Consider the following 57,671-nt stretch of genomic DNA (forward strand, 5'->3'; position numbering starts at 1 on the left):
GAACGCGCCCACCGCTTCCGCCAGCGCATGCGCCTCCGCCTGCATCTGCGCTGTTCCCAGGTTGATCGGTAGCCGACCGATCTCCTGCTGCCACCTCGGGCGCAGGCTGCAGATCCCGGCCATGAGAGCCAAAGCCGACAGCGCCGCCGCCAGCGATGCAATGCGTCGCCAGGTGATCCGTTGTTGGCAGTCACGGTCTGGCTTGAACGAGGTATCTGTCATCACGACTCCGCCAACGCGGGCCACAGGCCGTGTCCAACGCTCATATGGCGGACAGGCTCCACTCGAATACGCTCCCATCCGCTCTTCCTGCGGTGCAGAAGGTAGAGGACGCGCATCGCCGTCCCTCCACTGCACAGATCCGAGGCGACCGATGCCATTGCCCAGTTCCCCTCCTGGCTGAACACAGGACGCTGCAGATAGACAACGCCCAGATCGGGATTGCCCGGGCCACCCGTGCATCCCTCGATGCCACGCGCACGCCGTTGCTGAAGCTCGTCCCACGTCATCCGTTGCGCTCGCACATGCGCAAGCTCAAACGCAAGGTCGGGTACGCGTACAGCCCGGCGGTTCGCAACCTGCAGCATCGACTCCAGATGCTGCTGCAGTTGAAAGGACGCCGCACTGTCATCATCACGCCATTCCACGACGCTGTGACGAACCTGGCAGACAGGGGCGGGGTCTCCTTCGCCACAGGTAGGCGCAGTCCATTCCATCACGACAAATGGCATGTCGGGCTCCCAGCCGCGCGGCTCGAAGTGTGCTGGCGCGACATCTTCCAGCGGCACTGCCGCGGTCGCGGATCCACTGTTACCGGTCAGCATCGGGGAGAAGATTCCCTTGATTGGAATCGGTGGTTCCGGCGGCTTCCCTGGTGGTGTCGGTCGCAGGTCGATGAGCTCTGCCATCACTTCGGCCTGCATCCGTGCCGTTCCCAGATTGATCGGAGGCGGGCCGACTGCCTGCCGCCATTGCGAGCGCATGCTGACGATCAGCGCTACGACTGCAACCATCGATAGAACGACCGTTGTGGCCAGGACGCGTTTCCGTGCAATGCGCTGTCGCATGAAGTTCCTGGAAGAAATGAAGCAGGTTGGGATATCGGCCGGGGACGTGACGCTACAGCGCTTGAATGACCTGCAGCAGATGGGTCGCATCTGGCGCGAGTTCCTGCGCGAGCCCGCCCAGCACCACGAAGAACAGCAGCAGGCCGAGCAGCGGCCAGATCGTGTGCGTCACGCATACCCGCCACCACCCCTGCTCGTGCATGCCCTGCATGCGCCGGTACAGGCCACTGGCGATGGCCGCGTCCACCAGCAATTCGGCCATCAGCACCGGTGCCGACCACACCACCCACACGCTCGCCAGCAGGACGGACGCCACCAGCGCGACGATGCCGAGGATCGCCAGCAACGGCAGGCCTGCTTCGTCTTCGGCCAGGCCGGTCAACGGCAGCTCACCGGCATCGCCGCCGCCGGCCTGCGCCGACTCATTCCACGAAGCTGACGCGCCGCCACCTCCAGAACGGCCACCGACGCCGCCCCACGGTGATTCCACGGCACTTCCGCGAGGCGAAGGGCTGCCACTGCCCACATCCGGCGACAGGCCATCCAGCACGTTGTCCCAGCGCCAGCGGATCCAGATCCACATCAGCAGCAGGAACACGCCATAGGCCAGCAATACGGCCATCGGGTAGCGAAGCAGCATCGCGTCGATGCCGGCCAGACGCAGCAGATGCGAGGCAAGAAAACCGGCCGCACCGGTCAGGGCCACGATCAGCGCCATCTGCAGGCATGGCCAGCCGCGTTCCCGCAGGTGTTGCCGTGCGCGCACAAGCTCACCGGCACGGTTCACCGGCAACTTCAGCGGGCTCCGCGCAAAGAAACGGGTGCGTTTCATCGGCGCCACCGGGTGCCGCGGATCGTGGAAGCTCAAGAACCTGATACAGCATGCGGACATCCTTGCCGGGCACGCGCGGGGGGTGTTGCGCGGATTCTACCGCGGCCGGGGCCTCTGTCCAGGCGACGGGCCGAGGCCATTGATCATCAACTGCGGTCGACGATCCGCACGATGCGACCGTCCTCAAAAGCGAACTCGCTGTGTCCCTGCAGTGCCAGTTCCGTACCCGCGCCGGGACCATCGGGAATGTCCTGCGCGAACACGCCACGCCAGCCGATGCTGGCCAGCACCACGCCATCCTTGAAGATCAGCTCCAGCAACCGCTGCTCGCGCTCGCGGAACAACGGCGCCGATTGCCGTGCCAGTTCGCCGAAGGCATCGATGCCTTCGGTGACCATCGTCAGCTGCCCACCGCTGTGGTTCTCGAAACGCACGTTATGCGCCAGCACCGCCAGCATGGCGTCGATGTCGAAGCGGTTGTAGGCCTGCAGGTAGTGCTCGATCAGATGGCGGCAGTGCGATTCGTCCACGGCGGTGTCCAGTCAGGGCCTGCGCCAAGTCTCCCGCGACCGTTCAGCCGTATCAAGGAGGCGCGGCGGCCTTCAGCAACTGCGCGGCCACCTGGTCGAACGGGGCGATGTCCTGCAGTGCGCGGCACATCGCCACCGCACCTTCCACACTGGCAATCACCAGATTGGCCAGCCCACCCGCGGCGACCGGATCGTGGCCGTCGGCGATGAACGCTGCGGCCAGATGGGCCTGCCAACGTGCGAACACTTCAGCAGCTGCTGCACGGGGCTGGCTCGGCACTGCCTCCACCGGCTCCTCCACGGCAGCGGCCAGTACCGGGCAGCCCGCCCGGAACCCGGAGCGCAGCAGGCGCTCGCGCCACATTGCCAGGAACTGCTGCAGGCCCTGCACCGCCCCTCCCTTCAACAGCTCGACGAGAAGCGCCTCCACCTTGTCGCCGGCCATGTAGGTGGCGCGCGCCAGCAGTTCCTGCTTGCCGCCAGGAAAATGGTGGTAGGTGGAGCCCAGCGGCGCCTCGGCCAGCTTGGTCACCTCACGAATGCTGGTGGCATTGAGGCCTACCCGCGCCAGCATCTGTGCTGCGGCATCAATCACCCGTTGCGGGGCATCAGAGGGTCGTGGGCTCACGGCGATCGCCTTGCTAAGACAGTCGTCATAGATTAGCGTACCGGCCGTTCTATAACAGTCGTCATAGCCATGAATCTCTGGTTCCGCCTGCTCCATCTGCTGCTTTGCAGCCTGTTCCGGCCGAAGCTGGAGGCCCCGTTCGGGGTCTCGCGCCTGCAGTTCCGTGTGCTGCCCAACGACCTGGACAGCAACCTGCACATGACCAACGGCCGCTACTGGAACATCTTCGATCTGGGCCGGCTGGACCTGATCCTGCGCATGGGCCTGGGCCGGGTGGCGCTGCGCGAGAAGTGGGCGCCGATCGTCGGTGCCGGCACCATCCAGTTCCGCCGCGAACTCAAGCCGTTCCAGCGCTTCACCCTGGAAACGCGCCTGGTGGGCTGGGTCGGCTCGCGCGGCATCATGGAGCAGCGCGTGCTGATCGGGCCCGAGCAGAAGATCGCCACCCGTGCGCTGCTGGTCACCGGCATCTACGACCGTCGCGCGCGCCAGTTCCTGGGCATGCCGAAGATGATGGAAGCGATCGGCGTGGTCGCCCCACCGTCGCCGTCGCTCAGTGCAGCCGCCGAGGCGTTGCTGGCGGCCGATGCCGCGTTGAAGCTGGACGATGCCTGAGGCACGTCACCCTACCTTCGGCATGTTCTTGGTCACGCAATGGATGCCACCTCCGCCGCCGGCGATCGCATCGATATCCACCTGTTCGATCACGCGGCCGGGATACAAGTCCTCCAGCAGTTCACGGCAGTAGCCATCGGCTGCGTCGTCACCGAACTGCGGCGCGACCACCGCGCCGTTGATCGGCAGGTAGTTGATATAGCCCGTCGCCAGATCGTCGTTGTCGCGGGTATGCACGTTGTCGCGCCCGTCCAGCGGCGGCGGCAGCGTATGCACCTGCAGGCGACGGCCATCGGCATCGGTGGCCTCGCGCAGGATCTGTAGATGTTCGCGGGTCAGGTCGTAGTCGTAGGACTCCGGATCATTGTCCAGGTTGGCAATCACTACACCCGGGCGCACGAAGCGCGCATAGAAATCCACATGCGCGTCGGTGATGTCCTCGCCGGCGATGCCGGGCAGCCAGATCACCTTGCGCAGGCCCAGGTGATGCTTCAGCTCGGCCTCGATCTCCGCGCGCGACCAGTCCGGATTACGGATGCGGTTCACCCAGCAGCTTTCGGTGAGGATGGCGGTGCCATGGCCGTCGACTTCGATGCCACCGCCCTCGCCCACCAGATCGCTTTCCAGCAGCGTCGCGCCGGTCACCTGTGCCAGCCAGGGCGCCACCGCGCCATCGTTGCGTGCGCTCTGCTTGCCTCCCCAACCGTTGAAGTTGAAGTCGACCAGCCCCAGCCCGCCCCTGTCGTTGGTGACGAAGCAACCGCCGTAATCGCGCACCCATATGTCATCCAGCGGCACCTCGAGGAACTCGATGTTGTCGCGGCCGCAGCGGTCCTGCGCCTGCTTCAGCTGCTCCGGGCGGCACAGCACGCTGACCGACTGGTGGCGGGCGATGGTACGGGCCAGCCGCGCCACGGCGGTGTTCACCGCATCGGCCTGCGCGCCCCACACCCGCGGTTGCGCGGCAAAGGCCAGAAAGACACGTTCCTGCGGCCCGTGCTCGTCCGGCATGCGCCAGGGGCCCGCAGCTGGCTCCGCTGCGGATACGCGAGCCGGCAGCCCCGCCAGACCGAGGGCGGCCAGGCCGCCAAGACCGGCGGCGCCCGCCAGCTGGGTGAGGAAGTGACGACGGCTGCTCATGACGGGCTCCAGGGCCGGTGTGGAATGGAAGCTATGCTGCGCTTGCCCATCCATAAGAACAAACGATAGATTCAGCCATCAATTGAACAGTTTTACTTACCTGAAATGCTCAAGCATTGGCCACCGCTGAACGCGTTGCGTGGTTTCGAGGCCGCCGCCCGCCTGGGTAGTTTCCACAGGGCCGCCGAGGAACTGCATCTGACCCAGTCGGCCATCAGCCAGCAGATCCGGGGCCTGGAAGCCTCGCTGCAGCAGCCGTTGTTCTTCCGGCAGGGCCGCAGCGTCACCCTCACCGACGCCGGCATCGACCTGCTGGAAACCACCCAGTCCCTGCTGCGGCAGCTGGCCAGTGGCATCCGCCGGCTCGATCAGTACCGCAAGCCGAATCAACTGATCGTCAACACCAGCCCGGCCTTTGCGCGCCATTGGCTGGTGCCACGCCTGGCCGGGTTCCATCGCCTGCATCCCGGTGCCGACCTGTGGCTGCTGACCAGCGAGGAAGCGCCGGACATGACCACGCAGACGCTGGACGTAGCGGTACGCGATGACCTCGACTCACAGGCGCAGTGCCAGCACCGCGTGCTGCTGCAGGACCGCCTCTATCCGGCCTGCCATCCGGCCCTGCTCGCCACACCGGTGCACGAACGACTGACCCTGCATGGCGAGCGCGAAATGGATTGGAGCCAATGGCAGGTGCAGGGCGGCACCGATGTCGGCCAGCGCCGTGAGGGCATGAATTTCTCCGAGCCCGGGCAGCTGCTGGATGCCGCATGCCAGGGCCTGGGGATTGCCCTGGTCAGCGAGCTGCTGGCGGCACGCGCCTGCGAGCAGGGCCTGCTGCAGCCGCTGGATGAGGCACGCGTGCGTGGTCCGCGCTGGAGCTGGCTGGTGCATGAGGACAGCACCGCCGATCCGCTGGTGATCAGTTTCTGCGAGTGGCTGCTGGCGAGTCTGCCCGCGGGAGCTACTTCTGCTGCAGCGCGCGCTTGACCGCCGCTTCGGCCAACGGCGCCATCACTGCATAGCCCTTCGCCGTGGGATGCACGCCATCCTCGGCCAGCTGCGGATCGAGGCCACCAGCCGCATTGGCCATCGGCGTGTAGTAGTCCAGATAGACCAACTGCTTCGCCTCGGCATAGCGCTTCAACGCCGTATTCAATGCGCGCACCTTCGGCGCAGGCGTGATGCCCGGCATCCACGGGTACTCGCTCACCGGCAGCACGGAGGCCAGCACCACGGCGATGCCATGTGCACGGGCCAGCTCCATCATCGCGTGCAGGTTGTCTTCGATCATCGCCTGCGTGGACGGGCCGGTGTTGCCGGCGATGTCGTTGGTGCCGGCCAGGATCACCACCACCTGTGGCTTCAGTGCCAGCACGTCCTGCGGGAAACGCACCAGCATCTGCGCCGTGGTCTGGCCACTGATGCCGCGGTTGAGCCAGCCCTTGCCGGGGAAGAAACCGGCACTGCCTTCCCTGCCCCAGCCCTCGGTGATGGAGTCACCGAAGAACACTACGCGTGGCTGGCCCGGCACTGCCGCAGGCAGTCGCGCGTTCGCGTCACGATAGCGTTGCAGCTGCGGCCAATCGGCCAGGCGCTGCTGCATGAAACGAATTTCGTCGGGGCGCAGCTGGTCGATCGGCGTCTGCAGCAGCGGATTGACTGCGACGGCTTCTGCAGCGCCCAGCGGAGAAGCCAACGCGAGGCCCAGCGTCACGACGGTGGCAGCGGCAAGCTCAACAGATCCACGCATGCGAGTACTCCTGAAATCATCTTCCGCAGTCTAACGCCCCGCCCTGTGCTCAGCGTGCAGCCGCAAGCGCCGCCACACCCGTGACTTTCGCCGGCATCCACATGCCCGGCGTCCAGCCGCTGGCAGCCAGGATCGCCTTCGGGTTGTCCTGCTGGATCAGCGCACGCACCGCATCACGCTTGTCCTTGGCCTGCAGGTAATAGGCCTTGGCGATGCGGTAGCCCACCCAGTACCCGAGGTCGTAAGGCTCCTGCGAGCCCGGCTTGTAGTTGTACAGCCATGGCGACAGATCGGTGCTGTCCAGATCCAGCGCGAACGCGCTTTCGATATGCACTTCCCGGCCACGGGTCCAGGCCGCGTGGCGCCCGTTGCCGACGTTGCCGGAAATCAGTTCGGCGATGAACTCGGCGATGCCCTCCCCCAGCGAAACACGCAGCACCGTCGCATGCGGGTCGCCCGGCTCGAAGTCGGTCAGGCCCGTCTGCTGGATGTGCACGTACTCGTGCGCAATCACGTGCACGAAGCGGTCCTGCACATTGGGATTCATGAAATCGGCTGCGCACAGCGCTTCCAGGCCGATGATCACCCCGCTTTTCGAGGTCAGCCCGACCGGACGGCCACGGCCCACCGCGATGGTCACCGGCGGAAACGCAGCCTGCGGGTAGATCGCCTGCAGGTTGGAAAACACCTGCGTCAGGCGTTGTTTCACCGCTGGCAGTTCGGCCAGGCAGCTTCGTCCCTGCGCATACAGTTCCGGCTGGTTGGCGATGGACTCGGCAATGCGCTCGGGGGTGACCCGGCGCGCCTTCGCCAGTTCGGCCAGGCCCGCCGAACCCTCGGCCATGTATCCACGCAACTGCGCAACGCTGGGTTTGCCACCTGCGTTGTCGTACAGCGCGTAGAAGCGACTGACATCGTCAGTGACAATCTGAGGCCCGGCCGGTACCGCCGCCGTGGCCATGCCAACTGCCCCGGCACAGGCCAGGGCCAACAGGCCGCGCAGGATCATGGACATCGCTCCGTCCTTGGTGGAGTGCAGGCGAAGCGCGCAATCTATCACCCCGGCCCGGCCGCCGCAGCAAGCAGATGCGGGCACTCCGGCGCTGTGCCAGACTCGATTCGGCACCTGCCACGGAAGATGGAGCACCCCGCGATGATGATCGTTCCCGCGTACTGGGCTGAAGCCCGCCTGCAGGCCCGCCTCCGTGGCCGGCCGGTGGTGGTGCGCCGCTTCGGCTGGTCCGACGAAGGCCCTGCAGAGGCGCAGGTGCACGCCGACCGCCGCGCCAACGAAGCCCTCAATGCCATCCTCGCCGGGCAGGCGCTACCGCGCCGCGAAGTGCGCAGCAACTACGGCGTGGAGGGCGTGCCGATCCGCGAGCAGATCGTGCAGCGCGACGGCGACGTCATCATCACCCGCAACAGCTATGGCGCACTGTGCCTCAACAGCCCGGACGTGCTGTTCGCCGACATCGACCATGCGCAGCCGCCAGCCGGCTGCGTGATGCCGGCCATTGTTGCGGCGGTCGTGCTGCTTGCCGGCGCCGTCACCGGCACGCTGCTGTGGCACTGGCTGGTGGGGCTGGTGCTGGGAGTGGCGGCGGTAGTTCTGGTCAATGCCGCATTGCTGTTGCGCCGCAGGCAGCGTCTGGCCGCCGCCGGGGGTGCCGAAGGGCTTGCGCTGCGGCGCGTGGAAGTCTTCAGCGAACAACACCCCGACTGGCATCTGCGCGCTTACCGCACGCCTGCGGGACTGCGCGTGCTGGCGATGCATGCCACCTTCTCGCCCGAGGACGAGCAGCTGCAGGCGTTCTTCAAGGCACTGGGCACCGACACCTTGTACGCGCGCATGTGCCGACTGCAGCACTGCTTCCGTGCGCGGCTGACACCGAAGCCGTGGCGCGTCGGCCTGCGTTATCGCATCCGCCCGCCGGTGGCCGCGTGGTCCGCCGAACAGGCCAACAACCCGGATCGTCTGGCCTGGATTGCGGAGTACGAAAAGAAGAGCGCCGGCTTCGCGGCCTGCGCTTATCTACGCAGTTTCGGCGATACCACCCGGGTGCATGCCAAGGCAGAACATGTGCGCGACCTGCATGACCGGCTGTCGCGCGCGCAGGACCGCCTACCGCTGGCGTGAGGGCGGGTACTCAGTCAGCGCTCTGCACGAACGGCTGCCCTGCCAGGGTAGTGCCCAGCCGCACCGCGATCTGTTGACCGTCCTTTTCGAAGATCGTCGCACATTGCTTTCCATCCTTCTGGCATCCGACTTCCGGAAAGCCGTCCAGCGACTCCGGCGCGCCCTGCGCAGGTTTTGCCCGCCAGCCTGCGGCATCCAGCAGGCGCTTGGCCTTGGCGTAAGGCATGCCGGCGATGATCCCCAGCTGCGCCAATTCGGTGGGCAATGGCTGCGCACCTGCAGTTGAGACCAGGACCAAGGACAACGTTGCAGCAAGAAGGATGGCTTTCATTGCACCGACCTGGAACGAGCTATCAGGTTCAGCCTAGACCATTTGCGCGGCGTGCGAATGTGCCGGTAACACGTCGTTACCGAGTCTCCACAGTTGATTGCAGAGCACCTGCAACTGTTTACAGGCCAACGGATAGCCGAGCGTGGGCTCGGCTCTACAGCAGGATGCAGGAAGGCCGCCCGAAGGCGGCCTTCTGCAAAGCGGTCGAGCAGGCTCGACGCTACTTGGCGTTCTTCACGTAGGTGTCGAACCAGTTCAGCATTTCCGCCACCAGCTGCTCGTTCGATTCCAATGCGGTGTACCAGTGCGGTTCGTTCGGCAGCATCACCAGGCGGGTGGTGCCGCCGTTGCCGCGGATCGCCTGGTAGAGCTTGCGCGACTGGAACGGCTCGGTGCCCGGGTTGGCGTCGTCTTCGCCATGGACCAGCAGCAGCGGCAGCTTGATCTTGTCGGCATAGAAGAACGGCGAGGCCTTCAGGTACACGTCCTGCGCCTGCCAGACAGAGCGGCGTTCGTTCTGGAAGCCGAACGGGGTGAAGGTCTTGTTGTACGAACCACTGGTCGCCACACCGGCCTTGAACAGCTTGGTGTGCGCAATCAGGTTGGCGGTCATCAGGCCGCCATGGCTGTGACCGGTCACGCCGATGCGGTTGCGATCGACCACGCCCATGTCCACGGCCTTGTCCACCGCCGCCTTGGCGTCGGCTTCCAGCTGCTCCAGGTAGGTGTCGTAGGCGTTCTTCGGGTCACCCACGATCGGGAACGAGGCGTTGTCGATGATCGCGTAGCCGGCCAGCAGCATCAGGCGGTACGGCTGCAGGCGGGTGAAGGTCTGCTGCGAACCGGACACCTGGCCGGCCTGCGCGGCGTTGGCGAAGTCGGCCGGGTACGCATACAGGATCGCCGGCACGCGCTGGCCCTCCTTGTAGCCCGGCGGCGTGTACAGGGTGAACGACAGGTCCACGCCGTCGGCGCGCTTGTAGGTCACCAGCTGCTTCTTGATCTGGCGCACTTCCGGGGTCGGGTCGACCAGCTTGGTCAGCGCGGTCGTGGTGGACGCGAACTGCGCCTCGCCGGCCTTCGCGTCGGCCACCGCCTCACCCTGCTGGCGGATGAAGGCATTCGGCGGATCGATCACCGACTGGTGCCAGGTCAGGTAGCGCCCCGGCGTGTTGCTGAAACCGAGGAACTGTTCGTAGGCATCGGCACTGCTGCGGAACAGGCGCTCGCTCTTCAGCGTGCCCAGGTCCAGGCGGTCCAGGAACGGACGGTCGCCCTGCGGCGACGCGCCACGGCCGCTGAGGAACACATGGTTGCCCTCACGGCGCACGACCTGCGCGCCATTCGACAGGCGGGTGAAGACCAGGTTGCCGGGGTTGCCGTACAGCTCATCGCTGGACATGTCCCACAGCAGGCGGCCTTCCTTCTTCGGCTGGTCCACATCGACGATGCGGGTCTGCATCCAGTGGCGGTTCTCGTCGTTCTCGAACTGGAACGCCACGGACGGATCGGCGGACCACGCAAAACCTTCAAAGCGCTGCGTAGTGCGGGTGATTTCGGTCGGCTTGCCGTTGAACGGCGCCTTCAGCATCAGCACGCGATCGCGATGCGGCACGTTGACCTTCCAGTCGCCCTTGTCCAGCGCTTCGGCATAGACCAGGGTGGCCGGATCGGTGGCACGCCAGTCGAAACCGCGCGGACCTTCCGGTACGCCGTGCACCGGCACGCGGTCGGCCAACGGCAGGCTGGCGATCGGCGTGGACTTGCCGCTGGCGATGTCCAGCACGGCCACGTCGTTGGCGAAGCGCTGGTAGGTCACCGCATGCGAATACGGTGCCTTGATCGATTCGGTCAGCACGTGCACGCCATCGGGCGCGGCGCTGACTTCATTGAACAGCGCCGGTTGCCCGACCGGGCGCACGCGGTTGGCGACGGTATCGACCACGGCCAGCTGCGAAGTACCGTAATAGGCGAACAGCTTCTCGTCATGGACGCTGGTCAGCGTGTCGCGGGCTTCGTAGGTGCTGCTTTCGCCGCTGCTGCCCAGCGACTCCTGCGCGTCCGGACCGGTCGGCACGCCGCCATTGGACGGCGCCGGGCCCTGATTGGCCGGGACCAGCTTCACCAGCAGATTCTGGCTGCCGCCCAGCCACTGCACGGTGTAGCCGAAGATCGGGTTCAGCTGCACGTTCGGCACCTGCTTCACCTGGCCGGTGGCCGCATCGCCCACCCACAGCTGCACGCTGGTATCGACCGCATTCTGGAAGGCGAAGTGGCTGCCATCGGCCGACCACAGCGCGCCGGTGGCGCAGCCCTGCGGCAGGTTGACCTTGGTCTCCTTGCCGCTGCCGATATCGACCAGGGTGAAGTCGGCCACGCAGGCCGGAATGCCGTAGCCACCGGGGGTGTCATGGCGGCTGCGGTTCTTCGGTTCCAGGCGCACGCCGGCCAGCTTCAGATACGGCTGGGCGACACGGCTGATCGAAGGGTAGGTCTGCGCAGTGGTCAGCAGCAGGCGCTGCCCCCCCGGGGCCACGTTCGGCGCTGGCGGCGGCGGCGCCTTCAGCACCTTGAGCAGGTGTTCCGGTGGCTTGGCGTAGTCGGCAAGCGCCGGGCCAGCGGCCAGCAGGCCGGCGGTGGCGACGGCAACGGCCGCCGCCAGAGAGGTTCGACGGATCAGCATCCTTATCCCCTGGAGTGTGAATGGGTACCCGGAATCGGGCATGGACCCGAATCTAGCACCGCAGGGGTTGTCGTGAATGGGCCGGAAGGGCTAGTGGCCGGATGGGGCAAAGTGCAGCTCCGGGAGGTGCCGGGGAACTGCCGGCACCTGCCAGGCATGGCTTGGCACTACTGCTGCGCGTGCAGGTCCCAGGTGGCCAGGTAGTCGGGGTCGACCACGATCATGCCACTGGTGTGCATGCGGTACTCCCCGGGCTCGGCTGGCTGGTACTGGTCCAGCATCGGCGGCAGGTAGCGCTCGTGGCCATCATTCTCGTCGGCCAGCACCACGCCCTCGTCGGCGCTGATGCGCAGCACCGTGCCGGCATACTGCTCCAGCCCCTTTACCTGGCCGTCGCCGCCATAGCGGGTCACCCCTACCAGTACGACCTTGCCGATCATTTCCTCGACCTTGGCGTCGTCCAAGGGCGGCAGCATGGGAGTGAATTCGTCGCTCATCGGTGCACCTCCGTAGCCTGCAGGACATCGTGGATGAGGTTTCCGCTTCGCAGTGCGCGTCGCTGGCAGCCGAGCAAATGCCCGGCCTGAAGCCTCTGCATCGAGAGTGCCAGTACGCCCATGAACCCAAGGGTTCCTGGAGCACGATGCTGCCATCACAGGCGGAAGGGACAGGTGAAGGCCGAACTCGGTCCTCGCCGATCAGGGGGTTGCACCTGCGCCACGCTAGAATGCGCCCATGCGCACCGTACATGCCCTCCGCTACATCACTCCCTTGCGGGAAGGTGGCTCCCTGCCGGCCGTGGTCGAGACCGACGACGACGGCATGGCCGTGCTGAAGTTCCGTGGCGCCGGCCAAGGCCCGAAGGCGCTGATCGCCGAGCTGATCGCCGGCGAAATGGCGCGCACGCTGGGCCTGCCGATTCCGGAAATCCTGTTCGTGGAGCTGGACCGCGAGTTCGCCCGCACCGAACCGGACCCGGAAATCCAGGAGCTGATCCGTGCCAGCGAGGGCCTGAACCTGGGCCTGGACTACCTGCCCGGTGCGATCAACTACGACCCTGCGGCGATGCCGGTGGATGCCGATCTGGCCTCGCGCATCGTCTGGTTCGATGCGCTCACCAGCAATGTCGATCGCACCACGCGCAATCCGAACCTGATGGTGTGGCATCGAAAGCTGTACCTGATCGATCACGGTGCGGCCATGTACTTCCATCACGACTGGGCCAACGCCGGCGATGCCTGCGAAAAGCCGTTCGTGCTGATCCGCGACCACGTGCTGCTGTCGTTCGCCAGCCGCATCGCCGAGGTGGATGCCGAACTGGCCGCGCGCCTGACCGATGCCGAGATCGAGCGCATCGTCGGCCTGGTGCCGGACAGCTGGCTGGTCAACGAGCCGGCATTCGACAGTCCGCAGGCCTATCGCCAAGGCTACGTCGACTATCTCAAGCATCGCCTGAAAGTGCGTGCGGTGTTCGTGCAGGAGGCCATCCGTGCCCACGCTGCACACGTATGACTACGCGGTCATCCGCGTGGTACCGCGGGTGGAACGCGAGGAATTCATCAACGTCGGGGTGATCGTCTCCTGTCCTGGCGCGCGTCATCTGGAGGCGGCCATCGAGATCGATCCTGCGCGCCTGCGCGCCTTCGCGCCGGCGCTGGACCAGGAGGCGCTGCAGCCGTGGCTGGATGCGATCGTGGCCATCTGCCGCGGCGACGCCAGCGCCGGCCCCATCGCGCAGCTGCCCGCGCGAGCGCGCTTCCATTTCCTTACCGCCAAGCGCAGTTCGGTTGTGCAGATGTCGAGCACGCATGTGGGCCGCACTGCGGACCCGGCGGGTGTGGTGGAACACTTGATGACGAAGATGGTGCGGGTACCGGCACCAACCGCGTAGCGGCAACTGGTAGAGTCGACTGTTAGTCGACTAACGCGCGCAGCGCGGGCTCTTCGGCGGCATCGAGAAAGGCAGTCGACTGACAGTCGACTCTACCCGGTCGATTTTACCCAGTCGGTCCCATCACCATGCGCGTTCGCCTGCGGATTCAAGCTCGCTCAACGGCCAGCGGCACCATCCATACGGATGGTCACCGATCTGCGCGGCAAGACCGGCTCGAACGGGATTTGCCAGAATGTAGCAAGCGTGCCTGTGAAGCGACGCATCACTGCGGATTGCATGATCGTAATAGCCAGCCTGCCAGATTGCACCCCGGCTCCCTCGCCGCCGGTTGATTAGAAAGCTGCTGCGCGCCTTGAAGCGCTGCACGCAGTAGCCCAACGAGTGACTGCGAAGTTGAGCCAGCCAGTGAATGTGATCCGGCATGATGATCCAGGCAAGTGATGCAGTCAGGCCTTCCCGATCCATCGATCCGAGGAGCTGCATGGCAAGGTGGGCATTGGCAGGGCAATCGAATACGCGATAGCGATTCCGGCACACCATGGTGATGGTGTAGACATTGCCGGCGATGGATCGCCGCCCGGAAAGCAGTTGGGGACTTGGCATGAGTTCGAGAATGCCCGCCCGCATGGATTTCCGGCATCGGTTCCCTGCCAATGCCAGAATCAGGGATCCTCTCGATACAGCGTCAGGGTATGTGGAGTCGCCTGGGTGGAGTCGCCCGGGTAGAGTCGACTGTTAGTCGACTATCGCGCGAAGCGCGGGCTTTCCAACGCGGAAGAGAAGAGCGGTCGACTAACAGTCGACTCTACCCAGTCGACTCTACCCAGCCGGCTTTACCCGTCGGCCCTATCTCGGCAACGCAAACGCCATCACGTAATCGCCGTTCGGGGTTTCCATGAAATGGTGGCCGCCGGCCATGATCACTACGTACTGGCGCCCGCCCTGCTCGTACACCATCGGATTGGCCTGGCCGCCCGCGGGCAGCTTGGCATGCCACAGTTCCTTGCCGGTCTTCAGGTCAATGGCACGCAGCAGGTCATCGGTGGCAGCGGCGATGAAGATCAGGCCGCTGGCGGTGATCACCGAACCACCATTGTTCGGCGTGCCGATCTCGATCGGCAGGCCGGAACGGATGCCGAACGGTCCGTTGCCGCGCGCACTGCCGAATGGACGGTCCCACAGCAGCTTGCCGGTACGCAGGTCGATGGCACGGATACCGCCATAGGGCGGCTGCTTGCACAGCAGGCCGGTGAACGGCAGCCGCCAACCAGCGTTGACCTGGATGCCATACGGCGTGCCCACCTGCGGGTCGCCCGCGCCTTCTGCACCGCCCTTGTCGAACCGGATCTTCTCGCGTGGCAGCCAGCCCAGCCGGTCGGCCTCGGCGCGTGGCACCAGCCTGTTGTAGTTGGGCATGTCGTTGTAGTTGGCCACGATCACGCCGCGGCGCGTATCGATGGACACGCTGCCCCAGTCCGAGCCGCCGTTGTAGCCAGGGTACTCGATGGAATGGCGCTCGCTGCTCGGCGGCGTGTAGAAGCCTTCGTAGTACGCCTTGCGGAACTGGATGCGGCAGACCAGCTGGTCGATCGGGGTGATGCCCCACATGTCGCGCTCGGTCAGGTCATGTTCGCGGCGCAGCGTGTGGTACAGCGAAAACAGCTGGGTGGGTGAACGCTGCTCGGGTTCGACGCCGCCGACCGGCACCTTGCGCTCTTCGGCGGCGGTAAGCAGCTGGCCGTTGCGGCGATCGAGGATATAGAGGTCGCCCTGCTTGGTCGGCAACAGGATCGCCGGCACCTTGCCCGCCGCCGTCGGGTAGTCGATCAGGCTGGCCTGCGAACCCAGGTCGTAGTCCCACACATCCTTGCGCACCGCCTGGAAATGCCAGACCGGCTTGCCGGTGGCCACGTCGATCGCCACCAGCGAGGTTGCATAGCGGTTCTGGCTCTCCGTGCGCGAGCCACTCCAATAGTCTCCCGCAGAATTGCCCAGCGGCAGGTAGACCAGCCCCAGTGCTTCATCACCGGTGGCGGTGGTCCACATGTTGGGTGTGCCGCGCGTATAGGTCTGCTCGCGCGGCGGCAAGCCGCTGCGCTCGGGCTGGTCCATGTCCCATGCCCAGCGCAGCTTGCCGGTGATGGCATCGTAGGCCTGGATCACGCCCGAGGGCGCATCGCGGCGCTGTCCGTCGAGCACCTGATGACCGGTCACGATCACGCCGCGCACGATGGCCGGCGGCGAGTTGATCGACACGTAACCCGGTGGCACCTCGCCCATGCCCAGAGTGATGTCGACCTGGCCGTTGTTACCGAAATTCGCGCAGGGACGGCCGCTGTCCGCGTCCACCGCGATGATGCGACCGTCCAGCGTGCCTTCGATGATGCGCGCCCAGCATGCCGGACGACTGCCCGGTGCAACACTGCGGGTGATGCTGGGCGGCGGTTCCGGCAGCGCCAGATCAGCGGCGACATCGGCCAATGCCGCATCAGCAACGGTCGGCGTGCTGGGCTGCTCGTAATAGCTCACACCGCGACAGGCAGCGGTATAGGGAATCGAAGCATCCTTCACCCTTGGATCGAACCGCCACAGCTCCTTGCCGCTGGCGGCGTCGAGTGCGATCAGGCGGTTGCGCGCGGTGCACAGGTACAGGCGATCGCCAATCTTCAGCGGCGTGGTTTCCGCGCCCCAGCGCTTCTTCGGCATATCGCCGGTACGGAACTGCCAGGCCGGTTGCAACGTGGCGACATTGGCCGGGGTGATCTGCTGCAGCGGCGAATAGCGGGTGGCCGCATTGCTGCGGCCCCACGCCGGCCAGTCGCCCTCGGCGGGCTGGTCAGCCGGCTGCAGGCCCGTGGTATCGCGCGTAGGTTCCAGTCCGGCGCTGACCGCGCCTTCCGGGAACGGCAGGTGCCCGTCCACTTCACCATGCGGCGCAAAGGCCAGGCCGAAGGCAGCTACGAACACCAGCATCAGCACGCCCGCCACGCTGCGCGACAGGCGCTTGGACACCGGTTCGCGCAGGGTCGGTGCGAGCAGCGCCACCACGATGCCCAGGGCCGTAACGAGGCCCAGACGCGGCACCCAACGCCAGTAGTCGCTGCCCGACTCCCACCAGGTCCACAGCAGTGTGCCGATGAACACCAGCGCGTACAGCAGCGCGCCGCTGCGACGGTTGCCGAACAGCAGGAGGCCGCTGGCCAGCAGGCCGAGCCCGGCGATGGCGTAGTACGCCGAGCCGCCAAGGCTGAGCAGCCATGCGCCGAGCCCGCCGATGACCAGGCCGAGCACGACCAGCAACAGCGACAGCACGGTCACCAGCGGATGGCGCGGGGTTCGGACAGGAGCAGGATCGGACGGCGGCGTGACGGACATCGTCGATCTCCGGGGGCAGCATGCGCCCTTATCCCACCGCCGGCGTGAAGCGCGCGCGTATGTGTGGCGTCCGGTTACGACGACGCCGGCACAGGGCCGGCGTCGTCGGGTACTTCAGGCTCGCGGCAGGATCACTCCTGCGCGGCGTCCTCGCTGCTGGCCGCAGCCGGGGCGCCGTCGGTCGTGGCCGGGGCGGCAGCCGCCACCTCGTCCTCGTCCTCTTCGATGGAGGCATCCATGCGCTCCACCGCCTGCAGCTTCTCGTCCTTGGACAGGCGGATCAGGGTGACGCCCTGGGTGTTGCGGCCGACGCGGCTGATTTCCGAGCCACGCGTACGCACCAGGGTGCCGCCATCGGAGATCAGCAGGACTTCGTCGCTGGAGCCCATCAGCACCGCGGCGACCAGCTTGCCGTTGCGCTCGGTGGTCTGGATGCCGATCACGCCCTGCGTACCACGGCCCTTGCGCGGGTAGTCCGGCAGCGGGGTGCGCTTGCCATAGCCGTTCTCGGTGGCGGTGAGGATGTACTGCACGCTGGCGTCGTCAGCGCCGTCGATCACCGCATCGCCATTGGCGGCGGCTTCTTCGACACCGTTGTCGTCCTCGTTCTCGTCCTCGATGCCACCGGCACTTTCGGCCACGATCAGGCTGACCACTTCCTCGCCGGCCGGCATCTTGATGCCACGCACGCCGGTCGCGGTACGGCCCATCGAGCGGACCTTGTCCTCGCCGAAGCGCACGGTCTTGCCGTTGGAGGCGAACAGCAGGATGTCGCGCTCGCCGTCGGTCAGGCCGACGCCAACCAGCGCGTCGCCCTCGTCGAGGTTGATCGCGATCTTGCCGCGGGCCAGACGGAAGGCGAACTCGCCCAGCGGGGTCTTCTTGACCGTACCGTTCTTCGTGGCGAAAAACACGAACTGGCCATCGGCGTACTCGCGCACCGGCAGCACGGCCTGCACGCGTTCGCCCGGTTCCAGCGGAATCCAGTTGATGATCGGACGGCCACGAGCGTTGGAACCGGCTTCGGGCAGCTGGTAGACCGGCAGCCAGAACACCTTGCCCGAACTGGTGAAGGTCAGCAGCGTGTCATGCGTGTTGACCAGCCACAGCTGTTCGATGAAATCCTCTTCCTTGGTCGCCGCCGCACTACGGCCACGGCCGCCACGGCGCTGCGCGCGGTACACGCTCACCGGCTGGCGCTTCACGTAACCGGCGTGCGACACGGTGACCACCACGTCTTCCGGCGCGATCAGGTCGAGGATGTCCAGGTCTTCTTCGCTGTGGCGGATCTCGGTACGACGCTCGTCGCCGAACTCGGCCTTGACGCTGACCAGCTCTTCGCGGATCACCTGCAGCAGGCGGTCGGGGTCTTCCAGGATGTGGATCAGCCCGGCGATCACTTCCAGCAGCTGCTTGTACTCGTCGGTCAGGCGGTCCTGCTCCAGCCCGGTCAGGCGGTGCAGGCGCATTTCCAGGATCTGGGTGGCCTGGATCTCGGTCAGCTGGTAGCCGCCCTCGATCAGGCCCACGCCCTTGGGCAGGTCTTCCGGACGCGAGGCTTCGGCACCGGCGGCGCCCAGCATCGCACCGACCAGGCCCGGCTCCCACACGCGCGCCAGCATGCGCTCGCGTGCTTCGTTCGGGTTCGGCGAGGTCTTGATCAGTTCGATCATCTCGTCGATGTTGGCCAGCGCGACGGTCAGGCCTTCCAGCACGTGGGCACGGGCACGCGCCTTGCGCAGCTCGAACACGGTGCGGCGGGTGACCACTTCGCGACGGTGGCGGACGAACGCCTCCAGCATCTGCTTGAGGTTCATCAACTGCGGGCGGCCATCGACCAGCGCCACCATGTTGATGCCGAACACCGATTCCATCTGCGTCTGCTGGTACAGGTTGTTCAGCACAACCTCGGCAGATTCACCGCGCTTGATCTCGATGTAGATGCGCATGCCGTCCTTGTCGGACTCATCGCGCAGCTCGCTGATGCCTTCGATCTTCTTTTCCTTGACCAGCTCGGCGATCTTCTCGATCAGACGCGCCTTGTTCACCTGGTAAGGAATCTCGGTGACGATGATCGATTCGCGGCCGTTGTCGGCCACTTCGATATCGGCCTTGGCACGGATGCGCACGCGGCCACGGCCGGTGCGGTAGCCGGCGACGATGCCGGCGGTGCCATTGATGATGCCGGCGGTCGGGAAATCCGGACCCGGGATGTATTCCATCAGGCCGTCGACGTCAATTTCCGGGTTGTCGATCAGCGCGATGCAGGCGTTGATCGATTCGCTCAGATTGTGCGGCGGGATGTTGGTCGCCATGCCCACCGCGATACCGGCCGAACCATTGACCAGCAGGTTCGGGAACCGGGTCGGCATGACCGTCGGCTCCAGTTCCTTTTCGTCGTAGTTGGGCTGGAAATCGACGGTTTCCTTGTCGATGTCGGCCATCAGCTCATGCGCGAGGCGCGACATGCGCGCTTCGGTGTATCGCATCGCTGCGGCGGAGTCGCCGTCGATGGAGCCGAAGTTACCCTGGCCATCGACCAGCATGTAGCGCAGCGAGAACGGCTGTGCCAGGCGCACCAGCGTGTCGTACACCGACTGATCGCCATGCGGGTGGTACTTACCGATGACGTCACCGACGATACGCGCCGACTTGAAGTAGGGCTTGTTGCTGTGCGCGTTCAGTTCATTCATCGCGAACAGCACGCGGCGATGCACCGGCTTGAGGCCGTCGCGCGCATCCGGGAGCGCGCGGCCCACGATCACGCTCATGGCGTAATCGAGGTAGCTCTTGCGCATCTCGTCTTCCAGGTTGACCTGGATGATTTCCTTGGCGGTTTCTGCCATTCGGGTTCCGTTGTCTGGTAGCGGTCCAGTCCGGCGCAGCCCTCTGCGGGAGGGGGTCGTGCCGGAACCTCGATTCAACCTGTGGATACTACCACAACAGGCCGTTTTCCGCCTCCCTTTACGGGGATTTTACCGGCACAAATCAGGAACTTAGGGCCCCATACCGCCCCTGTAGAGCCGAGCCCATGCTCGGCTGCGGCGGATTCGCTGGCTGAGCCGAGCGTGGGCTCGGCTCTACAGACATCCGCGACCCTGCCCGCCTCAGCCGCCGAAGGCGGCGCGCATGTTGTCGGCGGTCGGGTTCAGGATCACGCCGCGCTCGGTCACGATGGCATCGATCAGCTCGCCCGGAGTGACGTCGAACACCGGGTTCCAGGCGGCGATGCCCTCGGCCACGGTGCGGGTACCGCCCACGCCGTACAGCTCGCCCGGATCGCGCTGCTCGATCTCGATCTGGCTGCCGTCCACAGTTTCCATGTCCACCGTCGAGGACGGCGCCACGACCATGAACTTCACGCCGTGGTGGCGCGCGGCAATGGCCAGCTGGTAGGTACCGATCTTGTTGGCGGTATCGCCATTGGCGCAGATGCGGTCCGCACCCACGATCACCCACTGCACAGCACCGGTCTTCATCAGGTGCGAGGCGGCCGAATCGGCAATCAGGGTGGCGTCGATGCCATCCTGCTGCAGCTCCCACACCGTCAGGCGCGCGCCCTGCAGCCACGGCCGGGTCTCGCCGGCGAACACGCGGGCAATGCGGTGCTGGGCCATGCCGGCACGGATCACGCCCAACGCGGTACCGAAGCCGGCGGTGGCCAGCGAGCCGGTGTTGCAATGGGTCAGCACGCCGCTACCGGCCTCGATCAGGCCGGCGCCCAGCGCACCCATGTGGCGGTTGGCGGCCAGGTCTTCCTCGGCGATGGCCTGCGCCTCCGCTGCCAGCAGAGCCTTCCAGTCGGCACCGGCGGCATTCAGGCAGCGGCGCATGCGCGCCAGCGCCCAGGCCAGGTTGACAGCGGTCGGGCGCGACGCGTTCAAGCGCTGCAGCGCCGGCTCCAGCTGCTGCAGCGCATGCGCGCCATCAGCGGCCTGCACGTCACGTGCGGCCAGCACCACGCCCCAGGCCGCGGCAATGCCGATGGCCGGCGCGCCACGCACGGTCAGCGCGTGGATGGCGGCGGCAACCTCGTCACTGTCATGGCAGACCACGTGCTCGACCACGAACGGCAGCTTGCGCTGGTCCAGCAGTTGCAGGGCATCGCCGGTCCAGAGGATCGGGCGGATGTGGTCATAACGGGCGTAGTCGATGTCGGAGGCAGTGTTCATGGGCCCATTGTAGGGCCACGCCCCGCGCGGTTGGAGCCTGCCCCGGCTCAATTCACCGAGAATTCGGCGCGGCAGCCGCCGTCCACCCAGATCCCGTTGCGGTTCCAGCCCCAGGTGTTACCTTCCTCGCACGGGGTGCTGGACAACTGTTCGGTGACGACGGCGCCGACCGAAATGCTCGCGCCACAGAAGCGGCGCTTCTTCGACTTCGACTCGCAGGTCAGGCGGCGCGGCACGTCGACAAAACGGCCGTCCTCGTCCGCCACTTCGAAATCGCCCTGGCAACCACGGCTGGTCCAGACTTCATTGCGCTTGTAGCCCCAGCCCTGCCCTTCGCGGCACGGCAGCACCGAGAGCTGGCGCAGCAGGCGCACCGGCGCCCCGTCCAGGCGCACCGGGCAACTCTGCGGGCGGCCATTGGATTCGCAGCGCACCACACGGCGGACCAGGCGCTTGCCTTCCGTTGCCGCAGGCGCTGCACCTTGCGCTCGACGCGCACGGAACTCGGCCCGGCAGCCCAGGGTGACCCACACGCCACTGCGGTCGGTGCCCCACTCGCTGCCACGGATGCAGCTGTTGCTGGACAGCTGGCGCACAAGGTCGATGCCATTGCTGACGTCGATATCGCAATGCACCCAGCCCATGTCGCGCGATTCGCAGGTCACCACTTCGCCGTCATAGCCCGCCTGCTGGGCCGACGCCGATGACGGCAGCCAGGCACCCCAGAGCGCGATGGAGTACACCGGTGCAGCGACAACCGCAAACCACTTGACCAAAGCCTTCCCCAGCAGGAATGGATGAACTGCGTGCCAGTGTCCGGCATCTGCCGTGATAAGAGCATCATCCCGCTTACCGAAGCAAGCGCAGAAACGCGGAATTCCGTTCAGTCTTCGATGTTCAGGAACGTGCGCACCGCGCTCACGCGTGGGCGAAGTCGTAGGCCAGCACATCGGCGATACGCGGCGTGCGGTTCATCGCCATCAGCAACCGATCAACACCCACCGCCACGCCGGCGCAGGCAGGCATCGAGGGCAATGCGGCCAGCAATGCTTCGTCCAGTGCCGGCTGCACCTGGCCGCGCTCATGGCGGCGCTGCAGGTCGCGCTGGAAACGCGCACGCTGCTCGTGGGCGTCGTTCAGTTCGTGATAGCCGTTGGCCAGTTCCACTGCCCCCAGGTACAGCTCGAAACGCTCCGCCAGCGGCGGCGTGCCTGCACGGATGCGTGCCAGTGCGGCCTGGCTGGCGGGCCAGTCATGGACCACGGTCATCACTGTGTCATCGAAGTGCGGCTGGATGCGATGGGTCATCAACAGGTCCAGCCAGTCATCGCGGGTCAGCCCGACCGGGTCGATGTGCACCTCGCCCAGCGCGGCACGCAGCGCGGCCTCATCAGCATCGAACGGATCCACGCCCACATGCTGCTGGAACAGCTCGCGGTAGCTGAGCACACGCAGCGTCGCACTGCGCCCGACCAGAGCCAGCGCCTGGCCAACCAGCTCGGCGGTTTCCTGCACCAGGCGATGGTGGTCCCAACCGACCCGGTACCACTCCAGCATGGTGAACTCCGGATTGTGGCGGCCGCCCGCCTCGCCATTGCGGAACACCCGGCCCAGTTCGTAACAGTCACCCACGCCCGCCGCCAGCAGGCGCTTGAGCGGATACTCCGGCGAGGTGCGCAGCCAGCGGCGGCGTCCGCCGGCATCGACATGGCCGGTGAAATCGGTATGGAAGCTGTCGATATTCGGCTCGGTGTTGCCGGCCACCGACAGGATCGGCGTCTCCACCTCCAGCACGTCGCGCTCGGCGAAGAAGCGGCGCACCAGCGCATTGAGCGCGGCGCGCTGCTGCAGCATGCGCAGCAGGGCCTCGCTCACAGGATGCCCTCCGGGCGCGGGTGGTCCAGCGGCAGAGTCAGCAGATCGCGGGTGTCATCGATGTAGCCGCTGGCCAGGTACAGGCGCCGGGCCAGTTCGTTGTGGTGGTTCACTTCCAGGCGCAGGCGACTGACGCCACGACCCCGTGCGCGCTGTTCGCAGATGGCCAGCGCCTGCTTGCCGCGGCCACGACCGCGCGCGCGATGGCTCAGGTACAGCTCGTCCAGCAGCATGAAGTGGCCGCCCTGCTCCAGGCTGAAGCCCATCGCGATCACTGCGTAGCCGACCACCTCGCCCGCCTCGTCCAGCCACAGCAGTACTTCGCCATTGCGCGGGTCAGCCAGCAGCGCATCCACACCGCGACGCACGCGCGCGTCATCGAAGTCGATCCTGTCTTCGGCGTAGAACTCGCGCATCAACGCGATCAGCAGCTCTTCGTCAGCTCGGGTAGCCAGGCGGAAATCCAGCGGGGCGGTCTGCATCGGTGTTCCTTTGTGTTTCATGCCGGGCGCAGGGGCACCCGGCGGGGTCATCATTCGTGTTCGGCAAGATAGGCCAGCAGGCGGTCTTCGTCCCACACCGGCACGCCCAGCGACTGTGCCTTGTCCAGCTTGGAGCCTGCCTCTGTACCGGCCACCACAAAGCTGGTCTTCTTCGAGACGCTGCCGGAGACCTTGGCGCCCAGCGCCTCCAGGCGCTCCTTGGCGGCATCGCGGGTGAGCTGCGCCAGGGTGCCGGTGAGCACCACGGTCTGCCCGTCCAGCGGGCCCGCAACGATCTCGGCCAGCGCCGGCGCCTTGGCCAGGATCTGCTGCATCGCCTTCTCGGCGGCCAACAGCATCGCGCCATGGCCTTCGGCGTCCAGCCACTCCGCTAGACCGCGCGCAGTGTCGTCCGGTAGGCCGGCGTTGACGAACTGGCCATGCTCGGCGTCGAGCACCGCCTGCGCGCCAGGCAGCGCAGCCACCAGCTTTTCCGCGCGCAGGCGGGTAATGCCGGGGATCTCCGACTCGACCAACAGCTGCGCCAGATCCAGGCCCTCGCGCAGCTTGGCACTGGGCGCGTGCACATCGCTGATGCGCACCTGGCCAACCTGCAACAGGTCATCGATGGCCTGCTGGTTGCCCTGCTGCTCGAAGAAATGGCCGAGCGAGCGCGCCACTTCGCCACCGATGTCCGGCACACGCTTGAACAACGGCCACGGCAGATGGCGGATCAGCTCCAGGTCACCGAACCACTGCGCCAGCGCCTTGGCCGTGCTTTCGCCCACATGCTCGATGCCGAGCGCAAACAGCAGGCGCTCCAGCGTGGCAGCACGACTGGCGTCGATCGCCGCGATCAGGTTGTCGGCCCACTTGGTGGCGATCTTCTTCGGGTTCCATTCGAAGCTGGCCGGCTGCACCAGCGCCCGCGCACGCCAGCCCGGATCGTTGCCGTCCAGCTTCAGCACTGCATTGAGCACCGCACCACTGCCCTCGGCGGGCAGGTGCAGCTTCAGCGCAGCGGCCAGTGCTGACGGATCCTCGGCGTCCAGTACCAGTTTCAGGTGCAGCAGCTGGTCACGGCTGAGGCGGTACAGGTCGGCCACGCTCTTGACGATGCCGGCGTCGACCAGGGTTTCGATGTACTTGTCACCCAGGCCATCGATGTCCATCGCGCGGCGCGAGGCGAAATGGGCGATGGCTTCCTTGCGCTGCGCCGGGCAGGACAGTTCGCCCGAACAACGCCACGCCGCTGCCCCCTCCTCACGCACGATCTCCGAGCCACAGACCGGGCAGCGCGTCGGCATCTGCCACGGCGCGGTGCCCTGCGGGCGGCGGTCGAGGATGACGCTGACCACTTCGGGAATGACATCGCCAGCACGGCGCACGATCACGCTGTCGCCGACGCGCACATCCAGGCGTGCGATCTGGTCGGCGTTGTGCAGCGTGGCGTTGGACACGATCACGCCGGCCACCGCCACCGGCGCCAGGCGCGCGACCGGCGTGGCCGCACCAGTGCGGCCGATCTGGATCTCGATGGCCTCCACGGTAGTGCTCTGTTCCTGCGCCGGGAACTTGTGCGCGATGGCCCAGCGCGGCGCGCGCGAAACGAAGCCCATCGCCTGCTGACCCGCACGGTCATCGAGCTTGTAGACCACGCCATCGATATCGAACGGCAGGCCATCGCGGCGCTCACCGATGTCGCGGTAGTAGCCGAGCAGGCCGTCGGTGCCGTCCACCACCTTGCACAGCTCACTGACCGGGAAGCCCCAGGTACCGAGCTGGGCCAGGGTGCCCGAATGGGTGTCCGGCAGTTCGCCGCCCTGCACTTCGCCGGTGCCGTAGGCGAAGAAACTCAGCCTGCGCTGCGCACTGATCTTCGGATCGAGCTGGCGCAGCGAGCCGGCCGCGGCGTTGCGCGGATTGGCCAGCACCTTGCCACCGTGCTGGCGTGCACGTTCGTTGTAGGCCTCGAAATCGGCGCGCGCCATGTAGACCTCGCCGCGTACCTCCAGCACATCCGGCCAGTCCTTGCCGTGCAGGCGCTTGGGAATGTCACCGATCTCGCGCAGGTTGGCGGTCACGTCCTCGCCGGTACTGCCATCGCCACGGGTCGCGCCGAGCACGAAATGACCCTCTTCGTAGCGCAGGCTGATCGCCAGGCCGTCCATCTTCGGCTCGGCCGAGAACCGCAGGCTGCGACGACCCAGGCGCTCATCGATGCGGCGCACGAAATCGGCCACTTCTTCATCGCTGAAGGCATTGGACAGCGACAACATCGGTACCGCGTGGCGCACCTCCGGGAAACGGCCGGAGGGCCGCGCACCGACCTGCTGGGTCGGGCTGTCGGCACGGGCCAGTTCCGGGTGCTCGCGCTCCAGCGCTTCCAGCTCGCGCACCATCCGGTCGTAGTCGACGTCAGGGATCTCCGGCGCGTCCAGCTCGTGGTAGGCGCGGTTGGCCTGGGCGATCTGCCGGCGGAGGTCTTCGGCGCGTTCGGCTGGGCTGGGGCTCATCGGGATCCGGTGGTTCTGGGATGGCCGGGAATTCTACCGCGCCCGGCCGTCAGGCCCGGTAACGGCCCCGCTTTTGTAGCGTCGAGCCATGCTCGACTGCTCCCCCCTCCGCTCTGGCAGGTGCCAACCTTGGTTGGCACGTCTGTAGTCGAGCACGGCTCGACGCTGCAAATGCAGCTTGCCGCCCACCCTCACCGGCGCTAGCGTGCGACGGTCTGCCCTTCGGAATCCTGCCCGTGCCCCTGCCCGCTTCCCGTCGACGCTTCCTGCAACTGGCCGGTGCTGGCCTCGCCGTCGCCGGCAGCGGGCTGCCGCAGCTCGGCCATGCCCAACCCGCGACAGCCGCCGCCGCCGCCCTCGCCCCCGCCGAAGGTGCGGTGCTGCTGAATTTCAACGAATGCCCCTACGGCCCCTCGCCCGCAGCCCAGCAGGCGGCACGCGACAGCATCGCCGGTTGCGGCCGCTACCGTTTCGCACTGGCCGGACAGGTGCGCGACGCCTTCATCGAACAGGCACGCATCCCGGCTGATCACGCGCGGTTGTATCCGGGTTCCAGCGAACCGCTGAACCGTGCCGCCGTGCTATGGACCGGCCCGCTGGCGGGACTGGTAGTCGCCGACCCGACCTTCGAGACGCTGGGCGAGGTCGCCGCCGCACACGGTGCGCACGTGCAGAAAGTGCCGCTGCGCGACGACGGCGCACATGACCTGCGTGCAATGGTTGCCGCCGCGCATGCACGCCCGACCGGACTGCTGTATGTGTGCAACCCGAACAACCCGACCGGCTCGATCAGCCCACCGGATGAGCTTGCCTGGCTGCTGGCCCACAAGCCCGCCTCCACCCGCGTGCTGCTGGACGAGGCCTACCTGCAGTACAGCGAGCAGCCGAGCCTGATCGCGCAGGTGGCGCAGCGCGACGATCTGATCGTGTTGCGCACGTTCTCCAAGCTTTATGGCATGGCCGGCCTGCGACTGGGCGTGGCGGCCGCGCATCCCGACCGCCTGCGCGAACTGGCCAGCCTGGGCGACAATCCGCTGCCGGTGCCGGCTCTGGCCGCTGCACTGGCCAGCCTGCGCGATCCGCAGTTGATTCCTCAGCGCCGCCTGCAGAATGCCAAGGTGCGGCAGGCCACCATCGCGTGGCTGGGCAAGCGTGGTTTCAGCTGCGTGCGGTCGGAAGCGAACTGCTTCGTGGTCGACGTCCAGCGCGATGGCAGCGCGTTCGCCAAGGCAATGGCCGACAACGGCGTGGTGATCGGGCGAAGCTGGCCGATCTGGCCACAGCGCGTGCGCGTGACCGTCGGCACCGAAGAGGAGATGGCCGCGTTCCGCAATGCGTTCGCGAAGGTGGCCGGCGTACCGGCCTGACCCTGTTGGTGGGGGCGAACCCTGGTTCGCCCCATCCACGCATGGCGCGGATCTACTGTTGTGGGTGCCGACCGTTGGTCGGGGTGGGTGCCGACCGTTGGTCGGCACGCCATGGCGCTTACCAGCGCGGGGTCTTGGTCAACGGCGGAGCCTGGTGCTGACGGTCATAGGCGCGCAGCTCGTCACGGATGTGCGCGATGCGCTGGCGCCCCAGGGCGTTGCGGCTGTCATCCAGCACAACGCCATCCAGCAGCTCGGCCATGCGCTGCACGGTCGGCAGCATTTTCTCCCAGGCATCCAGCGCGGTCAGCGGCGCCGGCAGGGTCAGGAAGAAGGCGATGGCCGGGGTCTCCATGGCACGGATGTTGGCCATGTCGAAGCTGCCCGGCTTCATGATGCTGGCCATCGAGAAGATCGGGCCGCGCTCGGGGTGGCCTTCCACCAGGCGGTGGAACACGTTCATGTGGCCGAACACCAGGCCGGTCTTTTCGGCCGCCACCACGATGTCTTCGCCACGCAGCTGTTCGCCGGCCCGAGCGGCCACGAACAGCGAGACGATCTTGTCGAAGTCCTGGGTGGCGCGCTTGCCGAGGTCGCTGGCGCCCGGATCGGTTTCGCCCAGGCCGAGTTCGGCCTGCTCACCTTCCGTGCCCATGCCCGGTTCGACGCGGCCATCGGCCACGGTGACGCCGTCTTCGCCCAGCACCGGCTCGCGGCGCTCGCCGCTGTTCGGTTCCGCGCTTTCCACGCGGCGGCCCTGGGGCTTCTTCTTCGGACGGCCAAACAGGAAGATCGCGGCGATCAACAGCAGGCCGGCGGCCAGGATGCCGATGCGCAACAGTGCCGTGTCGGACATTCGATAGGTTCTCCGGCTAGTTCATTCAGGTAACTAGGATGGCACGTCAGGCCGCGCCCGCCAATCGCGCGGCTTCTTCCAGGTCCACGCTGACCAGGCGGCTGACGCCCGGCTCGCGCATGGTCACGCCCGACAGCTGGTGCGCGGCCTCCATCGTCGCCTTGTTGTGGCTGACGAACAGGAACTGCACCTTTTCGCTCATTTCCTTGACCATGTTGGCCAGGCGGCCGACGTTGGCTTCGTCCAGCGGCGCATCCACCTCGTCCAGCAGGCAGAACGGTGCTGGATTCAGCTGGAAGATGGCGAACACCAGCGCCACCGCAGTCATCGCCTTTTCGCCGCCGGACAGCAGCGAGATGCTGGACACGCGCTTGCCCGGCGGACGCGCCATGATGGTCACACCGGTGTCGAGCAGGTCTTCACCGGTCAGCTCCAGGTAGGCGTGGCCACCGCCGAACAGGCGCGGGTACAGCGCCTGCACGCCGGCGTTGACGCGGTCGAAGGTGTCCTTGAAGCGGCCACGGGTCTCGCGGTCGATCTTGCGGATCGCATCTTCCAGGGTTTCCAGCGCCGTGGTCAGGTCGGTGTGCTGCGAATCCAGGTAGTCCGAGCGCTGCGACGCCTCACCGTACTCGTGGATGGCGGCCAGATTGACCGGCTCCAGCCGGCGCATGCGGCCATCGATCTGGTGCACGGCCTGCTCCCAGTCGCCCAGGCGGGCATCCTCGGGCAGCGCATTGAGCACGTCCTGCAGTACGAAACCGGCCTTCTCCACCGCCCCCTGCAGGGTCTCCGCGCTGAGCACCAGCGCCTGCTGGTCCAGCTTGCGCTGCGAAATGCGTTCGCGCTGGGCCAGCGCCTGTTCGTCGCGCTGGTGGCGGGTCTGTTCGTAGTTGCGCAGTTCGGCATCGATGCCGTCCAGCAACGTGCGCGCCTCGGTCAGCACGCGATCGGCGCGCACGCGCTCTTCCAGTGCATTCTGATGTTCGGCCTGCAGCGCTTCGACCGGCGAATCACCTTCATCCAGCTGCGAATGCAGTTCGCCCAGGCGCGAATCCAACTGCCCGCGCTGGGTACCCATGCGCTCCAACGCCTGGCTCAGTGAGGCCAGCTGTGCCCGCTGCGATTCCAGGGTCAGGGCCAGCGAGTGCGACCGCTCGCGCACCGCACGTGCAGCGTCGCGGGCCAGGTCGCGGGCCTCGGTCAGCTGGCGGCGCTCGCCCTCCAGCCGCTGCCGGGTCGATTCCAGGTCGCCCATGCTGCTGACCGCGTTCTCCAACCGCGAGCGCGCCTCACGCGCCTGCTCGTTGTTGGCTTCCAGCGTGTCCTGCAGCTGCTTCAGCTCACCTTCGATGCGGTCGATGCGCGTGCGCGCGGCCTCCACCTTGCCCTGCTGGCCCTGCAGCTGGCCGGCCAGTTCAGAGACCGCGCGATGGGCCTGGTACAGCGCACGCTGCGCGTCTTCGCGCTGCTGTTCGGCGGCCTGCAACTGCTCACGGAAGCCTGCCAGCTGTTCCTCCAGCTCGGCCTCGCGGTCCTGCAGCTGCTCGATCTGCTCACGCAGTTCGTTGATCTCACGTTCGCGCAGCAGCGCGCCCTGCTGGGCCGCACCGGAACGCGATACGCGCAGCCAGCCCTGACCCAGGCGCTCGCCACTTTGGGTGATGATCGAATCGCCTTCCGGAAGGCTGGCCTGCAGCGCCTTGGCTTCGGCCAGATCCCTGGCACCGTGCAGGTGCGCCAGCAGGCGCCGGATCGCTGCCGGGCCACGCACGCGTGCAGCCAGCGAGGTCGGCGCGACCTTCAGGTCCGCGCCATCGTTGGCGACCAGTGCAATGTGGCCCTCGCCCAGTTCGCCCAGCGCGTCGACCAGGCTGGCCGGGTCATCGACCAGCACGCCTTCGATCAACTGGCCCAGCGCGCTTTCCACCGCGTTTTCCCAACCGGCATCGACATCCAGGCGTTCGCCGACACGTGCCGCCGAGTCCAGCCCACGCGCCTTCAGCCAGGCCACGGCAGCGCCCTGCTCCTGGCCCAGCGCGGCCTGCTGCAGGGTTTCCAGCGAGGCCAGGCGGCCACGCAGGCCGTTGACCTGCTTGCGCAGTTCGGCCAGTTCGTTCTGGCCATTCCGCTGCTGCTCCTGCACGGCCGCCACGCCCTGCTTGCGCAGCTCGACGTCTTCGCTCAATTCATCCAGCGCGGTCTTCTGCGTGTCGTGCTGCAGGTGCAGCTGCTCGAAGGCTTCTTCCAGCGCATCCACGTCCAGGCCGGCGCGTTCGGCGGCCAGGGCCTCGCGACGCCGGTCGGCGTCGAGGATCTGCTTGTCCAGGTAGTCCACGCGCGTGCGCTCGACATCGCCGGCGCGCGAGGCTTCCGAACTCTGCGAGGTGTGCTGTTCCCAGCGCTGCTGCCAGCTGGCCAGCCGCTCTTCAGCCTCACGCAGGCTTTCCTGCTTGATCTCGTTTTCTTCCTGCAGTGCTTCCAGCTGCGGAGTGGCGGCCTCCACCGCCTCGCGCAGCACCCTCAGTTTGGCCTCGTCGCCGCTGATGTGCTGGCCCAGTTCAGCCAGCGCCTGCTGGGTTTCATCGCGCGCCTTGTGCAGGCGCTGCGACAGCTCGCGCTGGTGCTGGATCTGCTGTTCCAGGCGCGCCAGCGTGCTGCCGACCTGGTAGACCGCCGCCTGCGCGGTGTTGAGCGCATCGGCGGCCTCTTCGCGCCGCGCGCGCGAGGTCTCGATGCGGGCCTCGGCATCACGCTGGTCGGCGATCAGCTGCTGCAGCCTCGTCTCTTCCTGCGACAGGCCTTCGCGCAGCTTCGACAGGCGCCCGTCGAGGCCGCGGAATTCCAGCGCCTTCCACTCGGCATCCTTGACCCGGCGCTCTTCCTGCAGGGCCTGGTACTGCTCGGCCTGCTTGGCCTGGCGCTTGAGGTGCTCCAGCTGCTTGCTGATCTCGTCGCGCAGGTCGCCCAGCCGGTCCAGGTTCTCGCGGGTGTGGCGGATGCGGGTCTCGGTTTCCTTGCGGCGCTCCTTGTATTTGGAGATGCCGGCCGCCTCTTCCAGGTAGACGCGCAGGTCTTCCGGGCGTGCCTCGATGATCTGGCTGATCATGCCCTGCTCGATGATCGAGTAGCTGCGCGGGCCCAGGCCGGTGCCGAGGAACAGATCGGTGATGTCGCGGCGGCGGCACTTGGTGCCGTTGAGGTAGTAATTGCTGGTGCCGTCGCGGCTGACCGTGCGCTTGACCGAGATTTCGTTGAACGAGGCGTACTCGCCCGAGATCGTGTGGTCGGAGTTGTCGAAGATCAGCTCGACCGTGGCCTGCGAGACCGGCTTGCGCGCGTTGGACCCGGAGAAGATCACGTCGGTCAGCGAGTCGCCACGCAGGCGGCTGGCCGAGCTCTCGCCCATGACCCAGCGCACGGCGTCGATGATGTTCGACTTGCCGCAACCATTGGGCCCCACCACGCCGGTCATGTTGGTCGGCAGGTGCAGGGTGGTCGGATCGACGAACGACTTGAAGCCGGACAGCTTGATCGTGGAAAGACGCATGGCGTGATTGGGTTCCAACAGGCGCCCAGAGGGCGTCCGTATTGTGGATGTCAGGTCAGCCAGCACCTCAAGCCATTGATTTCAAAAGAATTCAATGAAGCCAAGGGTGACACAATGGAATGAGTATAACGGCGCGAATGTTCCACGGGCGGGATGACCGGCTCGGAGCGCGCTTGAAATGGGTCCAGATGTCGCTTTGCGCCTGGGGCGACGGATTTCCAAGCCACCGATCAAATCGCAAGTCATTGATATTTATTGATTGTTGGACCGATTCACAGCCCTGCCCATCAGAAGCCGTGCAGGATGAGGGATGCATCGATCGCTTTTATTTACCCCCACCGACGGCGCGATGACCGCTCCCGTGCTCGGCGGGACCGCTTGGCTGGATGCCCATACCCCTTGGCCAACCAGCAGCCATGGACACGCACTGCTTCACCTGGCCAGTTTTCCAGCCGCATTCATTCGAAGCCACGTCGCCGGACTGTACATCGCGCCTGGGCTGAGCATTTCGGTCTTCACCCCTTACGTCACCTCGGGCGAGAATAGATTCGAAGAAGCCATGAGCCATGGTGGCCGCGTAATTGCTCACTGGCCCGGGCATGAACCGACAGTCTCCCCCTGCGTGCCAATTGGACCACGCCGCATCTGCGCCGGGACGGCGGTGGATGAGCGCGAAGCACTTCACGGAACTTCGCAAATTGGAGGACGGCCTTGCTGGCTGCAGGATGACGAATCCGAGGGCCAGGTGTTCATCCTTCAGTTCGATGAATTCGATCTTGATAGGGCAGCACCGACGCATCGAGGAATCCTGGTCGGCGGAATGGGCTATCTGTTGCTTGATCGCAACATTTCCTCATCTTCGATGGATTGCGGTCGATTCGTCATCCAGACGACCTGAGCAGTCAGTCGAGCATGGCTCGACTCCACATATCCGACGATCGCCCAAAACAAAACGGGCACCCTTGCGGGCGCCCGTTCTGCGGTGATGCCAGGCCTTGCGGCGTGGGATCAGGCTTCGGCGACGACGACAACCTTGACGGTGGTCTCGACGTCGGCGTGCAGGTGGATCAGCACGTCGTACTCGCCGATGTTGCGGAAGGCGCCTTCGCCCAGGATGACTTCGCTCTTGCTGACCGGCAGGCCGGCAGCGGTGAAGGCATCGGCGATTTCGCGGGCGCCGACCGAGCCGTACAGCTTGCCTTCGGTCGAAGCGTTGGCCGGGATGGTCACGCTCGCGCCGTCCAGCTTGGCCTTGCGGGCGTCAGCTTCGGCGTGGATGGCCTGGGCCTTGGCTTCGTACTCGGCGCGCTTGGCTTCGAACTCGGCCTTGTTGCTCTCGGTGGCCGGCACGGCCTTGCCCTGCGGCACGAGGAAGTTACGGCCGTAGCCCGGCTTCACGTCGACCAGGTCGCCCAGGTTGCCGAGGTTGGTGACTTTCTGCAGGAGGATCAGCTGCATGGTATTGCTCCAGATGAGTTATTCGTTAGCGAGGCGATGCCCCGCAACAAAGGCTGTCCGAATAGCTGGCACAGCGGGGGTGGCACCGGGCCGCCCCGCCGGGCATCAGACGTCGTGGTTGTCGGTGTACGGGATCAGGGCCAGGAAGCGAGCGCGCTTGACGGCGGTCGCCAGCTGGCGCTGGTACTTCGACTTGGTACCGGTGACGCGGCTCGGCACGATCTTGCCGTTCTCGGTCAGGTACTGGCGCAGGGTGTTGAGATCCTTGTAGTCGATCTCCTTCACACCTTCAGCCGTGAACTTGCAGAACTTGCGGCGACGGAAGAACTTGGACATGGGAAGGCTCCTTAGGCGGCAGAAGCGGCGTCGTCGCCGGCTTCGTTGTCAGCGGTGGTGGTGGACTCGCCTTCTTCGTCGTCACGACGACGGCGCTCACCGCGCTCCGGCTTGTCACCCTTCTCGTCCTTGCTCTTCATGATCAGCGACTGCTCGGTGTCAGCCTCGTCACGCTTGATGACCAGGTTGCGCAGCACGGCGTCGTTGAAGCGGAAGCTCTCGGTCAGTTCGTTCAGAACGGCCTGGTCGGCTTCGATGTTCATCAGCACGTAGTGGGCCTTCACCAGGTTCTGGATCGGGTACGCCAGCTGGCGGCGGCCCCAGTCTTCCAGACGGTGGATGGTGCCGTTGCCGTTCTCGACCAGCGACTTGTAGCGCTCGATCATGGCCGGGACCTGCTCGCTCTGGTCCGGGTGGACCATGAACACGACTTCGTAATGACGACTCATGTTTTTTCTACCTTTCGGATGTGGCCTTGCGGCCGGACAGCCCCCCGCCGTTGAGACCGCGGTGGGGCAAGGGTTCCCGCCGGGTAGGCAGGAAGCCGCGCATTATGGCGCAGATGGGGAGGATGGGCAACCGGGGGTACCCGACATGCTGAACCGGGGTGCCCTGCCCCGGTGCCGATCAAGGTCGGCACCCACCAGGCGGGTAGCGCCGGGCCATGCCCGGCGGCCGGCCGTCAGGCCTTGTCGGCGTCGGTGGTGAAGCTCTCGCCGCAGCCACACTCGGCGGTGGCATTGGGGTTGCTGAACGTGAACGTCTCGCTCAGGCCGTGCTTGCCGAAGTCGATCACGGTGCCGTCCACCAGCGCCAGGCTCTTGGCGTCGACGTAGATCTTCACGCCGTCCTGGTCGAACACGGTATCGCCCTCGCGCTCGTCGCGGGCCAGGTCGGTGATGTGACCCCAGCCGGAGCAACCGGTCTTGGTCACGCCGAAACGCAGGCCCAGCGCGCCGGGGGTCTGGGCGACGAAGCGCTGCACGCGCTCGAAGGCAATGGGGGTCAGGCTGACGGCCATGGGGCTACTCCAGAGGTACGGGGACATTATAAGGAGCCATTGCAGCGAAAAATGCCTCGCAAGCAGAACGCTGCAACCGGTAAACTCCCGTGTTCACAGATCGAGTCGATCAGCAGAGGATTCAAGTCATGACGGTGGTCAGCGTTGAACATGCGCTTGCCGGGAAGATCCCGGAAGGCGGCGAAGTCACGGTACGCGGATGGGTGCGCACGGTGCGCGGTTCAGCGAATCTGGCTTTCGTGAATGTGAGCGACGGCTCCTGCTTCGCCCCGATCCAGGTCGTGGCCGGCGACGGCCTGGCCAACTTCGACGAGATCAAGCGCCTGACCAGCGGCTGCTCGGTCATCGCCACCGGCACCCTGGTGAAGTCGCAGGGCAAGGGCCAGTCGTTCGAGATCCAGGCCAGCGCACTGGAAGTGGTCGGCTGGGTCGAAGACCCGCTCACCTACCCGATCCAGCCCAAGCCGATGTCGCCGGAGTTCCTGCGCGAAGTGGCACACCTGCGCCCGCGCACCAACCTGTTCGGCGCGGTCACCCGCATCCGCAACTGCCTGGCCCAGGCCGTGCACCGCTTCTTCCACGAGAACGGCTTCAACTGGATCAGCACCCCGATCATCACCACCTCCGACGCCGAAGGCGCCGGCCAGATGTTCCGCGTGTCCACCCTGGACATGGTGAATCTGCCGCGTGACGAGAAGGGCGCGATCGATTTCAGCCGCGACTTCTTCGGCAAGGAAACCTTCCTGACCGTGTCCGGCCAGCTGAACGTCGAGGCCTACTGCCTGGCGCTGAGCAAGGTCTACACCTTCGGCCCGACCTTCCGCGCCGAGAACAGCCACACCACCCGCCACCTGGCGGAATTCTGGATGATCGAGCCGGAAATCGCCTTCGCCGACCTGGCTGAAGACGCACGCCTGGCCGAAGAGTTCCTGAAGTACCTGTTCCGCGCGGTGCTGAACGAGCGCAGCGACGACCTGGCCTTCATCGCCGAGCGCGTGGACAAGAACGCAATCACCAAGCTGGAAGACTTCATCAACGCACCGTTCGAGCGCATCGACTACACCGATGCGGTCACCCTGCTGCAGAAGTCCGGCAGGAAGTTCGACTTCCCGGTCGAATGGGGCCTGGACCTGCAGACCGAGCACGAGCGCTGGCTGACCGAGGAACACGTCGGCCGCCCGGTGGTGGTGACCAACTATCCGGAGCACATCAAGGCCTTCTACATGCGCCTGAACGACGACGGCAAGACCGTCGCCGCGATGGACGTGCTGGCCCCGGGCATCGGCGAGATCATCGGCGGCAGCCAGCGCGAAGAGCGCCTGGACGTGCTGGATGCGCGCATGGCCCAGTTCGGCCTGGATCGCGAGCACTACAGCTGGTACCGCGATTTCCGCCGCTATGGTTCGGTGCCGCACGCCGGCTTCGGCCTGGGCTTCGAGCGCCTGGTGGTCTACGTCTGCGGGCTGTCCAACATCCGCGATGCGATCCCCTACCCGCGCGCCCCCGGCAGCGCGGACTTCTAAGCCCCACACGACCACGGAGGTACTGCCCCATGACCCTGTTCTTCGCCCTCTGTTTCGTCGGCGTTGCAGTGGCCGGGTTCAGTGCCTTCGTGATCTTCTGGCCGCTGACCCTGGTGCATGTGCGCGACCGCCATCCGGCGCTCGCCGAGCGCTTCGGCAGCGGCGCCTTCCTCAAACCCGATGCCCTGGCCTGGCTGCTGCGCCGCGACTATCGCAAGCAGCCGGACCGCTCGCTGTCCGGGCTGGCGACGCCGGCCTGGGTATCGCTGCTGACCCTGCTGGCCGGACTGGGCATGGCCGCCCTGCTCTGGCTGGCCTCGCTCTGGTAACACACCCATGAATGACATCACCGCCTCGCGCGACAGCTGGTGGCTGGCCAGCCTCGGCAACACCCTGATCTGGGCGCGCCTGCGCGTGCGCCCGGCCGGCACCGCCGAAGTGCTCGACAGCGATGGCAACACGCTGAGCTATGACAGCGAAGACACCGCCCGTTCGCAGCTGTTCGACGCCGAGTTCGTCGAGTACGACGGCCTGGACGAAGAAGACGCGCTGGTGCGCGGCTTCAGCCTGCACGAAGTGCAGCCGCCACAGGCCGACAGCGACGAGGGCCTGCGTGGCCGCATGATCCAGTCGCTGGGCGGGCGCGCCTGAACCCAGCATGTTCACCCCGCGCGCCTTCGCCGAGACCGACCTGCTCTGGCTGGACCGCCTGCTGGCGCGCGATCCATTCGTCACCGTGCTCACCCCCGGCAGCGATGGCCTGCCGGAGCTGACCCGGATGCCGGTACTGTACCGGCGTGACGGCGAACAGATCGAACTGCGCGGCCACTGGGCCCGCGCCAACCCGCAGTCGCGCCACAGCGGCGCGGCCAAGGTGCTGGTCGACGGCCCGCACGGCTATGTCTCGGCCAGCTGGTACCCGGACAAGGAACCTGCGGCGCGGGTGCCGACCTGGAACTACGCCGCCGCCGAACTGCGTGGCCAGCTGCAGACCTTCGACGACACTGATGCGCTGGCCGAACTGGTCGGTACGATCAGCGACCGTTTCGAAGCCAGTGTCGGCCAGGCCTGGCAGTTCGATGCCACGCGTGCCGAACACGGCCCGGAGCTGCGCGCCATCGTCGGCTTCCGTTTCCAGGTCGAGCAGGTGCAGCTCAAGCTCAAGCTGAGCCAGAACCATCCCGACGCCAACCAGCGCGCCGTGATCGCCGAACTGGAACAGCTCGGCACCCCCTCTTCCACCGAGTTGGCGCAGTGGATGCGCTGGCACCGCGAACAGGCCGCCCGCAGCGACTGAACGCCCCAGATTCCCGCGACGACGCAGCCGGATGGCTGCGGCGCGCCCCCACCCGACGCCAGGGACCCGTACATGAAAGACATCCACAAGCTGCTGCAGAACAACCGCGACTGGGCCGACCGCATCGAGAAGGAAGACCCCGAGTTCTTCCACCAGCTGGCCAAGCAGCAGCACCCGGAATACCTGTGGATCGGCTGCTCCGATTCGCGCGTGCCGGCCAACCAGATCATCGGCATGGCCCCGGGTGAAGTGTTCGTGCACCGCAACGTCGCCAACGTGGTCGCCCACACCGACCTGAACTGCCTGAGCGTGGTGCAGTACGCGGTGGACCAGCTGAAGGTGAAGCACATCCTGATCGTCGGCCACTACGGCTGCGGCGGTGTGCATGCCTGCCTGCACAACACCCGCGTCGGCCTGGCCGACAACTGGCTGCGCCATGTGGGCGACGTGATGCAGAAGCACACCGGCATCCTCGATGCGATCGAGACCGATGAGCTCAAGCACGCTCGCCTGTGCGAACTGAACGTGATCGAGCAGGTTGCCAACCTGTGCCGCTCGACCATCGTGCAGGACGCCTGGGCCCGCGGCCAGAAGCTGATGGTGCATGGCTGGGTCTACAGTCTGAAGGACGGACGCGTGCGCGAGATGGGCATCGACGTCGGTTCGCAGGAAGAGCTGCAGCCGGCGTATGAAAAGGCCCTGTCCTACATTCCGCGCAAGGGCAAGCGCGACTGATCCCTTACGGATGACCACCATGCTCGCTTCGCCGATCAACCTGCACGCCTGGATCGAAGAAAACCGCCACCTGCTGAAGCCACCGGTGGGCAACAAGATGATCGACAACGGCGACTTCATCGTGATGGTGGTGGGCGGGCCGAACTCGCGTACCGACTTCCACTACGACGAAGGCCCGGAGTGGTTCTACCAGCTCGAAGGCGAGATGGTGCTGAAGGTGCAGGAAGACGGCGCGGTGCGCGACATTCCGATCCGCGCCGGCGAGATCTTCCTGCTGCCGGCGAAGGTGCCGCACTCGCCGCGGCGTCCGCCCGGTGGCATCGGCCTGGTGGTCGAGCGCAAGCGCCTGCCGCATGAGATGGACGGTGTGATCTGGCATTGCGAACACTGCAACCACAAGCTGCACGAAGAGTACTTCCCGCTGCAGAACATCGAAACCGATCTGCCCAAGGTGTTCGCGCGTTACCACGCCAGCCTGGAACTGCGTACCTGCAGCCAGTGCGGGCACGTGGATCCGCTGCCGGTGCCTGCGGCGGGCTGAGCACCTGCCCCTGTAGAGCCGAGCCCATGCTCGGCTTCGTGGCCCGGCAGCCGAGCATGGGCTCGGCTCTACAGGTTCGGCGGCAGGCACGCCGCCAAGCGCTACACTGGCGGTCCCGTTGCAGCCTGTTGCCCGACCATGTCCGACCTGCTCAGCCGCACCCACGCCATCGCCCTGGACGCCGCCGATCCGCTGCGCCCGCTGCGCAATGAATTCCTGATTCCGCGCCATGGTGGCGGCGAGCAGACCTACTTCGTCGGCAACTCGCTGGGGCTGCAGCCGCGTGGCGCACAGGCGGCCGTGCAGGAAGTGATGAAGCAGTGGGGCGAGCTGGCCGTGGAAGGCCACTTCACCGGCCCGACGCAGTGGCTGTCCTACCACCGTCTGGTGAGCGCGCAGCTGGCCCGCGTGGTCGGAGCATTGCCCAGCGAAGTGGTGGCGATGAACACGCTGAGCGTGAACCTGCACCTGATGATGGTCAGTTTCTACCGGCCAACGGCCGAGCGCCCGGTGATCCTGATGGAGGCCGGTGCATTCCCGACCGACCGTCATGCGGTGGAAGCACAGATCCGCTTCCATGGTTTCGACCCGACCGAGTGCCTGGTGGAAGTGCAGCCGGACGAGGCCAACGGCACGATCTCGCTGGCCGCGATCGAGCACGCCATTGCCGAACACGGCCCGCGCCTGGCGCTGGTGCTGTGGCCCGGCGTGCAGTACCGCACCGGCCAGGCTTTCGACCTGGATGCGATCACCCGTGCCGCCCGCCTGCAGGGCGCACGCATCGGCTTCGACCTGGCGCACTCGGTCGGCAACCTGCCGCTGCGCCTGCATGACATCGCACCCGACTTCGCCGTGTGGTGCCACTACAAGTACCTCAACAGCGGCCCTGGCGCGGTTGCCGGCGCCTTCGTGCACGAGCGCCACCATCGTGACACCAGCCTTCCGCGTTTCGCCGGCTGGTGGGGCCATGAAGAGTCCACCCGCTTCCAGATGGCACCACAGTTCACCCCGGCCATCGGCGCCGAAGGCTGGCAGCTGAGCAACCCGCCGATCCTCGGCCTGGCACCGCTGCGTGCCTCGCTGGAGTTGTTCGAGCGTGCCGGCATGGAGGCGCTGCGCAGCAAATCGCTGGCACTCACCGGCATGCTCGAAGCACTCGTACGCGCGCGCCTGCCGCAGGTGCTGGACATCATCACCCCGGCCGACCCGCAGCGTCGCGGCTGCCAGTTGTCGCTGCGCGTGATCGGGGGCCGCGAACGTGGCCGCGCACTGTTCGAACACCTGCGCGGCATCGGCGTGCTCGGCGATTGGCGCGAACCCGACGTGATCCGTATTTCGCCCACCCCGCTCTACAACCGCTACCTGGACGTGCACCACTTCGTCGAGGAAGTGGAAGCCTGGGCCGGCCTCTAAGCCGGACCCTTCCCCTACTGCTGGACAGTTCGTTGATCGCACACGCTTCCCGCTCGTTGAGCATTATCGGTGCCGGCCTTGCCGGGTCCCTGCTGGCCATCCTGCTGTCACGCCAGGGCTGGCGCATCACCCTGTACGAGCGCCGCGGCGATCCGCGCGTGGCCGACTACGAGAGCGGCCGCTCGATCAACCTGGCGCTGGCCGAGCGTGGGCGCAATGCGCTGCGCCAGGCCGGCGTGGAAGACGAGGTGATGGCGCGCGCGGTGATGATGCGCGGCCGCATGGTGCACCCGCGCGAAGGCGAACCGCAGCTGCAGCGCTATGGCCGTGATGACAGCGAAGTGATCTGGTCGATCCACCGCAGCGACCTGAACACCACGCTGCTGGAACTGGCCGAACAGGCCGGCGCCACCGTGCACTTCCATCGCCGCCTGCACACCGTCGATTTCGATGCCGGCTACGCGCGCTTCATCGATGATCGCGACGACAGCCCGCACGACATCCGCTTCGACACCCTGATCGGTGCCGACGGCGCCGGCTCGGCGCTGCGCGCGGCGATGAACCGGCGTGCGCCGCTGGGCGAGGACATCGCCTTCCTCGACCACTCCTACAAGGAGCTGGAGATCCCGCCGGCCGCAGATGGCAGCTTCCGCATCGAGCGCAACGCACTGCACATCTGGCCGCGCGGCCACTACATGTGCATCGCCCTGCCCAACCACGAAGGCACCTTCACCGTCACCCTGTTCCTGCCCAACCAGGGCGAGCCCAGCTTCGCCACGGTCAACACCGGCGTACAGGCCGAGGCGCTGTTCGCGCGGGAGTTCGCCGACACCTTGCCGTTGATCCCGAACCTGCGCGCGGACTGGGAACAGCACCCACCCGGTCTGCTTGGCACGCTGACGCTCGATCGCTGGCACCAGCAGGGCCGCGCCGTACTGATCGGCGATGCTGCGCACGCGATGGTGCCGTTCCACGGCCAGGGCATGAACTGCGCATTCGAGGATTGCGTGGCTCTGGCCCGCCATCTGATGGAAGCGGACGACCTGGAAGGCGCGTTCGAAGCCTTCGAAGCCGAGCGCAAGCCGAATGCACGTGCCATCCAGCAGATGGCGCTGGAGAACTACCTGGAGATGCGCGACCGCGTGGCCGATCCTGCGTTCCTTCTGCAGCGCGACCTGGAGCAGGAACTGCAGCGGCGCTGGCCGACCCGCTTCGTACCGCATTACACGATGGTCACTTTCCTGCACACGCCCTACGCCGAGGCGCTGCGCCGCACCGAACTGCAGCGCGAGATGCTGGCGGCGGCCACTGCAGGTCACCACTCACTGGACAACATCGACTGGACGGCACTGGAAGCGCAGATCCACGCGCAGCTGCCGATCCTGGAGGGCGCGCACTGATGGCTGACAGCTTCCTGTTCTACGATCTGGAAACCTTCGGCCAGGACCCGCGACGCACGCGCATCTCCCAGTACGCCGCCATCCGTACCGACGCCGACCTCAACGAGATCGATACCCCGGTCAGTTTCTTCGTGCGCCCGGCCGACGACCTGCTGCCCTCGCCGATGGCCACCCTGGTCACCGGCATCACCCCGCAGCAGGCCCTGGCCGAGGGCATCAGCGAGGCCGAAGCCTTCGACCGCATCAACGAGCAGCTGTCGCGCCCCGGCACCTGCGCACTGGGATACAACACCCTGCGCTTCGACGATGAATTCGTCCGCTACGGCCTGTTCCGTAACTTCCATGACCCCTACGAACGCGAGTGGCGCAACGGCAATTCGCGCTGGGACCTGCTGGACATGCTGCGACTCATGCGCGCGATGCGTCCGGACGGCATCCAGTGGCCGCTGCGCGAGGACGGCGCCACCTCGTTCAAGCTCGAGCACCTGGCCGAGGCCAACAACGTGCGCGAAGGCGACGCGCACGAAGCGCTGTCCGACGTGCGCGCCACCATCGGCATGGCACGCCTGTTCAAGCAGTCGCAGCCGCGGCTGTGGGAGTACGCGCTGAAGCTGCGCGACAAGCGCTTCGTCGGCAGCCTGCTGGACGTGACCGCGATGAAACCCGTGCTGCACATTTCCATGCGCTACCCCGCCAGTCGCCTGTGCGCGGCGCCGGTGCTGCCCTTGGCCGTGCATCCCACCATCAGCAACCGCGTGATCGTGTTCGACCTGGATGGCGACATCGACGACCTGCTGGCACTGCCGGCCGAGGTGATCGCACAGCGCCTGTACATGCGCGCCAGCGAACTGCCCGAAGGCGCGGCGCGGGTGCCACTGAAGGAAGTGCATCTGAACAAGGTGCCAGCACTGATCGCCTGGAACCACCTGCGCGCCGATGACCACGCGCGACTCGGCCTGGACGTGGCCACGATCGAGGCCAAGGTCGAGCGCCTGCGCGCGTTCGCCCCGCAGCTGGCCGAGAAGGCGCGCCAGGTCTACAACCAGCCCCGTGCGGCCACCGTGGCCGACGTCGATGCCTCGCTGTACGACGGCTTCCTCGGCAATGGCGACAAGCCGCTGCTGGCGCTGGCCCGCACCACAGCGCCGGAACAGCTGGCCGCGCTGGAAGGCCGCTTCCGCGACCCGCGCCTGCCCGAACTGCTGTTCCGCTACCGCGCGCGCAATCATCCCGACAGCCTCGCGCCGCCTGAACGCCAGCGCTGGCAGGATTACCGCCGCCAGCGCCTGCTCGGAGACGGCGGCCTGGGCGAACTCAACCTGCCCCAGTACCAGCAGCAGCTCGATGCACTGGCCGCCGAAGCGCCCGATGACACCCGGCGCCAGGCCCTGCTGCAATCGCTGCGCGACTGGGGCCAGCAGCTGCAGGAGACCTTGTGAGTACCTATTTCTCGGACGCCAGCTTCAAGTTCCTGCGCAGCCTGGCGCGGCATAACGAAAAGGCGTGGTTCAACGATCACCGCCAGCAGTATGAAGACCACGTCCGGCAGCCGTTCCTGCGCCTGCTGGGTGACCTGCAGCCAGCGCTGGCGGAGATCAGCGACCACTTCCGCGCCGATACCCGTGGCGTCGGTGGCTCGCTGTTCCGCATCCACCGCGACGCGCGCTTCTCCAACGACAAATCCCCGTACAAAACCTGGCAGGGTGCGCGCCTGTTCCATGAGCGCCGCCGCGAAGTGGCCGCGCCTTCGTTCTACGTGCACCTGCAACCGGGCGAGAGCTTCGTTGGCGCCGGCCTGTGGCATCCAGAACCGGAGACCCAGCGCCGCGTGCGCCACTTCATCCTCGACAACCCGGGCAGCTGGAAGGCGGCCGCGCATGCTCCCGCGCTGCGCAAGCGCTTCGACTTCGAGGAGAGCGAAAAACTGGTGCGTCCACCGCGCGGCTTCCCGGCCGATTTCGAGTTCATCGACGACCTCAAGCATCGCAACTGGGTGATGTGGCGCTCGCTGGACGACGCCACCATGACCGGCCCTCGCCTGCTGTCCACGCTCGGCAGGGATCTGGCCGGGCTGGGCCCGTTCGTCGACTATCTGTGCGCGGCGCTGGACCTGGAATTCTGATGCCGTTGGCGCACCAACGCCGCACGCTGGGCCGCACCGGGCTGGCGGTTTCGCCGGTGGGCCTGGGCTGTTCCGGCTTCTGGGGGCATCGCCGGTTCCCGGAACAGTCGGCCGCGCACGTGGTCGAGCATGCACTGGCACAGGGCGTCAACCTGTTGGACACCGGTCACAACTACTCCGGTTTCCACGCCGAGCCGCGGCTGGGCCGCATCCTGCGCCCGTTGCTGAAGCGATACCCGCGCGAGTCGCTGGTGATCTCCAGCAAGGGCGGCACGCTGACCGGCCAGGCCGGCATCAGCGGCGCCGAGCAGCGCAATTTCTCGCCCGCCGCCATCACCGCCAGCTGCGAAGCCTCGCTGCGCAACCTCGGCCTGGATTACCTCGATATCTACCAGCTGCACGGTGCCAGCCAGCACGACATCAACGATGACCTGCTGGCCGCACTGCAGCGACTGCGCGAACGCGGGCTGATCCGGCACACCGGCATCAATACGCACACGGCGTCGACCCTGTGCTGGATGATCGACCATCCCATGCTGTTCGATGTGGTGCTTCTGGACTACAACGCCCTGCAGCAGGACCGTGAACCGCTGATAGACCAGTTGCACGCGGCGGGCATCGGCGTGCTCGCCGGCACCGTGCTGGCGCAGGGCCATCTGCTGCCGTCACGCGCCCGCCTGCCGCGCCCGGCCGACGCCTGGTACCTGGCCAGAGCCTGGCTCAAGCCAAGCAGCCGCGCACTGATGCACAGTGCACGCCGGATGCGCCACGCCATCGCTACCATCCGCAGCCAGCGCCCCGCCCAGACCGCGTTTGCCTACGCCCTGGGCCATCCCGGCGTGGCCAGCGGCATCCTGGGCACCACCCGCACCGTCAGCCTGGACGAAGTGCTGGCGACGCGGCTTGAGGCACTGACCGCAGCCGAACGCCAGCAGCTGGTGAACGCCTTCGGTGATGGGCGCGGATCACCCAGTCATTGAGTCTTCACCCCATGCCGCTGCGGTTGCGGCAGTCTGTGCGGCATGAAGAAACTCACTGTACTCGTTGTGCTGCTGGTCCTGGCCTTGGCCGCCTGGTGGTTCGGTGGCCCCTACATGACCGTGCGCGGGCTGTCCCAGGCCATTGAACAGCGCGACACCGCACGCCTGGAGCGCTATGTGGATTTCCCGCGCGTGCGCAGCAGCCTGCGGGCGCAGCTCAACGACTACCTGGTGCGCCAGGCCGGCCCGGATGTGGCGGCCAGTCCCTTCGGTGCCCTGCTGTATGGGTTGGGCGACCAGCTAGGCGGTGCCGCGGTGGACACCATGGTGACCCCGACCGGTATCGGCGCGATGCTGCAGGGCCACGTGCTATGGAAGCGCGGCCGCAATGAACTGCAGGGCGGCGATGCCTTCGGCCCGACCGAGCCGGCGCGACCGCTGAAGAATGCCGAGCATCATTTCGAAGCGCTGGACCGCTTCGTGATCGATGTCGATCGCGGCCCCGGCCAGGCGCCGATAAAGGTCGTGCTGGAGCCGCAGGGCCTGCGCTGGAAGGTGGTGGACCTGCAGCTGGGGATGTCGGGCAGCCCTTGATCGTATCCGGGGCCTGAGGGCGATGCCGACCTAGGTTGGCAACTACCGGGGCATGCGGCTCTGGTAGATGCCCACCTTGGTGGGCGCCGATGCATGGCAGTGCCAACCGAGGTCGGCACCTACCCGGCATGGCTTCAGCCTTCGTTGGCGACGCCGTGCGGTACGTGGCCGGCGGCCACATGCTCGCGGGCGCTGTCGATGTTGTGCTGCGAATCGTCGAAGAAGATGTCGGCGCCGAACGCCTGCAGGAACGGGCCCTTGTGGCGGCCGCCGAGGAACAGCGCCTCATCCAGGCGCACGCCCCACTCGCGCAGGGTGCGGATCACCCGCTCATGCGCCGGTGCCGAACGCGCGGTCACCAGTGCGGTACGGATCGGCGCACTCTCGCCGGCCGGGAACACTTCCTGCAGCGTGTGCAGCGCCGACAGGAAGCCGCGGAAAGGGCCGCCACTGAGCGGTTCACGGGCCCGTTCGCGCTCGTGGCGGCCAAAGGCTTCCACGCCCTGCTCGCGCGAAATTCGCTCGCTCTCATCACCGAAGATCACCGCATCACCGTCGAAGGCGATGCGCAGCTGCCCGGCCGGGCGGGTGATGTCGATCTGATCGGCTGCCGCCGCGGCGGTTTCGCCGGGCGGCTTGGGCAGGATGGTGGCCGCGGCGATGCCATGGCGCAGCGCGCTGCGCACTGATTCCGGGTTGGCCGACAGGAACAGGTCGGTTCCGAACGGCTTCACGTAGGGCCAGGTCGGCTCGCCGGCGGTGAACGTCGCGCGGATGATGCCAAGGCCGTAGTGCTGGATCGAGTTGAAAATGCGCAGGCCGGTATCGGCCGAGTTCCGCGACAGCAGGATCACCTCGACCCGCGGGTTCTCTGGACTGGCGCCCTGGTTCAACGCCAGCAGCTTGCGCACCACCGGGAACGCCACACCCGGGCCGAGGATGTCGTCTTCGTGCTGACGCTGGAACTCGGCATAGGCCGCCACGCCATCGCTCTCGAACAACGCGTGGCTTTCCTCGAGGTCGAACAGCGCGCGCGAGGTCACCGCGACGGTCAGCAAACGGGGGGAGTTGTCGCCCATCGGTGGGGGTCCTTCAAGCGGTCGGCATGGCCGGCCGCCTATTGTCTTCAAAAAACGAACTGTTCGCTCAGGATCCGGTCTTCCAGGTTGTGCTCCGGGTCGAACAGCAGGGTCACGCGGCGGTCTTTCGACTCGCGGATGGTCACTTCGACCACGTCGCGGGTCTCGTGCGAATCAGCGGTCACGCTGATCGGGCGCTTGTACGGGTCCAGTACGCGGAAACGCACTTCGGTGTCGGCTTTGAGGATCGCCCCGCGCCAGCGTCGCGGCCGATACGGGGCCAGCGGCGTCAGGGCGATGGTATGCGAGCCCAGCGGCAGCACCGGGCCGTGCGCGGAATAGTTGTAGGCGGTACTGCCAGCCGGGGTGGCGACCAGTACGCCGTCACCGATCAGTTCGGCCACGCGCTCCTGGCCGTTCAGGTCGATGCCGATATGCGCGGCTTGCCGGGTCTGCCGCAGCAGCGAGACATCGTTGTAGGCCAGCGAACCGGTACTGGTGCCCGATTCGGTCAGCGCGACCATTTCCAGCGGGCGCAGGTTGGCCGGTTCGGCGCGCGCAATGCGGGCCTGCACGTCATCGTCGCCACGGTACTGGTTCATCAGGAAACCGACCGTGCCCAGCTTCATGCCGAACACCGGCTTGCCCAGGTGTCCGTGCCGGTGCAGGGTCTGCAGCATGAAGCCGTCGCCACCCAGCGGGCACAGTACGTCGGCCTGCTCCGGCGTGTGATCGCCATAACGCGAAATCATCGCCGCGCGAGCCATCTGCGCAGGTTCGGTGGTGCTGGCCAGGAAAGCGATGCGGGGGGTGTCGCTCATCGGTGGATCCGGGGGGAAGGCATGAGGGAGAGCATAACCGAGCGCCGGGGGTTGGACTCCGCTGGGCGGATGACCGGCCCGTCCGCCGGGACACGCCGTAGAGCCATCCCTGGGGGCTCGGTCGCGCCATCCATGGCGCTCACGGTCCCGGCGGACGGGCCGGTCATCCACCTGACAGGTCGACGGCCGGCGTCGGGTCAGTGATCGCAGAATAGACAGGCAAAAACAGAACGGCCCCGCTTTCGCGGGGCCGCTGTGTTTCACGCATGCCGGGCAGCGCCCGGCGTTACATCACTTACGCACCATGCGCGGCCAGCTGGCCCAGGCGCTGGACTGCGACCGAAACGGTCGGGTAGTCCAGGGTCTTCTGCTCGGCCAGTTCGGCCAGCATCGCCAGGGTGAAGCGCAGGCTGTTGTCGTCACGGCCCATCCAGGCTGCGACCTTGGCCTCCGCGCTGCTGCCCTTGGTGCCCAGCACCTGGCCGGCCAGGTTGCGGTGGTTGGCCGCCAGTTCGTCACGCAGCACGCCACGTGCCACGGCGTGCCAACGACCGTTGACCTCCAGCGCGTCGACCTGCTCGAACAGCCACGGCAGCTGCAGGGCATCGCCCAGGCGGAAGTGGACCTTGGACACGTCCACCGGCTTCAGCTTGCGGGTGCGGGCCAGTTCGATGATGTCGAACGCCGGCTCCAGGAAGTGCAGTTCGGCCAGCTGCTGCGCCAGCGCGGACGGCAGGCCCTTTTCCTTCCACTCGGCCACCAGGGCTTCGTAGGTCGGACGCTGCGAATCCGGCAGCACACCCGAAGCAACGCGGATGTCGTTGAACGGACCCTGGTAGCGGTTGACCGCTTCGGTGATGCCCGGCATCGCACCCGGGCGCGACAGCAGCCAGCGCACGAACGAGCGCTGCAGCTTCCAGATCACTTCCAGCGCATCGATCTGCACCGACTCCGGCACTTTGCCGTCGAGGGCATCGATCTGCGCCCACAGCGCGCGTGCATCCAGCGTTTCGCGGCTGATGGTGTAGGCCTTGGCGACCTCGGCGATGGAACGGCCGGTGTCTTCCTGCATGCGCATCAGGAAGGTAGCGCCCATGCGGTTGATGGTCTGGTTGGTCACGGCCGTGGCGATGATTTCGCGCTTCAGGCGGTGACGCTCCATCGCGTCGGCGTACTTCTTCTGCAGCGGGGTCGGGAAGTAGCGCTGCAGTTCCTTGGACAGGTACGGATCTTCCGGGATGTCCGAATCCAGCAGCTGGGCGAACGCCACCAGCTTGGAGTAGGACAGCAGCACCGACAGTTCCGGACGGGTCAGGCCCTGGCCACGTGCCTTGCGCTGGGACAGCTCGGCGTCGGACGGCAGGAACTCGATCTGGCGGTCGAGCAGCCCCTGCTGTTCCAGGGTACGGATGAAGTGCTGCTTGGAACCCAGGCGCTTGACCGCCATCCGTTCCATCAGGCTCAGCGCCTGGTTCTGGCGGTAGTTGTCGTTGAGCACCAGCTCTGCGACTTCATCGGTCATCGAGGCCAGCAGCTTGTTGCGCTGCTCGACGGTCAGCTTCTTGGCCCGCACCACATCGTTGAGCAGGATCTTGATGTTGACTTCATGGTCGGAGGTGTCGACACCGGCCGAGTTGTCGATGAAGTCGGTGTTGAGCAGCACGCCGGCCTGCGCGGCTTCGATGCGGCCCAGCTGGGTCATGCCCAGGTTGCCGCCCTCGCCCACTACCTTGCAGCGCAGCTCGCCACCATTCACGCGCAGCGCGTTGTTGGCGCGGTCGCCGACATCGCTGTGCTGCTCGCTGGCAGCCTTCACGTAGGTACCGATGCCGCCGTTCCACAGCAGGTCGACCGGCGCCTTCAGGATCGCGCTCATCAGATCGTTCGGCGACAGCGCCTTGACGTTGTCGTCCAGGCCCAGCGCTTCGCGCACCTGCGGGGTGATCTCGATCGACTTCAGGCTGCGCGGATAGACGCCGCCGCCCTTGCTGATCAGCTTGGCGTCGTAGTCCGCCCAGCTCGAACGCGGCACGGTGAACAGGCGCTCACGTTCGACGAACGTGGTGGCCGCATCCGGGTTCGGGTCCAGGAAGATGTGGCGGTGGTCGAACGCGGCGACCAGGCGGATGTGGCGCGACAGCAGCATGCCGTTGCCGAACACGTCGCCGGACATGTCGCCGACGCCGACCGCGGTGAAGTCCTGGCTCTGGCTGTCACGGCCCAGCGCACGGAAGTGGCGCTTGACCGACTCCCACGCACCACGTGCGGTGATGCCCATGCCCTTGTGGTCGTAACCGACCGAACCACCGGAGGCGAACGCATCGCCCATCCAGAAGCCGTGCGCGATGGCCAGGCCGTTGGCGATGTCGGAGAAGGTCGCGGTGCCCTTGTCGGCGGCCACCACCAGGTACGGATCGTCCATGTCGTGGCGCACGACATCCACCGGCGGCACGATCTTGTTGTTGACGATGTTGTCGGTGATGTCCAGCAGGCCCTGGATGAACAGCTTGTAGCAGGCCACGCCGTTGGCGAAGATCGCATCGCGATCGCCATTCACCGGCGGCATCTTGGCGAAGAAGCCACCCTTCGCGCCGACCGGCACGATGACGGTGTTCTTGACCATCTGCGCCTTGACCAGGCCCAGCACTTCGGTACGGAAGTCTTCGCGACGATCCGACCAGCGCAGGCCACCACGGGCCACGGCGCCGAAGCGCAGGTGGGTACCTTCCACGCGCGGGCCGTAGACGAAGATTTCGCGGTACGGGCGCGGCTTCGGCAGGTCCGGCACCAGCGCCGAATCGAACTTGAAGCTGATGACATGGCCGTGCTGGCCGTTGGCATCGGTCTGGTAGTAGCTGGTACGCAGGGTCGCGTCGATCACACCCATGAACGAGCGCAGGATGCGGTCCTCGTCCAGGCTGGACACGCGGTCCATCAGCTTCAGCAGCGCATCGCGCGCAGCCTGCATCTGTGCGTCGCGGTCACCCTTGCGGGCGTCGACCACGGTCTTGAGCACCTTCAGGGTGGCGTCGTCGCCAGCAGCCAGCACATCGAAGTGGGCCTTCAGCTGGGCCTGGCCGGCAGCGATGTCGTCCTTGCTCTCGTGGCCGGTGGCCGGATCGAAGCGCGCTTCGAACAGCTCGACCAGCAGGCGGGCCAGCAGCGGGTAGCGCGCGAAGGTGCCTTCCACGTAGGCCTGCGAGAACGGCACGCCGGTCTGCAGCAGGTACTTGCAGTAGCCACGCAGCATGGCGACCTGGCGCCAATGCAGGCCGGCAGCCAGCACCAGGCGGTTGAAGCCATCGTTCTCGGCATCGCCGTGCCAGACGCGGGCGAAGGTCTCGCCGAAGGCTTCATCGACGCTGGCGGCATCGATCGCGCCGGCGGTCGATTCGACCTCGAAGTCCTGCACGTACACCGGCGCGTTGTCGACCGACAGGCGGTACGGACGCTCGGCGATCACGCGCAGGCCCATGTTTTCCATCATCGGCAGCGCATCCGACAGCGGAATGTCGTCCAGCTGGCGATACAGCTTCAGGCGCAGGCCGTCGCCGCTTTCACGCGGCACGGCCTGCAGGCTCAGGCGCAGGTCGTCCGGGCCGGTCAGGGCGTCGAGCTGGCTGACATCGTTGGCGGCAACCGCGGTGCTGTTGTCTTCGATGTAGCCGGCCGGCAACGCCTTGCCGATGCGGGCGGCGATGCGCAGGCCTTCGGTCTCGCCATGGCGGGACACCAGCGCTTCGCGCAGGTCGTCCTGCCAGTTGCGCAGCACCTGGGCCAGCTTCTGCTCCAGTTCGGCGGTATCGACGTCGAGCATTTCGCCAGGCTTCGGGCGCACGATCAGGTGCACCTGGGCCAGCGGCGATTCGCCCAGCACCACCGAGCTGTCCACGTACTCGCCGTGCAGCGCGTCCTTCAGCATCGCTTCGATGCGCAGGCGCACGTCGGTGTTGAAGCGCTCGCGCGGCAGGTAGACCAGCGCGGAGATGAAACGGCTGTACTTGTCGCGGCGCAGGAACAGGCGGCTGCGCACGCGCTCCTGCAGGCCCAGCACGCCCATCGCGGTGCGGAACAGTTCGTCCTCGCTGGACTGGAACAGTTCTTCGCGCGGCAGGGTTTCCAGGATGTGGCGCAGGGCCTTGCCGCTGTGGCTGGCCGGAGCCAGGCCGGACTGCTTCATCACGTGCTCGTGGCGCTGGCGCACCAGCGGGATTTCCCACGGGCGACGGTTGTACGCGCTGGAGGTGAACAGGCCAAGGAAGCGCTGCTCGCCGATGATCTTGCCCTTGGCGTCGAATTCCAGCACGCCGATGTAGTCCATGTAGCCAGCGCGGTGCACCCGCGAACGGGCATTGGTCTTGGTCAGGATCAGCGCGTCCTTCAGCCCGGACGTGGTGTTCAGACCCTGCGCGGCCAGCGTCTTGACCGGACGGGCGGCGGACTTGTCCTTGCCGCGCATCAGGCCCAGGCCGGTGTCGTTCAGCGGCGCCAGCACCTCTTCCTTGCCCTGCTTCTCGACGCGGTACTCGCGGTAGCCGAAGAAGGTGAAGTGGTTGTCGGCGGCCCAGCGCAGGAACTCCTGTGCTTCCTTGCGCGACGCGTCGTCGACCGGCAGCTGGCGGCTGCCCAGGTCGTCGGCCAGTGCCAGCGCCTTGTCCTTCATCGGCTGCCAGTCGCGCACGATCGCACGCACTTCGTCCAGCGCCTTGTTGATGGCCTGCTCGATGGCGGCCATGGCGTCGGCCGGCTGGCGGTCGATTTCCAGCAGCATCACCGACTCGGCATCGCCTTCGCCGACCTTGACCAGCTTGCCGGCCTTGTCGCGGGTGAAACGCAGCACCGGGTGGCCCAGCACGTGGACACCCACGCCCTGTTCGGCCAGCGACATGGTGACGGTGTCGACCAGGAACGGCATGTCGTCGTTGACGATCTGCAGCACGGTGTGCGGCGACTCCCAACCGTTGGCCTTCGCGGTCGGATTGAACACGCGGACGTTGGCCTTGCCGGCCTTGCGGGCACGGGCGAATTCCAGCGTCTCAGCCGCGAGAGCGGCCCACTCTTCAGCGCTGTGGTGCGGGAACTCGTCCGACTCCATGCGCTTGTAGAAGTCAGTGGCAAATGCCACTGCTTCGGCCTGTGCGGCCGCGGGGTAGCGCTTGCGCAAGGCCGTGTACACCGGCTCCAGGGAGAAACCAGCGGTCACTGCGACCTCCGCTTCTGCTGGTTTGGTCTTGTTTTTCACGGTCTTGGCTGCGGTTTTTTGCGGTTTCATGGCAGAGCGATGCGCTTGCTCAGTTGGGAAAATGAAATTGTAGCCCTACCGCACGAAAAGGCCTTGCTGCAGGACGGAATAACCAGATTCGGGTTTGCTGCGGTTTAGACGCCTATTCAGTTCGCACCGGTATGGTGCTGGCGCCCGCTTCAGCACTGCCGACAGGATCGGCAAAGCGTGTTACCGGAAGACACACGCGGCGACACCGATTCGATTCCACAATCCTGAACTGGACGGTATAGTCCACCGCGTGAATCCGGCCTACCTCCCCGTTGCCCTCGACGCACGCGATGAGCGCGTGTTCGATGCCGTGCGCGAGCTGCTGGCCCAGCAGGGCATGCAGATGAGCATGGATGCGGTGGCCCAGCACGCCGGCTGCTCCAAGCAGACCCTGTACTCGCGTTACGGCAGCAAGCAGGAACTGCTGCGCCGGGTGATGCAGCGCCACGTCGGCCACGCCACCGGCGCCATGGTTCGTGCACTCCGCACTGACGACCTGCGTGCCAGCCTGCTCCAGTTCGCCACCGACTTTCTGGAGCACTTCAACCAACCGCACGTGGGCCAGGCCTGTCGGCTGATCGCCGCCGATGCATCCCAGTTTCCCGAAGAGGCGCGTACGCTGTACCGGCATGGTGCCGGCGCGCTGACGCTTCATCTTGCTGAATGGATTGAAACCGTTTGCATGCGAGGCCAGCTCCGGCATGACGACCCGCACTTCATGGCCGAACTGCTGCTGAGCATGATCGCCGGTCAGGATTTCGACAAACAGCGCTTCCATACCCCCCATCGTGATGACGCGCAGCTGCGTCGGCGCTGGGCAGAGTTCTCCGTCGACAGCTTCCTGCGCGCCTTCGCGCCTCAGCCGTCGCCGGCCCCGTCTTCAAACCAACCCCGGAGTTCCTCCTGATGACCGCCCCACTCCGCACCCTTGCCTTGACGTGCGCCGTTGCTGTCGCGCTGGCTGCCTGCAAGAAGCCGGAACAGCAGACGCCCCCGCCGCCGGAGGTGGGCGTGATCGACGCCAAGCCGCAGACCCTGCCGCTGCAGCGTGAGCTGGTCGGCCGCCTGTCGCCGTTCCGCAGCGCCGACGTGCGTGCGCGCGTGCCGGGCGTACTGCTCAAGCGCGTCTACCAGGAAGGCTCCCAGGTCAAGCAGGGGCAACCCCTGTTCCTGATCGACCCGGCGCCGCTGCGTGCCTCGCTCAACGCCTCCGAGGCCCAGCTGGCTTCGGCCCGCGCCACCTACGCCAATGCCAAGGTGGCCGCCGACCGCGCCCGTTCGCTGGCGCCGCAGCAGTTCGTCTCCAAGTCCGACCTGGACAACGCCGAATCGGCCGAACGCACCGCGCTGGCCGCGGTCAAGCAGGCCGAGGCGGCGGTGACCTCCTCGCGCATCAGCCTGGGCTATACCGAAGTGACCGCACCGATCAGTGGCGTGGCCAACAAGCAGCAGGTCACCGAGGGCGCACTGGTCGGCCAGGGCGATGTGACCCTGCTGACCACCGTCGACCAGCTCGACCCGCTGTACGTGAACTTCTCGCTGAGCGTGGATGAGCTGACCCAGCTGCGTGCGCAGCAGGCCAAGGGCGCGCTGGCGCTGTCGGGTGACGGCAAGGCCACGGTCAACGTCAAGCTGGCCGACGGCACCACTTACAGCGAGCCGGGCACGCTGGACTTCTCTTCGACCACGGTCGACCCGGCCACCGGCGCGGTGTCGCTGCGTGCGCTGCTGCCGAACCCGCAGCAGATCCTGCTGCCGGGTGCCTTCGTCAGCTTCCAGGCCAACCTGGGCGAGCGCAACAACGCCTACCTGGTGCCGCAGCAGGCACTGCTGCGTGACACCACCGGCGGCTACGTGATGGTGGTCGGTGCCGACGGCAAGGTCATCCGCAAGAACGTGAAGACCGACGGTGCGCAGAACGGCAACTGGCTGGTCAGCGACGGCCTGGCCGCCGGTGACAAGGTGATCGTGGCCGGCGTGCAGAAGGTCAAGGAAGGCGCACCGGCAGTCGCCAAGCCGTGGACCCCGGGGCAGGACGCCAACGGCAAGCCTGCCGCAGGCGGCGCCGCTCCGGCGGGCGCGGCACCGGCCGCAGGCAAGGCACCGGCCGACGCGGCCAAGCCCGAGCAGGCCGATGCGGCCAAGCCGGCAGCCACCGATTCGAACAAGCAGTAACGGGAACCTTCCGTCATGCCTAAATTTTTCATCGAACATCCAGTCTTCGCCTGGGTGGTTGCGATCCTGATCTCGCTCAGCGGCGTGATCGCGATCCTCAACCTGGGCGTGGAGTCCTATCCCAACATCGCCCCGCCGCAGGTCACCGTCTCGGCCACCTACCCGGGTGCCAGTGCCGACACCACGGAGAAGTCGGTCACCCAGGTGATCGAGCAGCAGTTGACCGGTATCGATCACCTGCTGTACTTCAGCTCCTCGTCCGCCTCCAACGGCCGTGCACAGATCACCCTGACCTTCGAGACCGGTACCGATCCGGACATCGCCCAGGTGCAGGTGCAGAACAAGGTCTCGCTGGCCACGCCACGCCTGCCCTCGGAAGTGACCCAGCAGGGCGTGGTGGTGGCCAAGGCCAACGCCGGCTTCCTGATGGTGGTGGCGCTGCAGTCCGATACCCCCGCCATCAACCGTGACGCCCTGAACGACATCGTCGGTTCGCGCGTGCTCGACCAGGTCTCGCGTATCCCCGGCGTCGGCAGCACGCAGCAGTTCGGTTCCGAGTACGCCATGAACATCTGGCTGAACCCGGAAAAGATGCAGGGTTATGGCCTGTCGGCCAGCCAGGTGCTGGCGGCGGTGCGCGCGCAGAACGTGCAGTTCGCCGCCGGTGCGCTGGGTTCGGACCCGTCGCCGGAAGGCCAGCACTTCACCGCCACGGTCTCGGCCGAAGGCCGCTTCAGTTCGCCGCAGGAGTTCGAGAACATCATCCTGCGCGCCAATGCTGACGGTTCGCGCGTGCTGCTGAAGGACATCGCCCGCGTTGCCTTCGGTGCCAACAACTACGGCTTCGACACCCAGTACAACGGCAAGCCGACCGGCGCCTTCGCCATCCAGCTGCTGCCGGGCGCCAATGCCCTGAACGTGGCCGATGCGGTGCGCGCCAAGATGGACGAACTGCAGCCCAGCTTCCCGGCCGGCGTCACCTGGTTCTCGCCGTACGACAGCACCACCTTCGTCAAGATCTCGATCCAGGAAGTGGTCAAGACGCTGTTCGAGGCGGTGTTCCTGGTGTTCCTGGTGATGCTGATCTTCCTGCAGAACTTCCGCGCCACCCTGATCCCGACCCTGGTCATCCCGGTGGCCCTGCTCGGTACCTTCCTGGGCATGTGGATGATCGGCTTCACGATCAACCAGCTGACCCTGTTCGCGATGGTGCTGGCGATCGGCATCGTGGTCGATGACGCGATCGTGGTGATCGAGAACGTCGAACGCATCATGACCGAGGAAGGCCTGGCGCCGAAGCCGGCCACGCAGAAGGCGATGACCCAGATCACCGGCGCGGTGGTGGCGATCACCGTCGTGCTGGCTGCGGTGTTCATCCCGTCCGCCCTGCAGGGCGGCGCCGCCGGTGAGATCTACAAGCAGTTCGCCCTGACCATCGCCATCTCGATGGCGTTCTCGGCGTTCCTGGCCCTGGGCTTCACCCCGGCGCTGTGCGCGACTTTCCTCAAGCCGACGCACAACGACAACCCGAACATCATCTACCGCACCTTCAACAAGTACTACGACAAGATCAGCCACACCTACGTGGGCCACATCACCTCGGCGGTGCGGCATGCGCCGCGCTGGATGATCCTGTTCGTGGTGCTGACCGCTCTGTGCGGTTTCCTGTTCACCCGCATGCCGGGCAGCTTCCTGCCGGAAGAAGACCAGGGCTATGCGCTGGCGATCGTGCAGCTGCCGCCGGGCTCGACCAAGGGCCAGACCAACGAAGTGTTCGCGCAGATGCGTGGCATCCTGGAAAAGCAGGATGGCTATGAAGGCATGCTGCAGGTGGCCGGTTTCAGCTTCGTCGGTTCCGGCGAGAACGTGGGCATGGGCTTCATCCGCCTGAAGCCGTGGGAGGAACGCAAGTTCACCGCGCCGGAGTTCATCCAGAACATGAACGGCGCGTTCTATGGCATCAAGGAAGCGCAGATCTTCGTGGTCAACCTGCCCACCGTGCAGGGCCTTGGCCAGTTCGGTGGCTTCGACATGTGGCTGCAGGACCGTAGCGGTGCCGGTTACGAGCAGCTGACCCAGGCCCGCAACATCCTGCTCGGCCAGGCCGCGCAGAAACCGGACCACCTGGTCGGTGTGCGCCCGAACGGCCTGGAAAACGCGCCGCAGCTGCAGCTGCACGTGGATCGCGTGCAGGCGCAGTCGATGGGCATGTCGGTGTCGGACGTGTACAGCACCATCCAGCTGATGCTGGCCCCGGTGTACGTCAACGACTTCTTCTACGAAGGCCGCATCAAGCGCGTGACCATGCAGGCTGATGGCCCGTACCGCACCGGCCAGGAGTCGTTGAAGAGTTTCTACAGCCCGTCCAGCCTGACCACCAATGCCGATGGCACCAACGCGATGATCCCGCTCAACACGGTGGTCAAGTCCGAATGGGTGTCGGCACCGCCGTCGCTGAGCCGCTACAACGGCTACTCGGCGATCAACATCGTCGGCTCGCAGGCACCGGGCACCAGCTCGGGTGAGGCAATGCAGACCATGGAAGGCATCGTCAACGACGATCTGCCGGCCGGCTTCGGCTACGACTGGTCCGGCATGTCCTACCAGGAAATCCTGGCCGGCAACGCGGCGACGCTGCTTCTGGTGCTGTCGATCGTAGTGGTGTTCCTGTGCCTGGCCGCGTTGTATGAAAGCTGGTCGATCCCGGTGGCGGTGCTGCTGGTAGTGCCGCTGGGCGTGCTCGGCGCCCTCGGCCTGTCCATGCTGCGTGGCCTGCCGAACGACCTGTTCTTCAAGATCGGCCTGATCACCGTGATCGGCCTGGCGGCGAAGAACGCGATCCTGATCGTCGAGTTCGCGGTGGAGCAGCGCGCAGCTGGCAAGACCCTGCGTGATGCCACCATCGAGGCGGCACGCCTGCGTTTCCGACCGATCCTGATGACCTCGTTCGCGTTCATCATGGGCGTGATCCCGATGGCGATCTCCACCGGCGCCGGCGCCAACTCCCGCCACGCCATCGGTACCGGCGTGATCGGCGGCATGCTGTTCGCCACCCTGCTCGGCCTGTTGATGATCCCGGTGTTCTTCGTGGTCGTGCGCCG

The 57,671-nt window shown here is 66.4% G+C and carries 49 protein-coding genes and 1 pseudogene (1 of these 50 running past the window's edge); 22 read left to right on the top strand and 28 right to left on the bottom strand.

Annotated elements, in window-relative coordinates:
* The 5 genes and pseudogenes from G5A07_RS10745 to G5A07_RS10765 all read right to left on the bottom strand — a co-directional run.
* A pseudogene (locus G5A07_RS10745) lies at positions 1-222 on the bottom strand (hypothetical protein); the annotation flags it as partial.
* Complete coding sequence (locus G5A07_RS10750) at positions 222-1,067, bottom strand: energy transducer TonB (protein WP_191863304.1); 846 nt, start codon at positions 1,065-1,067, stop codon at positions 222-224. The pseudogene G5A07_RS10745 and the gene G5A07_RS10750, both read right to left, overlap by 1 nt.
* A 52-nt stretch (positions 1,068-1,119) precedes the next feature.
* Complete coding sequence (locus G5A07_RS10755) at positions 1,120-1,899, bottom strand: hypothetical protein (RefSeq protein WP_191863305.1); 780 nt, start codon at positions 1,897-1,899, stop codon at positions 1,120-1,122.
* A 146-nt stretch (positions 1,900-2,045) separates the two neighbouring features.
* Positions 2,046-2,429, bottom strand: coding sequence for a nuclear transport factor 2 family protein (locus G5A07_RS10760; RefSeq protein ID WP_019660343.1), 384 nt, complete (start codon positions 2,427-2,429; stop codon positions 2,046-2,048).
* A gap of 52 nt (positions 2,430-2,481) precedes the next feature.
* Positions 2,482-3,057, bottom strand: a complete 576-nt coding sequence (locus tag G5A07_RS10765; protein ID WP_029379700.1) for a TetR/AcrR family transcriptional regulator — start codon at positions 3,055-3,057, stop codon at positions 2,482-2,484.
* A 69-nt stretch (positions 3,058-3,126) separates the two neighbouring features.
* Here G5A07_RS10765 and G5A07_RS10770 point away from each other — a divergent pair, with 69 nt between their 5' ends.
* Complete coding sequence (locus tag G5A07_RS10770; protein WP_010480517.1) at positions 3,127-3,672, top strand: thioesterase family protein; 546 nt, start codon at positions 3,127-3,129, stop codon at positions 3,670-3,672.
* Positions 3,673-3,678: 6 nt separating this feature from the next.
* Here the strand turns inward: G5A07_RS10770 and G5A07_RS10775 are convergent, their stop codons facing one another.
* Complete coding sequence (locus G5A07_RS10775) at positions 3,679-4,812, bottom strand: agmatine deiminase family protein (protein WP_191863306.1); 1,134 nt, start codon at positions 4,810-4,812, stop codon at positions 3,679-3,681.
* 105 nt (positions 4,813-4,917) lie between these two features.
* Here G5A07_RS10775 and G5A07_RS10780 point away from each other — a divergent pair, with 105 nt between their 5' ends.
* Positions 4,918-5,802 carry a LysR family transcriptional regulator gene (locus G5A07_RS10780; RefSeq protein WP_191863307.1) on the top strand — a complete coding sequence of 295 codons (885 nt, stop codon included), beginning with the start codon at positions 4,918-4,920 and terminating at the stop codon, positions 5,800-5,802.
* On the opposite strand, the gene G5A07_RS10785 is transcribed toward G5A07_RS10780, so the two are convergent.
* Complete coding sequence (locus G5A07_RS10785; protein ID WP_010480510.1) at positions 5,777-6,565, bottom strand: SGNH/GDSL hydrolase family protein; 789 nt, start codon at positions 6,563-6,565, stop codon at positions 5,777-5,779. The two genes, G5A07_RS10780 and G5A07_RS10785, sit on opposite strands and share 26 nt — an antisense overlap.
* Before the next feature lie 49 nt (positions 6,566-6,614).
* Complete coding sequence (locus tag G5A07_RS10790; protein ID WP_191863308.1) at positions 6,615-7,580, bottom strand: DUF2268 domain-containing putative Zn-dependent protease; 966 nt, start codon at positions 7,578-7,580, stop codon at positions 6,615-6,617.
* Between the two features lie 138 nt (positions 7,581-7,718).
* Here G5A07_RS10790 and G5A07_RS10795 point away from each other — a divergent pair, with 138 nt between their 5' ends.
* The gene (locus G5A07_RS10795) at positions 7,719-8,702 is read left to right on the top strand and encodes a hypothetical protein (RefSeq protein ID WP_191863309.1); all 984 of its coding nucleotides are present in this window, start codon (positions 7,719-7,721) and stop codon (positions 8,700-8,702) included.
* Between the two features lie 10 nt (positions 8,703-8,712).
* On the opposite strand, the gene G5A07_RS10800 is transcribed toward G5A07_RS10795, so the two are convergent.
* From G5A07_RS10800 to G5A07_RS10810, 3 genes are all read right to left on the bottom strand, one after another.
* A complete protein-coding gene (locus G5A07_RS10800; RefSeq protein WP_043398514.1) occupies positions 8,713-9,033 on the bottom strand; it encodes a hypothetical protein in 321 nt (106 codons plus the stop codon).
* 220 nt (positions 9,034-9,253) lie between these two features.
* A complete protein-coding gene (locus G5A07_RS10805; protein ID WP_171954511.1) occupies positions 9,254-11,716 on the bottom strand; it encodes a prolyl oligopeptidase family serine peptidase in 2,463 nt (820 codons plus the stop codon).
* Positions 11,717-11,883: 167 nt separating this feature from the next.
* A complete protein-coding gene (locus G5A07_RS10810; RefSeq protein ID WP_010480503.1) occupies positions 11,884-12,213 on the bottom strand; it encodes a hypothetical protein in 330 nt (109 codons plus the stop codon).
* A gap of 238 nt (positions 12,214-12,451) precedes the next feature.
* Here G5A07_RS10810 and G5A07_RS10815 point away from each other — a divergent pair, with 238 nt between their 5' ends.
* Together G5A07_RS10815 and G5A07_RS10820 are read left to right on the top strand one after the other, a co-directional pair.
* Positions 12,452-13,228, top strand: a complete 777-nt coding sequence (locus G5A07_RS10815; protein ID WP_010480502.1) for a HipA family kinase — start codon at positions 12,452-12,454, stop codon at positions 13,226-13,228.
* Positions 13,206-13,607 (top strand): DUF3037 domain-containing protein, encoded by a 402-nt coding sequence (locus tag G5A07_RS10820; protein WP_191863310.1) that lies wholly within the window; start codon positions 13,206-13,208, stop codon positions 13,605-13,607. Before G5A07_RS10815 ends, G5A07_RS10820 begins: the two co-directional genes overlap by 23 nt.
* A gap of 123 nt (positions 13,608-13,730) precedes the next feature.
* Here the strand turns inward: G5A07_RS10820 and G5A07_RS10825 are convergent, their stop codons facing one another.
* The 8 genes from G5A07_RS10825 to ligA form a co-directional block, all read right to left on the bottom strand.
* Positions 13,731-14,237 (bottom strand): transposase, encoded by a 507-nt coding sequence (locus G5A07_RS10825; RefSeq protein WP_100050680.1) that lies wholly within the window; start codon positions 14,235-14,237, stop codon positions 13,731-13,733.
* A gap of 219 nt (positions 14,238-14,456) precedes the next feature.
* Positions 14,457-16,985, bottom strand: coding sequence for a membrane-bound PQQ-dependent dehydrogenase, glucose/quinate/shikimate family (locus G5A07_RS10830; RefSeq protein ID WP_134958625.1), 2,529 nt, complete (start codon positions 16,983-16,985; stop codon positions 14,457-14,459).
* 131 nt (positions 16,986-17,116) lie between these two features.
* Positions 17,117-19,831, bottom strand: coding sequence for a DNA gyrase subunit A (gene gyrA, locus G5A07_RS10835; RefSeq protein WP_010480491.1), 2,715 nt, complete (start codon positions 19,829-19,831; stop codon positions 17,117-17,119).
* A 261-nt stretch (positions 19,832-20,092) separates the two neighbouring features.
* Positions 20,093-21,157 carry an S-methyl-5-thioribose-1-phosphate isomerase gene (gene mtnA / locus G5A07_RS10840; protein ID WP_159360355.1) on the bottom strand — a complete coding sequence of 355 codons (1,065 nt, stop codon included), beginning with the start codon at positions 21,155-21,157 and terminating at the stop codon, positions 20,093-20,095.
* A 47-nt stretch (positions 21,158-21,204) separates the two neighbouring features.
* Positions 21,205-21,933 carry a DUF3011 domain-containing protein gene (locus tag G5A07_RS10845; protein WP_010480486.1) on the bottom strand — a complete coding sequence of 243 codons (729 nt, stop codon included), beginning with the start codon at positions 21,931-21,933 and terminating at the stop codon, positions 21,205-21,207.
* Positions 21,934-22,075: 142 nt separating this feature from the next.
* A complete protein-coding gene (gene epmA / locus G5A07_RS10850; protein ID WP_099560735.1) occupies positions 22,076-23,032 on the bottom strand; it encodes an EF-P lysine aminoacylase EpmA in 957 nt (318 codons plus the stop codon).
* On the bottom strand, positions 23,029-23,514 hold the full coding sequence (locus G5A07_RS10855) for a GNAT family N-acetyltransferase (RefSeq protein ID WP_010480482.1): 486 nt from the start codon (positions 23,512-23,514) through the stop codon (positions 23,029-23,031). Before G5A07_RS10855 ends, epmA begins: the two co-directional genes overlap by 4 nt.
* 50 nt (positions 23,515-23,564) lie before the next feature.
* Entirely contained in the window at positions 23,565-26,036 is a 2,472-nt protein-coding gene (gene ligA, locus G5A07_RS10860) for an NAD-dependent DNA ligase LigA (RefSeq protein WP_191863319.1), read from the bottom strand.
* A gap of 230 nt (positions 26,037-26,266) precedes the next feature.
* Here ligA and G5A07_RS10865 point away from each other — a divergent pair, with 230 nt between their 5' ends.
* The gene (locus G5A07_RS10865) at positions 26,267-27,397 is read left to right on the top strand and encodes a pyridoxal phosphate-dependent aminotransferase (RefSeq protein ID WP_164191390.1); all 1,131 of its coding nucleotides are present in this window, start codon (positions 26,267-26,269) and stop codon (positions 27,395-27,397) included.
* 118 nt (positions 27,398-27,515) lie between these two features.
* Here G5A07_RS10865 and zipA read toward each other — a convergent pair whose 3' ends face one another.
* Positions 27,516-28,253: a cell division protein ZipA gene (gene zipA, locus G5A07_RS10870; protein ID WP_010480476.1), complete on the bottom strand. Its 738-nt coding sequence runs from the start codon at positions 28,251-28,253 to the stop codon at positions 27,516-27,518.
* 46 nt (positions 28,254-28,299) lie between these two features.
* Positions 28,300-31,803, bottom strand: a complete 3,504-nt coding sequence (gene smc / locus G5A07_RS10875; RefSeq protein ID WP_191863311.1) for a chromosome segregation protein SMC — start codon at positions 31,801-31,803, stop codon at positions 28,300-28,302.
* A 310-nt stretch (positions 31,804-32,113) separates the two neighbouring features.
* On the opposite strand from smc, the gene G5A07_RS10880 reads away from it, so the two are divergent.
* Complete coding sequence (locus G5A07_RS10880; protein ID WP_191863312.1) at positions 32,114-32,701, top strand: DUF1963 domain-containing protein; 588 nt, start codon at positions 32,114-32,116, stop codon at positions 32,699-32,701.
* Between the two features lie 110 nt (positions 32,702-32,811).
* Here G5A07_RS10880 and rplI read toward each other — a convergent pair whose 3' ends face one another.
* The 4 genes from rplI to G5A07_RS10900 form a co-directional block, all read right to left on the bottom strand.
* Positions 32,812-33,261: a 50S ribosomal protein L9 gene (rplI, locus tag G5A07_RS10885; protein ID WP_043398478.1), complete on the bottom strand. Its 450-nt coding sequence runs from the start codon at positions 33,259-33,261 to the stop codon at positions 32,812-32,814.
* 105 nt (positions 33,262-33,366) lie between these two features.
* Positions 33,367-33,597: a 30S ribosomal protein S18 gene (gene rpsR / locus G5A07_RS10890; RefSeq protein ID WP_002804494.1), complete on the bottom strand. Its 231-nt coding sequence runs from the start codon at positions 33,595-33,597 to the stop codon at positions 33,367-33,369.
* An 11-nt stretch (positions 33,598-33,608) separates the two neighbouring features.
* A complete protein-coding gene (gene rpsF, locus G5A07_RS10895; protein WP_191863313.1) occupies positions 33,609-34,046 on the bottom strand; it encodes a 30S ribosomal protein S6 in 438 nt (145 codons plus the stop codon).
* A gap of 233 nt (positions 34,047-34,279) precedes the next feature.
* Positions 34,280-34,618, bottom strand: a complete 339-nt coding sequence (locus tag G5A07_RS10900) for an iron-sulfur cluster assembly accessory protein (RefSeq protein ID WP_006376495.1) — start codon at positions 34,616-34,618, stop codon at positions 34,280-34,282.
* Between the two features lie 128 nt (positions 34,619-34,746).
* Between G5A07_RS10900 and asnS the strand changes: the two genes are divergently transcribed.
* The 12 genes from asnS (at position 34,747) to G5A07_RS10960 (ending at position 45,223) form a co-directional block, all read left to right on the top strand.
* Complete coding sequence (gene asnS, locus G5A07_RS10905) at positions 34,747-36,141, top strand: asparagine--tRNA ligase (protein WP_049482475.1); 1,395 nt, start codon at positions 34,747-34,749, stop codon at positions 36,139-36,141.
* Between the two features lie 29 nt (positions 36,142-36,170).
* Positions 36,171-36,470, top strand: a complete 300-nt coding sequence (locus G5A07_RS10910) for a hypothetical protein (RefSeq protein ID WP_043398470.1) — start codon at positions 36,171-36,173, stop codon at positions 36,468-36,470.
* Positions 36,471-36,477: 7 nt separating this feature from the next.
* The gene (locus G5A07_RS10915; RefSeq protein WP_006453002.1) at positions 36,478-36,792 is read left to right on the top strand and encodes a hypothetical protein; all 315 of its coding nucleotides are present in this window, start codon (positions 36,478-36,480) and stop codon (positions 36,790-36,792) included.
* 7 nt (positions 36,793-36,799) lie between these two features.
* Complete coding sequence (locus tag G5A07_RS10920) at positions 36,800-37,438, top strand: FMN-binding negative transcriptional regulator (protein ID WP_043398467.1); 639 nt, start codon at positions 36,800-36,802, stop codon at positions 37,436-37,438.
* Positions 37,439-37,510: 72 nt separating this feature from the next.
* Positions 37,511-38,173: a carbonate dehydratase gene (can, locus tag G5A07_RS10925; RefSeq protein ID WP_010480460.1), complete on the top strand. Its 663-nt coding sequence runs from the start codon at positions 37,511-37,513 to the stop codon at positions 38,171-38,173.
* Positions 38,174-38,192: 19 nt separating this feature from the next.
* Positions 38,193-38,714 carry a 3-hydroxyanthranilate 3,4-dioxygenase gene (locus G5A07_RS10930; protein WP_029379697.1) on the top strand — a complete coding sequence of 174 codons (522 nt, stop codon included), beginning with the start codon at positions 38,193-38,195 and terminating at the stop codon, positions 38,712-38,714.
* A gap of 138 nt (positions 38,715-38,852) precedes the next feature.
* The gene (gene kynU / locus G5A07_RS10935; RefSeq protein WP_010480455.1) at positions 38,853-40,127 is read left to right on the top strand and encodes a kynureninase; all 1,275 of its coding nucleotides are present in this window, start codon (positions 38,853-38,855) and stop codon (positions 40,125-40,127) included.
* 32 nt (positions 40,128-40,159) lie between these two features.
* Positions 40,160-41,527, top strand: coding sequence for an NAD(P)/FAD-dependent oxidoreductase (locus G5A07_RS10940; RefSeq protein WP_057503341.1), 1,368 nt, complete (start codon positions 40,160-40,162; stop codon positions 41,525-41,527).
* Positions 41,527-42,966 (top strand): exodeoxyribonuclease I, encoded by a 1,440-nt coding sequence (gene sbcB, locus G5A07_RS10945; RefSeq protein ID WP_191863314.1) that lies wholly within the window; start codon positions 41,527-41,529, stop codon positions 42,964-42,966. The genes G5A07_RS10940 and sbcB overlap by 1 nt, the downstream gene beginning before the upstream one ends.
* Positions 42,963-43,649, top strand: coding sequence for a DUF2461 domain-containing protein (locus G5A07_RS10950; protein WP_049436750.1), 687 nt, complete (start codon positions 42,963-42,965; stop codon positions 43,647-43,649). The genes sbcB and G5A07_RS10950 overlap by 4 nt, the downstream gene beginning before the upstream one ends.
* Positions 43,649-44,629, top strand: a complete 981-nt coding sequence (locus G5A07_RS10955; RefSeq protein WP_019337346.1) for an aldo/keto reductase — start codon at positions 43,649-43,651, stop codon at positions 44,627-44,629. Before G5A07_RS10950 ends, G5A07_RS10955 begins: the two co-directional genes overlap by 1 nt.
* Positions 44,630-44,671: 42 nt before the next feature.
* Positions 44,672-45,223, top strand: coding sequence for a DUF2939 domain-containing protein (locus G5A07_RS10960; RefSeq protein ID WP_191863315.1), 552 nt, complete (start codon positions 44,672-44,674; stop codon positions 45,221-45,223).
* Positions 45,224-45,357: 134 nt separating this feature from the next.
* Here the strand turns inward: G5A07_RS10960 and G5A07_RS10965 are convergent, their stop codons facing one another.
* The 3 genes from G5A07_RS10965 to G5A07_RS10975 all read right to left on the bottom strand — a co-directional run bounded on the left by G5A07_RS10965 (position 45,358) and on the right by G5A07_RS10975 (position 52,395).
* The gene (locus tag G5A07_RS10965; RefSeq protein WP_010480444.1) at positions 45,358-46,302 is read right to left on the bottom strand and encodes a 5'-nucleotidase; all 945 of its coding nucleotides are present in this window, start codon (positions 46,300-46,302) and stop codon (positions 45,358-45,360) included.
* Between the two features lie 47 nt (positions 46,303-46,349).
* On the bottom strand, positions 46,350-47,123 hold the full coding sequence (locus G5A07_RS10970; RefSeq protein ID WP_191863316.1) for an NAD kinase: 774 nt from the start codon (positions 47,121-47,123) through the stop codon (positions 46,350-46,352).
* 295 nt (positions 47,124-47,418) lie between these two features.
* Positions 47,419-52,395, bottom strand: coding sequence for an NAD-glutamate dehydrogenase domain-containing protein (locus tag G5A07_RS10975; protein WP_049482460.1), 4,977 nt, complete (start codon positions 52,393-52,395; stop codon positions 47,419-47,421).
* A 250-nt stretch (positions 52,396-52,645) separates the two neighbouring features.
* Here G5A07_RS10975 and G5A07_RS10980 point away from each other — a divergent pair, with 250 nt between their 5' ends.
* The 3 genes in view from G5A07_RS10980 to G5A07_RS10990 are tightly spaced (at most 15 nt apart) and all read left to right on the top strand, a layout consistent with a single transcriptional unit that may run on beyond the window.
* Positions 52,646-53,302 carry a TetR/AcrR family transcriptional regulator gene (locus tag G5A07_RS10980; protein ID WP_010480437.1) on the top strand — a complete coding sequence of 219 codons (657 nt, stop codon included), beginning with the start codon at positions 52,646-52,648 and terminating at the stop codon, positions 53,300-53,302.
* Positions 53,302-54,570 (top strand): efflux RND transporter periplasmic adaptor subunit, encoded by a 1,269-nt coding sequence (locus G5A07_RS10985; RefSeq protein WP_010480436.1) that lies wholly within the window; start codon positions 53,302-53,304, stop codon positions 54,568-54,570. The genes G5A07_RS10980 and G5A07_RS10985 overlap by 1 nt, the downstream gene beginning before the upstream one ends.
* 15 nt (positions 54,571-54,585) lie before the next feature.
* On the top strand, positions 54,586-57,671 hold the 5' portion of the coding sequence (locus tag G5A07_RS10990; RefSeq protein WP_049455474.1) for a multidrug efflux RND transporter permease subunit. Its footprint extends 88 nt past the window's final position; 3,086 of the gene's 3,174 nt are visible here — the first part of the coding sequence; the start codon lies at positions 54,586-54,588; its stop codon lies beyond the right edge, outside the window.

Origin of the sequence: Stenotrophomonas sp. AS012628 (genome assembly GCF_010608305.1) — a bacterium.
GTDB lineage: Bacteria > Pseudomonadota > Gammaproteobacteria > Xanthomonadales > Xanthomonadaceae > Stenotrophomonas > Stenotrophomonas geniculata.

Excerpts from the sequence above, each read along its gene's own strand:
- G5A07_RS10750 (WP_191863304.1), bottom strand. The coding sequence starts at position 1,067 with ATGCGACAGCGCATTGCACGGAAACGCGTCCTGGCCACAACGGTCGTT.
- G5A07_RS10755 (WP_191863305.1), bottom strand. The coding sequence starts at position 1,899 with ATGAAACGCACCCGTTTCTTTGCGCGGAGCCCGCTGAAGTTGCCGGTG.
- G5A07_RS10770 (WP_010480517.1), top strand. The coding sequence starts at position 3,127 with ATGAATCTCTGGTTCCGCCTGCTCCATCTGCTGCTTTGCAGCCTGTTC.
- G5A07_RS10775 (WP_191863306.1), bottom strand. The coding sequence starts at position 4,812 with ATGAGCAGCCGTCGTCACTTCCTCACCCAGCTGGCGGGCGCCGCCGGT.
- G5A07_RS10780 (WP_191863307.1), top strand. The coding sequence starts at position 4,918 with ATGCTCAAGCATTGGCCACCGCTGAACGCGTTGCGTGGTTTCGAGGCC.
- G5A07_RS10785 (WP_010480510.1), bottom strand. The coding sequence starts at position 6,565 with ATGCGTGGATCTGTTGAGCTTGCCGCTGCCACCGTCGTGACGCTGGGC.
- G5A07_RS10790 (WP_191863308.1), bottom strand. The coding sequence starts at position 7,580 with ATGTCCATGATCCTGCGCGGCCTGTTGGCCCTGGCCTGTGCCGGGGCA.
- G5A07_RS10795 (WP_191863309.1), top strand. The coding sequence starts at position 7,719 with ATGATGATCGTTCCCGCGTACTGGGCTGAAGCCCGCCTGCAGGCCCGC.
- G5A07_RS10800 (WP_043398514.1), bottom strand. The coding sequence starts at position 9,033 with ATGAAAGCCATCCTTCTTGCTGCAACGTTGTCCTTGGTCCTGGTCTCA.
- G5A07_RS10805 (WP_171954511.1), bottom strand. The coding sequence starts at position 11,716 with ATGCTGATCCGTCGAACCTCTCTGGCGGCGGCCGTTGCCGTCGCCACC.
- G5A07_RS10810 (WP_010480503.1), bottom strand. The coding sequence starts at position 12,213 with ATGAGCGACGAATTCACTCCCATGCTGCCGCCCTTGGACGACGCCAAG.
- G5A07_RS10815 (WP_010480502.1), top strand. The coding sequence starts at position 12,452 with ATGCGCACCGTACATGCCCTCCGCTACATCACTCCCTTGCGGGAAGGT.
- G5A07_RS10825 (WP_100050680.1), bottom strand. The coding sequence starts at position 14,237 with ATGCGGGCGGGCATTCTCGAACTCATGCCAAGTCCCCAACTGCTTTCC.
- G5A07_RS10830 (WP_134958625.1), bottom strand. The coding sequence starts at position 16,985 with ATGTCCGTCACGCCGCCGTCCGATCCTGCTCCTGTCCGAACCCCGCGC.
- gyrA (WP_010480491.1), bottom strand. The coding sequence starts at position 19,831 with ATGGCAGAAACCGCCAAGGAAATCATCCAGGTCAACCTGGAAGACGAG.
- mtnA (WP_159360355.1), bottom strand. The coding sequence starts at position 21,157 with ATGAACACTGCCTCCGACATCGACTACGCCCGTTATGACCACATCCGC.
- G5A07_RS10855 (WP_010480482.1), bottom strand. The coding sequence starts at position 23,514 with ATGCAGACCGCCCCGCTGGATTTCCGCCTGGCTACCCGAGCTGACGAA.
- zipA (WP_010480476.1), bottom strand. The coding sequence starts at position 28,253 with ATGTCCGACACGGCACTGTTGCGCATCGGCATCCTGGCCGCCGGCCTG.
- smc (WP_191863311.1), bottom strand. The coding sequence starts at position 31,803 with ATGCGTCTTTCCACGATCAAGCTGTCCGGCTTCAAGTCGTTCGTCGAT.
- G5A07_RS10880 (WP_191863312.1), top strand. The coding sequence starts at position 32,114 with ATGCATCGATCGCTTTTATTTACCCCCACCGACGGCGCGATGACCGCT.
- rplI (WP_043398478.1), bottom strand. The coding sequence starts at position 33,261 with ATGCAGCTGATCCTCCTGCAGAAAGTCACCAACCTCGGCAACCTGGGC.
- rpsR (WP_002804494.1), bottom strand. The coding sequence starts at position 33,597 with ATGTCCAAGTTCTTCCGTCGCCGCAAGTTCTGCAAGTTCACGGCTGAA.
- rpsF (WP_191863313.1), bottom strand. The coding sequence starts at position 34,046 with ATGAGTCGTCATTACGAAGTCGTGTTCATGGTCCACCCGGACCAGAGC.
- G5A07_RS10900 (WP_006376495.1), bottom strand. The coding sequence starts at position 34,618 with ATGGCCGTCAGCCTGACCCCCATTGCCTTCGAGCGCGTGCAGCGCTTC.
- asnS (WP_049482475.1), top strand. The coding sequence starts at position 34,747 with ATGACGGTGGTCAGCGTTGAACATGCGCTTGCCGGGAAGATCCCGGAA.
- G5A07_RS10910 (WP_043398470.1), top strand. The coding sequence starts at position 36,171 with ATGACCCTGTTCTTCGCCCTCTGTTTCGTCGGCGTTGCAGTGGCCGGG.
- G5A07_RS10915 (WP_006453002.1), top strand. The coding sequence starts at position 36,478 with ATGAATGACATCACCGCCTCGCGCGACAGCTGGTGGCTGGCCAGCCTC.
- G5A07_RS10920 (WP_043398467.1), top strand. The coding sequence starts at position 36,800 with ATGTTCACCCCGCGCGCCTTCGCCGAGACCGACCTGCTCTGGCTGGAC.
- can (WP_010480460.1), top strand. The coding sequence starts at position 37,511 with ATGAAAGACATCCACAAGCTGCTGCAGAACAACCGCGACTGGGCCGAC.
- G5A07_RS10930 (WP_029379697.1), top strand. The coding sequence starts at position 38,193 with ATGCTCGCTTCGCCGATCAACCTGCACGCCTGGATCGAAGAAAACCGC.
- kynU (WP_010480455.1), top strand. The coding sequence starts at position 38,853 with ATGTCCGACCTGCTCAGCCGCACCCACGCCATCGCCCTGGACGCCGCC.
- sbcB (WP_191863314.1), top strand. The coding sequence starts at position 41,527 with ATGGCTGACAGCTTCCTGTTCTACGATCTGGAAACCTTCGGCCAGGAC.
- G5A07_RS10955 (WP_019337346.1), top strand. The coding sequence starts at position 43,649 with ATGCCGTTGGCGCACCAACGCCGCACGCTGGGCCGCACCGGGCTGGCG.
- G5A07_RS10960 (WP_191863315.1), top strand. The coding sequence starts at position 44,672 with ATGAAGAAACTCACTGTACTCGTTGTGCTGCTGGTCCTGGCCTTGGCC.
- G5A07_RS10965 (WP_010480444.1), bottom strand. The coding sequence starts at position 46,302 with ATGGGCGACAACTCCCCCCGTTTGCTGACCGTCGCGGTGACCTCGCGC.
- G5A07_RS10970 (WP_191863316.1), bottom strand. The coding sequence starts at position 47,123 with ATGAGCGACACCCCCCGCATCGCTTTCCTGGCCAGCACCACCGAACCT.
- G5A07_RS10975 (WP_049482460.1), bottom strand. The coding sequence starts at position 52,395 with ATGAAACCGCAAAAAACCGCAGCCAAGACCGTGAAAAACAAGACCAAA.
- G5A07_RS10985 (WP_010480436.1), top strand. The coding sequence starts at position 53,302 with ATGACCGCCCCACTCCGCACCCTTGCCTTGACGTGCGCCGTTGCTGTC.